Annotated in this window: 69 protein-coding genes and 2 tRNA genes (2 of these 71 running past the window's edge); 30 read left to right on the plus strand and 41 right to left on the minus strand. The window is 62.7% G+C overall.

The features are described 5' to 3' along the window. On the plus strand, window positions 1-77 hold the end of the coding sequence (locus QOU61_RS18825) for a (R)-mandelonitrile lyase (protein ID WP_289652706.1). The gene continues 328 nt to the left of window position 1, outside the view; the window shows 77 of its 405 coding nt (coding positions 329-405); its start codon lies beyond the left edge, outside the window; the stop codon is at window positions 75-77. 98 nt (window positions 78-175) lie between these two features. On the opposite strand, the gene QOU61_RS18830 is transcribed toward QOU61_RS18825, so the two are convergent. From QOU61_RS18830 to QOU61_RS18850, 5 genes are all read right to left on the minus strand, one after another. Beyond that, window positions 176-535 carry a hypothetical protein gene (locus tag QOU61_RS18830; protein WP_289652707.1) on the minus strand — a complete coding sequence of 120 codons (360 nt, stop codon included), beginning with the start codon at window positions 533-535 and terminating at the stop codon, window positions 176-178. Window positions 536-743: 208 nt separating this feature from the next. Further along, the gene (locus QOU61_RS18835) at window positions 744-1,562 is read right to left on the minus strand and encodes a DUF2147 domain-containing protein (protein WP_289652708.1); all 819 of its coding nucleotides are present in this window, start codon (window positions 1,560-1,562) and stop codon (window positions 744-746) included. A 164-nt stretch (window positions 1,563-1,726) separates the two neighbouring features. After that, window positions 1,727-2,194 (minus strand): PaaI family thioesterase, encoded by a 468-nt coding sequence (locus tag QOU61_RS18840; RefSeq protein ID WP_289652709.1) that lies wholly within the window; start codon window positions 2,192-2,194, stop codon window positions 1,727-1,729. After that, entirely contained in the window at window positions 2,170-2,769 is a 600-nt protein-coding gene (locus QOU61_RS18845; protein ID WP_502876965.1) for a bifunctional transcriptional activator/DNA repair enzyme AdaA, read from the minus strand. The genes QOU61_RS18840 and QOU61_RS18845 overlap by 25 nt, the downstream gene beginning before the upstream one ends. A gap of 100 nt (window positions 2,770-2,869) precedes the next feature. Beyond that, window positions 2,870-3,643: a transporter substrate-binding domain-containing protein gene (locus tag QOU61_RS18850; protein ID WP_289652710.1), complete on the minus strand. Its 774-nt coding sequence runs from the start codon at window positions 3,641-3,643 to the stop codon at window positions 2,870-2,872. Between the two features lie 102 nt (window positions 3,644-3,745). On the opposite strand from QOU61_RS18850, the gene QOU61_RS18855 reads away from it, so the two are divergent. After that, complete coding sequence (locus tag QOU61_RS18855) at window positions 3,746-4,255, plus strand: DUF1993 domain-containing protein (protein WP_289661600.1); 510 nt, start codon at window positions 3,746-3,748, stop codon at window positions 4,253-4,255. On the opposite strand, the gene QOU61_RS18860 is transcribed toward QOU61_RS18855, so the two are convergent. The 7 genes from QOU61_RS18860 to QOU61_RS18890 form a co-directional block, all read right to left on the minus strand. Beyond that, window positions 4,252-4,656, minus strand: coding sequence for a hypothetical protein (locus tag QOU61_RS18860; RefSeq protein WP_289652711.1), 405 nt, complete (start codon window positions 4,654-4,656; stop codon window positions 4,252-4,254). The two genes, QOU61_RS18855 and QOU61_RS18860, sit on opposite strands and share 4 nt — an antisense overlap. 91 nt (window positions 4,657-4,747) lie before the next feature. Continuing rightward, the gene (locus QOU61_RS18865; protein WP_289652712.1) at window positions 4,748-6,172 is read right to left on the minus strand and encodes an amidase; all 1,425 of its coding nucleotides are present in this window, start codon (window positions 6,170-6,172) and stop codon (window positions 4,748-4,750) included. A gap of 72 nt (window positions 6,173-6,244) precedes the next feature. Then, complete coding sequence (locus QOU61_RS18870) at window positions 6,245-7,234, minus strand: hydroxyacid dehydrogenase (RefSeq protein ID WP_289652713.1); 990 nt, start codon at window positions 7,232-7,234, stop codon at window positions 6,245-6,247. Window positions 7,235-7,265: 31 nt separating this feature from the next. Continuing rightward, window positions 7,266-8,366: an ABC transporter ATP-binding protein gene (locus QOU61_RS18875; RefSeq protein ID WP_289652714.1), complete on the minus strand. Its 1,101-nt coding sequence runs from the start codon at window positions 8,364-8,366 to the stop codon at window positions 7,266-7,268. Between the two features lie 6 nt (window positions 8,367-8,372). Beyond that, a complete protein-coding gene (locus tag QOU61_RS18880) occupies window positions 8,373-9,284 on the minus strand; it encodes a carbohydrate ABC transporter permease (RefSeq protein ID WP_289652715.1) in 912 nt (303 codons plus the stop codon). After that, window positions 9,284-10,222, minus strand: coding sequence for a carbohydrate ABC transporter permease (locus QOU61_RS18885; protein ID WP_289652716.1), 939 nt, complete (start codon window positions 10,220-10,222; stop codon window positions 9,284-9,286). Before QOU61_RS18885 ends, QOU61_RS18880 begins: the two co-directional genes overlap by 1 nt. A gap of 275 nt (window positions 10,223-10,497) precedes the next feature. After that, a complete protein-coding gene (locus QOU61_RS18890) occupies window positions 10,498-11,838 on the minus strand; it encodes an ABC transporter substrate-binding protein (protein WP_289652717.1) in 1,341 nt (446 codons plus the stop codon). 468 nt (window positions 11,839-12,306) lie between these two features. Between QOU61_RS18890 and QOU61_RS18895 the strand changes: the two genes are divergently transcribed. Further along, complete coding sequence (locus QOU61_RS18895) at window positions 12,307-13,056, plus strand: Spy/CpxP family protein refolding chaperone (RefSeq protein WP_289652718.1); 750 nt, start codon at window positions 12,307-12,309, stop codon at window positions 13,054-13,056. A gap of 283 nt (window positions 13,057-13,339) precedes the next feature. Here QOU61_RS18895 and QOU61_RS18900 read toward each other — a convergent pair whose 3' ends face one another. Beyond that, window positions 13,340-13,741, minus strand: coding sequence for a VOC family protein (locus QOU61_RS18900; protein ID WP_289652719.1), 402 nt, complete (start codon window positions 13,739-13,741; stop codon window positions 13,340-13,342). Between the two features lie 68 nt (window positions 13,742-13,809). Then, window positions 13,810-15,216 (minus strand): MFS transporter, encoded by a 1,407-nt coding sequence (locus QOU61_RS18905; protein ID WP_289652720.1) that lies wholly within the window; start codon window positions 15,214-15,216, stop codon window positions 13,810-13,812. A 286-nt stretch (window positions 15,217-15,502) separates the two neighbouring features. On the opposite strand from QOU61_RS18905, the gene QOU61_RS18910 reads away from it, so the two are divergent. Next, on the plus strand, window positions 15,503-15,757 hold the full coding sequence (locus tag QOU61_RS18910) for a PilZ domain-containing protein (RefSeq protein WP_289652721.1): 255 nt from the start codon (window positions 15,503-15,505) through the stop codon (window positions 15,755-15,757). A 12-nt stretch (window positions 15,758-15,769) separates the two neighbouring features. Here the strand turns inward: QOU61_RS18910 and QOU61_RS18915 are convergent, their stop codons facing one another. Both QOU61_RS18915 and QOU61_RS18920 read right to left on the minus strand, forming a co-directional pair. Beyond that, window positions 15,770-16,417, minus strand: a complete 648-nt coding sequence (locus tag QOU61_RS18915) for a DsbA family protein (RefSeq protein ID WP_289652722.1) — start codon at window positions 16,415-16,417, stop codon at window positions 15,770-15,772. Window positions 16,418-16,644: 227 nt separating this feature from the next. Then, window positions 16,645-16,866, minus strand: coding sequence for a hypothetical protein (locus tag QOU61_RS18920; RefSeq protein WP_289652723.1), 222 nt, complete (start codon window positions 16,864-16,866; stop codon window positions 16,645-16,647). A 223-nt stretch (window positions 16,867-17,089) separates the two neighbouring features. Between QOU61_RS18920 and QOU61_RS18925 the strand changes: the two genes are divergently transcribed. Then, window positions 17,090-17,302 (plus strand): hypothetical protein, encoded by a 213-nt coding sequence (locus QOU61_RS18925; RefSeq protein WP_289652724.1) that lies wholly within the window; start codon window positions 17,090-17,092, stop codon window positions 17,300-17,302. 373 nt (window positions 17,303-17,675) lie between these two features. Here QOU61_RS18925 and QOU61_RS18930 read toward each other — a convergent pair whose 3' ends face one another. Continuing rightward, complete coding sequence (locus tag QOU61_RS18930; protein WP_289652725.1) at window positions 17,676-18,215, minus strand: hypothetical protein; 540 nt, start codon at window positions 18,213-18,215, stop codon at window positions 17,676-17,678. Window positions 18,216-18,576: 361 nt separating this feature from the next. Between QOU61_RS18930 and QOU61_RS18935 the strand changes: the two genes are divergently transcribed. The 4 genes from QOU61_RS18935 to QOU61_RS18950 all read left to right on the plus strand — a co-directional run bounded on the left by QOU61_RS18935 (window position 18,577) and on the right by QOU61_RS18950 (window position 20,300). Further along, the gene (locus QOU61_RS18935) at window positions 18,577-18,987 is read left to right on the plus strand and encodes a F0F1 ATP synthase subunit epsilon (RefSeq protein WP_289652726.1); all 411 of its coding nucleotides are present in this window, start codon (window positions 18,577-18,579) and stop codon (window positions 18,985-18,987) included. A 79-nt stretch (window positions 18,988-19,066) separates the two neighbouring features. Beyond that, window positions 19,067-19,432, plus strand: coding sequence for a hypothetical protein (locus QOU61_RS18940; RefSeq protein WP_289652727.1), 366 nt, complete (start codon window positions 19,067-19,069; stop codon window positions 19,430-19,432). Window positions 19,433-19,476: 44 nt separating this feature from the next. Then, window positions 19,477-19,794, plus strand: coding sequence for a DUF1476 domain-containing protein (locus QOU61_RS18945; RefSeq protein ID WP_289652728.1), 318 nt, complete (start codon window positions 19,477-19,479; stop codon window positions 19,792-19,794). Window positions 19,795-20,096: 302 nt separating this feature from the next. Further along, window positions 20,097-20,300 carry a hypothetical protein gene (locus QOU61_RS18950; protein WP_289652729.1) on the plus strand — a complete coding sequence of 68 codons (204 nt, stop codon included), beginning with the start codon at window positions 20,097-20,099 and terminating at the stop codon, window positions 20,298-20,300. Between the two features lie 264 nt (window positions 20,301-20,564). Here the strand turns inward: QOU61_RS18950 and QOU61_RS18955 are convergent, their stop codons facing one another. The 4 genes from QOU61_RS18955 to QOU61_RS18970 form a co-directional block, all read right to left on the minus strand. After that, the gene (locus QOU61_RS18955; protein ID WP_289652730.1) at window positions 20,565-21,515 is read right to left on the minus strand and encodes a hypothetical protein; all 951 of its coding nucleotides are present in this window, start codon (window positions 21,513-21,515) and stop codon (window positions 20,565-20,567) included. Window positions 21,516-21,873: 358 nt separating this feature from the next. Beyond that, a tRNA-Ser gene (locus QOU61_RS18960) sits at window positions 21,874-21,963 on the minus strand. 69 nt (window positions 21,964-22,032) lie between these two features. Further along, window positions 22,033-23,199, minus strand: coding sequence for a tyrosine-type recombinase/integrase (locus tag QOU61_RS18965; protein ID WP_289652731.1), 1,167 nt, complete (start codon window positions 23,197-23,199; stop codon window positions 22,033-22,035). Beyond that, window positions 23,196-23,747, minus strand: coding sequence for a hypothetical protein (locus QOU61_RS18970; RefSeq protein WP_289652732.1), 552 nt, complete (start codon window positions 23,745-23,747; stop codon window positions 23,196-23,198). The genes QOU61_RS18965 and QOU61_RS18970 overlap by 4 nt, the downstream gene beginning before the upstream one ends. On the opposite strand from QOU61_RS18970, the gene QOU61_RS18975 reads away from it, so the two are divergent. The 13 genes from QOU61_RS18975 to QOU61_RS19035 all read left to right on the plus strand — a co-directional run bounded on the left by QOU61_RS18975 (window position 23,746) and on the right by QOU61_RS19035 (window position 32,059). Beyond that, window positions 23,746-24,054, plus strand: coding sequence for a helix-turn-helix domain-containing protein (locus QOU61_RS18975; protein WP_289652733.1), 309 nt, complete (start codon window positions 23,746-23,748; stop codon window positions 24,052-24,054). The genes QOU61_RS18970 and QOU61_RS18975 overlap by 2 nt on opposite strands. A gap of 150 nt (window positions 24,055-24,204) precedes the next feature. Further along, window positions 24,205-24,477, plus strand: a complete 273-nt coding sequence (locus QOU61_RS18980) for a DUF6074 family protein (RefSeq protein WP_289652734.1) — start codon at window positions 24,205-24,207, stop codon at window positions 24,475-24,477. Beyond that, window positions 24,474-24,836 carry a DUF6074 family protein gene (locus tag QOU61_RS18985; protein WP_289652735.1) on the plus strand — a complete coding sequence of 121 codons (363 nt, stop codon included), beginning with the start codon at window positions 24,474-24,476 and terminating at the stop codon, window positions 24,834-24,836. The genes QOU61_RS18980 and QOU61_RS18985 overlap by 4 nt, the downstream gene beginning before the upstream one ends. A 248-nt stretch (window positions 24,837-25,084) precedes the next feature. Further along, entirely contained in the window at window positions 25,085-25,588 is a 504-nt protein-coding gene (locus QOU61_RS18990) for a hypothetical protein (RefSeq protein WP_289652736.1), read from the plus strand. A 301-nt stretch (window positions 25,589-25,889) separates the two neighbouring features. Further along, window positions 25,890-26,195: a hypothetical protein gene (locus tag QOU61_RS18995; RefSeq protein ID WP_289652737.1), complete on the plus strand. Its 306-nt coding sequence runs from the start codon at window positions 25,890-25,892 to the stop codon at window positions 26,193-26,195. Window positions 26,196-26,507: 312 nt separating this feature from the next. Next, a complete protein-coding gene (locus QOU61_RS19000; protein WP_289652738.1) occupies window positions 26,508-26,714 on the plus strand; it encodes a hypothetical protein in 207 nt (68 codons plus the stop codon). Continuing rightward, the gene (locus QOU61_RS19005) at window positions 26,714-27,037 is read left to right on the plus strand and encodes a hypothetical protein (protein ID WP_289652739.1); all 324 of its coding nucleotides are present in this window, start codon (window positions 26,714-26,716) and stop codon (window positions 27,035-27,037) included. The genes QOU61_RS19000 and QOU61_RS19005 overlap by 1 nt, the downstream gene beginning before the upstream one ends. Window positions 27,038-27,125: 88 nt before the next feature. Next, window positions 27,126-27,728, plus strand: a complete 603-nt coding sequence (locus QOU61_RS19010) for a Clp protease/crotonase-like domain-containing protein (protein WP_289652740.1) — start codon at window positions 27,126-27,128, stop codon at window positions 27,726-27,728. Beyond that, on the plus strand, window positions 27,725-28,435 hold the full coding sequence (locus tag QOU61_RS19015; RefSeq protein ID WP_289652741.1) for a hypothetical protein: 711 nt from the start codon (window positions 27,725-27,727) through the stop codon (window positions 28,433-28,435). Before QOU61_RS19010 ends, QOU61_RS19015 begins: the two co-directional genes overlap by 4 nt. 103 nt (window positions 28,436-28,538) lie before the next feature. Beyond that, entirely contained in the window at window positions 28,539-30,902 is a 2,364-nt protein-coding gene (locus tag QOU61_RS19020) for a hypothetical protein (protein WP_289652742.1), read from the plus strand. A gap of 24 nt (window positions 30,903-30,926) precedes the next feature. Beyond that, window positions 30,927-31,190, plus strand: a complete 264-nt coding sequence (locus QOU61_RS19025; RefSeq protein ID WP_289652743.1) for a hypothetical protein — start codon at window positions 30,927-30,929, stop codon at window positions 31,188-31,190. A gap of 136 nt (window positions 31,191-31,326) precedes the next feature. Then, complete coding sequence (locus tag QOU61_RS19030) at window positions 31,327-31,704, plus strand: hypothetical protein (RefSeq protein ID WP_289652744.1); 378 nt, start codon at window positions 31,327-31,329, stop codon at window positions 31,702-31,704. Window positions 31,705-31,714: 10 nt separating this feature from the next. Continuing rightward, complete coding sequence (locus QOU61_RS19035) at window positions 31,715-32,059, plus strand: hypothetical protein (protein WP_289652745.1); 345 nt, start codon at window positions 31,715-31,717, stop codon at window positions 32,057-32,059. A 249-nt stretch (window positions 32,060-32,308) separates the two neighbouring features. On the opposite strand, the gene QOU61_RS19040 is transcribed toward QOU61_RS19035, so the two are convergent. Then, window positions 32,309-32,674 carry a hypothetical protein gene (locus QOU61_RS19040; RefSeq protein WP_289652746.1) on the minus strand — a complete coding sequence of 122 codons (366 nt, stop codon included), beginning with the start codon at window positions 32,672-32,674 and terminating at the stop codon, window positions 32,309-32,311. A 209-nt stretch (window positions 32,675-32,883) separates the two neighbouring features. Between QOU61_RS19040 and QOU61_RS19045 the strand changes: the two genes are divergently transcribed. After that, window positions 32,884-34,614 (plus strand): hypothetical protein, encoded by a 1,731-nt coding sequence (locus QOU61_RS19045; RefSeq protein WP_289652747.1) that lies wholly within the window; start codon window positions 32,884-32,886, stop codon window positions 34,612-34,614. Window positions 34,615-34,903: 289 nt separating this feature from the next. Here QOU61_RS19045 and QOU61_RS19050 read toward each other — a convergent pair whose 3' ends face one another. The 6 genes from QOU61_RS19050 to QOU61_RS19075 form a co-directional block, all read right to left on the minus strand. Beyond that, window positions 34,904-35,365 carry a hypothetical protein gene (locus QOU61_RS19050; protein ID WP_289652748.1) on the minus strand — a complete coding sequence of 154 codons (462 nt, stop codon included), beginning with the start codon at window positions 35,363-35,365 and terminating at the stop codon, window positions 34,904-34,906. Between the two features lie 222 nt (window positions 35,366-35,587). Further along, window positions 35,588-35,815: a hypothetical protein gene (locus tag QOU61_RS19055; protein WP_289652749.1), complete on the minus strand. Its 228-nt coding sequence runs from the start codon at window positions 35,813-35,815 to the stop codon at window positions 35,588-35,590. Window positions 35,816-35,841: 26 nt separating this feature from the next. Continuing rightward, window positions 35,842-36,408: a hypothetical protein gene (locus tag QOU61_RS19060; protein WP_289652750.1), complete on the minus strand. Its 567-nt coding sequence runs from the start codon at window positions 36,406-36,408 to the stop codon at window positions 35,842-35,844. A gap of 37 nt (window positions 36,409-36,445) precedes the next feature. Further along, on the minus strand, window positions 36,446-37,204 hold the full coding sequence (locus QOU61_RS19065) for an ImmA/IrrE family metallo-endopeptidase (protein ID WP_289652751.1): 759 nt from the start codon (window positions 37,202-37,204) through the stop codon (window positions 36,446-36,448). 9 nt (window positions 37,205-37,213) lie between these two features. Further along, a complete protein-coding gene (locus QOU61_RS19070) occupies window positions 37,214-37,624 on the minus strand; it encodes a hypothetical protein (RefSeq protein WP_289652752.1) in 411 nt (136 codons plus the stop codon). After that, window positions 37,621-38,181, minus strand: a complete 561-nt coding sequence (locus tag QOU61_RS19075) for a hypothetical protein (protein WP_289652753.1) — start codon at window positions 38,179-38,181, stop codon at window positions 37,621-37,623. The genes QOU61_RS19070 and QOU61_RS19075 overlap by 4 nt, the downstream gene beginning before the upstream one ends. 148 nt (window positions 38,182-38,329) lie before the next feature. Between QOU61_RS19075 and QOU61_RS19080 the strand changes: the two genes are divergently transcribed. After that, a complete protein-coding gene (locus tag QOU61_RS19080) occupies window positions 38,330-38,614 on the plus strand; it encodes a DUF3892 domain-containing protein (protein WP_289652754.1) in 285 nt (94 codons plus the stop codon). Between the two features lie 24 nt (window positions 38,615-38,638). Continuing rightward, the gene (locus QOU61_RS19085; protein ID WP_289652755.1) at window positions 38,639-38,845 is read left to right on the plus strand and encodes a DUF2188 domain-containing protein; all 207 of its coding nucleotides are present in this window, start codon (window positions 38,639-38,641) and stop codon (window positions 38,843-38,845) included. 2 nt (window positions 38,846-38,847) lie between these two features. Here the strand turns inward: QOU61_RS19085 and QOU61_RS19090 are convergent, their stop codons facing one another. The 12 genes from QOU61_RS19090 to QOU61_RS19145 form a co-directional block, all read right to left on the minus strand. Further along, window positions 38,848-39,513 carry an SOS response-associated peptidase gene (locus tag QOU61_RS19090; protein ID WP_289652756.1) on the minus strand — a complete coding sequence of 222 codons (666 nt, stop codon included), beginning with the start codon at window positions 39,511-39,513 and terminating at the stop codon, window positions 38,848-38,850. A gap of 18 nt (window positions 39,514-39,531) precedes the next feature. Next, window positions 39,532-39,705, minus strand: coding sequence for a hypothetical protein (locus QOU61_RS19095; RefSeq protein ID WP_289652757.1), 174 nt, complete (start codon window positions 39,703-39,705; stop codon window positions 39,532-39,534). Continuing rightward, window positions 39,702-39,947 carry a hypothetical protein gene (locus QOU61_RS19100; RefSeq protein WP_289652758.1) on the minus strand — a complete coding sequence of 82 codons (246 nt, stop codon included), beginning with the start codon at window positions 39,945-39,947 and terminating at the stop codon, window positions 39,702-39,704. Before QOU61_RS19100 ends, QOU61_RS19095 begins: the two co-directional genes overlap by 4 nt. Before the next feature lie 429 nt (window positions 39,948-40,376). Continuing rightward, complete coding sequence (locus QOU61_RS19105; protein ID WP_289652759.1) at window positions 40,377-40,874, minus strand: thermonuclease family protein; 498 nt, start codon at window positions 40,872-40,874, stop codon at window positions 40,377-40,379. A 270-nt stretch (window positions 40,875-41,144) separates the two neighbouring features. Further along, window positions 41,145-41,789, minus strand: a complete 645-nt coding sequence (locus QOU61_RS19110; RefSeq protein ID WP_289652760.1) for a phosphoribosyltransferase — start codon at window positions 41,787-41,789, stop codon at window positions 41,145-41,147. Beyond that, on the minus strand, window positions 41,776-42,585 hold the full coding sequence (locus QOU61_RS19115) for a DNA-processing protein DprA (protein ID WP_289652761.1): 810 nt from the start codon (window positions 42,583-42,585) through the stop codon (window positions 41,776-41,778). Before QOU61_RS19115 ends, QOU61_RS19110 begins: the two co-directional genes overlap by 14 nt. A gap of 379 nt (window positions 42,586-42,964) precedes the next feature. Continuing rightward, window positions 42,965-43,423, minus strand: coding sequence for a hypothetical protein (locus QOU61_RS19120; protein WP_289652762.1), 459 nt, complete (start codon window positions 43,421-43,423; stop codon window positions 42,965-42,967). Between the two features lie 595 nt (window positions 43,424-44,018). After that, window positions 44,019-44,249, minus strand: coding sequence for a hypothetical protein (locus tag QOU61_RS19125; protein ID WP_289652763.1), 231 nt, complete (start codon window positions 44,247-44,249; stop codon window positions 44,019-44,021). Window positions 44,250-44,434: 185 nt separating this feature from the next. Then, complete coding sequence (locus QOU61_RS19130; protein ID WP_289652764.1) at window positions 44,435-44,878, minus strand: hypothetical protein; 444 nt, start codon at window positions 44,876-44,878, stop codon at window positions 44,435-44,437. Between the two features lie 75 nt (window positions 44,879-44,953). After that, window positions 44,954-45,469 carry a hypothetical protein gene (locus tag QOU61_RS19135; RefSeq protein ID WP_289652766.1) on the minus strand — a complete coding sequence of 172 codons (516 nt, stop codon included), beginning with the start codon at window positions 45,467-45,469 and terminating at the stop codon, window positions 44,954-44,956. A gap of 231 nt (window positions 45,470-45,700) precedes the next feature. Then, window positions 45,701-45,793 (minus strand) — tRNA-Ser (locus QOU61_RS19140). Window positions 45,794-46,507: 714 nt separating this feature from the next. Continuing rightward, on the minus strand, window positions 46,508-46,654 hold the full coding sequence (locus QOU61_RS19145; protein WP_289652767.1) for a hypothetical protein: 147 nt from the start codon (window positions 46,652-46,654) through the stop codon (window positions 46,508-46,510). Window positions 46,655-47,380: 726 nt separating this feature from the next. On the opposite strand from QOU61_RS19145, the gene QOU61_RS19150 reads away from it, so the two are divergent. Further along, a complete protein-coding gene (locus QOU61_RS19150) occupies window positions 47,381-48,313 on the plus strand; it encodes a septal ring lytic transglycosylase RlpA family protein (RefSeq protein WP_289652768.1) in 933 nt (310 codons plus the stop codon). 30 nt (window positions 48,314-48,343) lie between these two features. On the opposite strand, the gene QOU61_RS19155 is transcribed toward QOU61_RS19150, so the two are convergent. Further along, entirely contained in the window at window positions 48,344-49,297 is a 954-nt protein-coding gene (locus QOU61_RS19155; RefSeq protein WP_289652769.1) for an alpha/beta fold hydrolase, read from the minus strand. Between the two features lie 333 nt (window positions 49,298-49,630). Here QOU61_RS19155 and QOU61_RS19160 point away from each other — a divergent pair, with 333 nt between their 5' ends. The 4 genes in view from QOU61_RS19160 to metG are tightly spaced (at most 55 nt apart) and all read left to right on the plus strand, a layout consistent with a single transcriptional unit that may run on beyond the window. Then, complete coding sequence (locus QOU61_RS19160; protein WP_289652770.1) at window positions 49,631-50,890, plus strand: D-alanyl-D-alanine carboxypeptidase family protein; 1,260 nt, start codon at window positions 49,631-49,633, stop codon at window positions 50,888-50,890. Window position 50,891: 1 nt separating this feature from the next. Further along, entirely contained in the window at window positions 50,892-51,578 is a 687-nt protein-coding gene (gene tmk, locus QOU61_RS19165; RefSeq protein ID WP_289652771.1) for a dTMP kinase, read from the plus strand. Further along, a complete protein-coding gene (locus QOU61_RS19170; protein ID WP_289652772.1) occupies window positions 51,575-52,618 on the plus strand; it encodes a DNA polymerase III subunit delta' in 1,044 nt (347 codons plus the stop codon). The genes tmk and QOU61_RS19170 overlap by 4 nt, the downstream gene beginning before the upstream one ends. A 55-nt stretch (window positions 52,619-52,673) precedes the next feature. Continuing rightward, a protein-coding gene (metG, locus tag QOU61_RS19175; RefSeq protein ID WP_289652773.1) for a methionine--tRNA ligase crosses the window boundary here: on the plus strand, window positions 52,674-53,395 show its 5' portion. 1,207 nt of this gene lie beyond the right edge of the window; only the first 722 of its 1,929 coding nucleotides appear in the window; it begins with the start codon at window positions 52,674-52,676; its stop codon lies beyond the right edge, outside the window.

Raw genomic sequence — 53,395 nt, forward strand, 5'->3', positions numbered from 1 at the left:
AGGAGGCGCTCGACGGCGTCTACTCGACCTGGATGGAGCATGTCACCGACGCCGAATATTTTGCGCCGGTCGGCTAGTGTCCCGAATCCGAAGTTCGCAACATTTCGCGACCGGCACCTAGCGAACTTCGGATTCGAAAGGACGCTAGCAAACTCGTGATTCCAGTGTGGCGGCCCTATATCCGCTGCGCCACCCAGGTGCCCGAGCACATCGCGGCGCGCCAGGTGCCGGAGCCCGACGTGCCCGACAGGTGACCAAAGCCGATGGCGCGCTTGATGCCGCTCGTCAGCGTGACGCTGATGGTGCCGGCCTCGGCAACGCGGCCCGATGCGCTCACCATGGCGGTGTTGGAAGCAATCTGGCCGTTGCTGATGCCGAGCGAGACGCTGGCGCTGCTCGGACAGGCGTTGCCTGACGAGGCGATCTGCACGCTCCAGGTCCCGTCGAAGGTCGAGGCGGCGGCAGGCGTTGCAGCCGTCAGCGCCAGCAGCGCGACCAGACGGGTAGTGGAAAAGAGCTTGCTGAAATGTCCCATGGCGTGCCCCTGTGATTGAACACGCACAAGGTGGCACGGCGGCGCCGCGGCGGATGTGATGGTGGTCACGCGTAACACCGCTCGCTTGGTCTTGCCTCGAACGCATTGGCTGCAAAGCCTGAGGCGGCGTGATCTGGCGTACGCTCAGGCCGCACAAAAGCAAAAGGCGCCGCGAGGGCGGCGCCTTCGGCGCAGGGAAAACGAAAAGTCAGTTTACCCGGGTCCAGGTCTGGCCGCCGCAAAACATGCCGCCGAACGCACAGCCTTGCACGCGCAGCGTATTGGACCCTATCAGCGCGATGGTCGAGTCATAGGTCGAGCCGGTGTTGGGATCGAGGATGCGGCCGTTCCATTTCAGGTCCCTGCCCAGCCTCATGTTGATCAACACCTGCTCGCCATTGGCGTTCGATTTCGCATCGACCGAATAGCCGCACAGATTGGTGCCGCATTGCTCGATCCGGACCTTGCCTTCCTTCTCCTCGGTCAGCCAGACGCCGACGGGCGAGTTGAGGTCGCGCGCCGCTGCCGGTGCCTGTTGAGACGGCGACGCCGGTGCGACGGCCACCGTCGCGGGAGGCGGGGCAGGTGACGCGGGCTGGGGTGCCGGAATGCCAGCCTGCTGCGGTTGCGGCGCAGGAGCGGATGGCGCCGCGACAGCCGTATCCGTCGGTTGCGCGTTGACGGTTGGCGGCGTGGGTATCGGCTGCGTATTGGCCGGCGTCGGTGCCGCCTGCTGAACCGCGGGAGCTGCCGGGGCAGGCGCGGGCGGTGGCGCGTTCGCTTGAGGCGGGGCCTGTGGGTCGACTTTGGCCTCCTGGGGTGGCTGCTGCTTCTGCGGCTTGTCGCCGGTCTGCTCGCCGCGGGCCTTCTTCGAACGCCGGCCGGTATTGTCGTAGACGCCGGGAATCGAGACCGTTCCGCGATCGGGATCGATCCGGATGGTGCGGCCGCCATACTCGAAGGTGTATTGCGCCTGCGCGGCGCTGCTCGCCAGCACAAGCGCCGCGATGGCCAACAGCGTCTTCATCGTGATCTCCTGAGCGAGAATTCCTCTCAAGGAATCCTAGACCTCGACCATGGTTCAAAGCGTGATCTGGATCACGTTCCATGATTAGTTCGCAGGCTAGCCGGATTGGTTCAACGCGGCCAGTCACGCGTGTTGCGAACCCGGCTTTAGGCCGGTGGCGCGGGTCACGGCTGGAAGATCATGCAGGTGGTCGTGCCATGGGCGAGCAGCCGTCCACCCTCATCCGTGATCCGGCCTTCGGCGGTACCGATCCGGCGTCCCCGATTGAGCACCACGCCTTCGGCCCTGATCGTCCCCATTCCCGGCGTGATCGGACGGACCAGCGAAATCTTGAATTCGAGCGTGGTCTGACTGACGCCTTTTTCCAGCGTCGTCCAGATCGCAAGTCCCATGCAACTGTCGAGCAGCGTCGCGGCCACGCCACCATGCACGGTGCCGGCCGGATTGAGCTGATCGTCCCTGGGCTGCATGGTGATGACGACCCTTCCGCTTGAGGCCTCCGTGATGTCGTAGCCGAGCGTTCGTGCAAAGGTGTTGAGGGGCAGCGAGCCGTCGACAAGGCCCTGCACGAACGCGATGCCGCTCAATTCCTCTCTCCGCTCGGTGCTCACGGTGCCGTAGGTCTTAGCCATGGATTTCCCTTGCGCGATGATGAGTGGCCCCGAAAAGCAGATGGCGGGCGTCCATATAGATTGACGAACGCAGCACTCATGCGGCGTGAGCTGGAAAAGCCGGCGCTCCGCGCGATGTCGGTGACCGGAAGATCGGTGTCATCCAGCAGGCGCTTGGCGCGCTGCACGCGAAGCGACTGCGCGACCTGCGCCGGCGATGCATCGAGATGGGCGGCGAACAGGCGCGATAGATGGCGCGTGCCGATCCCCAGCCGGCCGGCCAGCGCCTCGACGCCGCCCTGGTCGAGTGCGCCGGCCTCGATCAACGACAGTGCCCGTTCGACCGTGGTCCGCGTACCCTTCCATGCGGGGCAGAACGGGGCGGTCTCGGGACGGCAGCGCAGACAAGGCCGGTAGCCCGCACGTTCCGCCGCCGCAGCACTCGGGTAGAAGCAGACATTGCGCGCCAGCGGCGTGCGTGCCCGGCAAACCGGCCGGCAATAAACCCCGGTTGTCCTCACGGCCACGAAGACGACGCCGTCGAGCGCGGGATCGCGGCGTCGGAAGGCCTCGTACCGGTTGGCAAAATCGGACATGACCCGCTTTATACAGGCGAGCATGGCCGCCACGCGAGTGGCGCGCGGAGACGAAGTCCGAAAACGACCGATCCGTCCGGCGGTCGCAGCCCGCTGCAGTCTACTCGAACCAGGCTGAATAGATCTTCTTGAAACTGCCGTCGGAAAACGCGATGTGCAGCCACTGATCGACGAAGTCCTTCCATGCAGCATCGCGTTGCAGCCAGTATGCTTTCTCCGAAAAGTCGAACGGCTTGTCGGGGTGAACGGCGCAGAGCACGCCGGCGTGCAGCTTCTGCTGGTAGCGCGTCTCCGAGGCGTCGGTCATCATCACGTCGGCATGGCCGCTTGCGATCTCGTCGAAGATGGTGACGTTGTCGTCATGGACCTTGATCTCGGCGTGATGGACGTTGGCGCGCGCGAAACGCTCGTTGGTGCCGCCGGGATTGACGATGACGCGCGTGCCGGCCTGGTCGATGCCGGCGATCGTCTCGTATTTCGCCGCATCGGTGCAGCGTGCGATCGGCGTCTTGCCCTCGCGCATCACGGGAATCGAGAAGGCGCCCTTCTTCTGGCGGTCCAGCGTGATCGAGACGCCGCCCATGGCGATATCGAACCTGTCAGCCTCGAAATCCCTGGTCAGTTGCGGCCACGCGGTTCGTACGAACTCAACCTTGACGCCGAGCGCCTTGCCCAGCGCCTCCGCCATGTCGACGTCGAAGCCGCGGAATTGGCCGCTTTCCTTGTCGAGATAGGTGAAGGGCCGGTAGTCGCCGGTCATGCCGACCCGCAATGTGCCGCGTTTGATGATGTCGTCGAGGCGGGTGGCTTGCTGCGCCTGCGCCGCAGTGGCGAGCAAGAGCGCAGCGATCGGGACGATCCATTTCCGGAGCATGATACTTTCCTGGCGGGGAATTGCGATGACAGCCTGCCGTCGATCGTCTAGACCAGATCGCAGCAACAGGCGAGGGGCGGGAGAAACACGGTGAGCCTTTCGATGCACGAGGCGTCCGTTGGCGTGTTCGTGCCGTATCTGCACAACCTGTCCAGCCTGCTTGATCGCGCGACGGCCTACGCGGAATCGAAGGGCATCGACCCCGCCGTGCTGCTTGGCATGCGGCTTTATCCCAACATGTACGATTTGAGGCAGCAGGTTGCGGAAGCGGTCCGCCACGCGGTGGTCGGCTGCGGGCTGCTGGCCGGCCGTGACCCGCCCGGCTTTGCCGAGGCAGGGTTTGATCTCGGCGAGCTGAAATCCCGCGTCGCCGCCGCGATCGGCTTTCTCGAAAGCCTGCCGCGCGAGGCGATCGATGGCGCCGCCGATCGCGAGGTGATCTTCCGGTTCAGGAACGGGAGGGAGCGCACATTCTCCGGACGCACGCTGCTGCTGTCGTTCAGCGTGCCACAGTTCTTTTTTCACGTGACGACGGCCTACGACATCCTGCGCCACGCAGGGGTCGAGCTCGTCAAGAAGGACTTTCTGGGTCCGCCGCGCGGCGAGGGTTAGCTCTCGCCGGCCTCGCTGCGCGCCAGCAGCGCAGCCTCGCTGCGGCTGGCCATCTCGCTCCTGAGCTCCTCGAAGCGCAGCCGCGCCGCGCTTTCGCGCTGGTCAACCATGCGGACCGCGGCGTCCAGGCTCATCGGACCGGAAATCGCCGGCACTGAATTCTGGCCGATTGTCTCGTCGACATAGTAGGCGCCGTCGTCGCCATGGCGAACCGTCCATCTGAAGCGGATCGCTTCCATCGGCCCGGGACCGACCTTGAAATAGCCGTCGGCCTGTTCGGGAGCCAGCGTGACCGGGCTCTCCTCGATCGCGGGCCTTTCGGCCAGGCGATGCGGTTCCGAATGTTCAAGGATGCTCGCGATCGTCGCAAGCGCATGGTCGGTCGGGTCGGGCTGGTTCAAGATGATGGTCTCCCCATTGCGGCGAAGGCGGTGAGCGGACCGGCGCGCCGGGAACCATTGGTGAGGGCGATTGCGGCTGAGTTTTGGCTATTTATGCGTAAACTGGGGGCAGCCTGGCGGCCCACGGCCGTTCCCTTTCGAGCTGGGCGGCGAGCCGCAACAGCGTCGCCTCTTCGCCGAAGCGCGCCGCGAACATCATGCCGAGCGGCAGACCGGCCTTGTTCCAGGCCAGTGGCACCGACATCGCCGGCTGGCCGGACATGTTGAACATGGAGGTGCCGGGCATGTAACGCCGCAGCGTCGGCGCGATGTGCGTCAGATCCTGCGCCATGGTGTCGAGCTCGCCGATCCTGAGCGGCGGCGTGCACAGGGTCGGACAGAGGAATAGATCGTAGACCTGGAAAAATTCCGCCAGCGCCCGCGAAATCTGGAAGGCATCCTGCTGGGCGGCGACATAGTCGGCGGCCGACATCTTGAGTCCGTTATGGGCGCTGGCGAGCGTCAATACCTCGAAATCCCTGTCGGTCATGGCGCGGCCGAAGCGCTGCTCGGCAATGCGCAGATTGACCGCGGTATTGGCGCTGACGATCGAAGCCATCACCGCGGCTGGATCGGCGGCGAGCGGCACCGCGCGTTCCTCGACATGGTGGCCGAGCTTCGACAGCAGCCCTGCGACATCGCGTACCGCAGCCGCAACCTCGGGATCGATGGCGTCGCCATAGGGCGATCTGTCGGTGAAGGCGATGCGCAGGCGGCCTGGATCGCGCTTGATCTCCTCCGCATAGGGCCGCGCCTGCGGCGGCGCCACATAGGGGCTCGACGGCTCGGGGCCACAGATCGCGTCCAGCATGAGCGCGCTGTCGCGCACACTGATGCTGACGACGTGGCCGACCGAAAAACCGCTCCAGCCCTCGCCGCGATCGGGACCGAGCGGGTTGCGTGCCCGCGTCGGCTTCAGCCCGAACACGCCGCAGGCGGAGGCCGGAATCCGGATCGAGCCGCCGCCGTCGCTCGCATGCGCAACAGGCAGGATGCGCGCCGCGACCGCGGCCGCCGCGCCGCCGGACGAACCGCCCGAGGAATGCAAGGGATTCCAGGGATTGCGGGTCGGACCGTGCAGTCGCGGCTCGGTGGTCGGCATCAGGCCGAATTCGGGACTTGCGCTCTTGCCGAAGATCGTGACCCCGGTTGCGAGAAAGCGCCGGGCGAGGGTGCCGGTGTGGTCGGCGACATTATCCCGGTACACGCTCGCGCCTGACGTCGTGACCGTGCCTTCGAGCAGGTCGAGATCCTTCAGGAGAAAGGGCACGCCCTTGAACGGACCATCGGGCAGGCCGTCGGCGATCTGCCGCTCGGCGTGGTCGTAGTGCTTCACCACCACCGCATTGATCGTGGGATCGACACGCGCAGTGCGGGCGATCGCCTCGTCAAGCAGCTCCTTCGGCGTGACCTCGTTCTTGCGTACAAGCTCGGCGAGGCCGACCGCGTCGTACCCGCTGTATTCCCTGAAAGCCATCGGAATGCCCTCCGAATGAAATGCAGAAATCGATCGTGGTGACTGGCGGCTTGGAAGCGACGGAGTCTGGGATCAGCCGAGCACGTCCTGGTTTATCACGTTGGTCCGGATCGGCGTGCCGTCGAGCGCGCTCAGGATGTTGAGTGCGGTCTGCTCGCTCATGCGCTCGACCGCCTCGACCGTGACGCCCGCCACATGCGGCGCCGTGATGACGTTGGCCAGCTTGAACAGCGGATTGTCGACCGGCGGCGGTTCCTGCTCGAACACGTCGAGGCCGGCACCGGCGAGCTTGCCGGATACCAGCGCCTCATGCAGCGCCTTCTCGTCGATGAGGCCGCCGCGCGCGGTGTTGATCAGATAGGAAGCAGGCTTCATGCGCTTCAGCCTGTCGGCGTTGAACAGCCCGACCGTCTCCGGCGTCTTCGGACAATGGATGCTGACGAAATCGGCACGCGGCAGCGCCGCGTCGAGATCGGCAACCGGCTCGCAGCCGGCCGCCTGGATGTCCGAGGCCGGCTTGTAGGGGTCATAGACCAGCACCTGCATCTCCATCGCCTGGCAGCGCTTGGCCGTGCGGGTGCCGATGCGGCCGAAGCCGATGATCAGCACGGTTTTGCCATAGAGATCGAAGGGGAGCTGGCCAAGCCGGCTCGCCCACGTACCCTCCTTGACCATCGCATGCATTTCCTGCGCGCGCTTGGCGAGCGTCAGCATCATGAACAGCGCCTGCTCGGCAACCGAGGGTGAATTCGCGCTGCCTGCCACCATCAGCGGCACCTTGCGGCGGCTCAAGGCGGGCACGTCGACGGCGTCGTAGCCGACGCCTATCCGGGTCACCACCTGCATGTCTTTCGAGGCTTCGAGCTCGGGCTCGCCGAAGCGCGTGGCGCCGAGGGCTACGCCGTGGACCGGCGCGTGCTGCTTCAGCATCGCCTCAAAGTCGTTGGCCGAGATCAGGTTGGGAAACTCGACGAGTTCGATGTCGTCCCGTTCCGTGAGGAGTGCCCGTGCCTTCGGCGACATCGTCTGTGTGACAAAAATCTTCTTCTTGTTGGTCGTCATTTCCTGCCCTGGGTGATGCCTTCTAACGCCGTCAGACGACGACGCCGGTCACCTCGTTTAGCAGGTGCATGTTGTTGAGGTCCATCGCCAAACGGAAGGGGGCGCCATCCCGCGCGCCGGCATTGGGGGTGACACGGCCACATACTTGCGCGCCGTCCAGAGTGAAATAAACCAGCGTCTCCATGCCCATCGGCTCGGTGACGTCGAGCACGGTGTCGAACGCCTCGACGCCGGCTTGCTGATGCGTTTTTGCCTCGGCGATATGCTCGGGCCGAAGGCCGAGCAGCAGCCGGTCGTCCCGCGAGAGCGTCTTGTAGCGCGCCGCGCGCGCACCCGGCAGCGGGAAGGCAATGCGATCGGTGAGACGGATCGAAAGCGTCCCGCCGGCATCCTCCAATCGGCAGGGCAGGAAATTCATCGCGGGCGAGCCGATGAACCCGGCCACGAAGCGGGTCGCCGGGTGATGGTAGAGGTCGTTCGGCGTGCCGATCTGCTCGATGCGGCCCTTGTTCATGACCACCACGCGGTCGGCGAGCGTCATCGCCTCGACCTGGTCGTGGGTGACATAGACCGTGGTGGTGCGCACCTTCTGGTGCACCTTCTTGATCTCGATCCGCATCTGCACACGCAGCTTGGCGTCGAGGTTGGACAGCGGCTCGTCGAACAGAAAGACTTTCGGGTTGCGCACGATGGCGCGCCCCATCGCCACGCGCTGGCGCTGGCCGCCGGAGAGCTGCTTCGGCTTGCGGTCGATCAGGTCGGTGATGTCGAGCATGCGCGCGGCTTCCGTCACCCGGGTCCTGATCTCCTCCTTCGGGTAGCGCTTCAGGCGCAGGCCGAACGACATGTTCTCGGCGACCGTCATGTGCGGATAGAGCGCGTAGTTCTGGAACACCATCGCGATGTCGCGGTCCTTCGGGGGCACGTCATTGACGACGTCGCCGCCGATCATGATGTCGCCGTCGGTGATGTCCTCGAGCCCCGCGATCATCCGTAGCGTGGTGGACTTGCCGCAGCCGGAAGGTCCGACCAGCACCACGAATTCATGGTCGGCGATATCGAGGTCGATGCCGCGCACCGCCTCGACGTCGTCATAACGCTTGATCACCTTGCGCAACTGGACGTCGGCCATGAGTTTTCAACCCTTCGTGGCGCCGGCAGTGAGGCCGGCAACGTAATAGTCCATCAGGAATGCATAGATGATCAGCGGGGGCGCTGCGCCGAGCAGGGCGCCGGTCATGATCTGCCCCCAGTTGAACACATCGCCCTTGATCAGGGCGGTGATAATGCCCACCGGCATTACGAGCTGGTCGGTTGAAGTGGTGAAGACGAGTGGATAGAGGAACTGCGCCCAGGAGACGGTGAAGGCGAAGATGGTCGCCGCGATCAGGCCAGGCAGCGCCACCGGAATGAAGATCCGGGTCAGGGTCTGGAACCAGGAGGCGCCGTCGATGATCGCGGCTTCATCGAGCTCCTTCGGGATCGAGGCAAAATAGCCGATCATGATCCAGGTGCAGAACGGCACGGTGAGCGTCGGGTAGAGCAGCACCAGCACGTACCAGCGGTTGATGAGCTGGATACCGGTCCAGTCGCCGAAGGTGGCGAACATCTTGAACAGGGGGATGAACAGCAGCGAGTCCGGGATCAGGTAGGTCAGGAACACGCCGGTGGCGAGCGTCGCCGAGCCCCAGAATCTCATCCGCGACAATGCAAACGCTGCCGGGACGCTGATCAGCATCGTGATCGTGACGACCAGGATCGAGACCATCGCCGAGTTCCAGAAGAAGCGCAGGAACTGGTTCGAGGTCAGCAGCTCGATGTAGTTCGCAAGCGTCGGATGGAATATCCACCAGGGATTGGTCGCCGCCGAGATCTCCGCGCTGCTCTTCAGCGAGGTGATCAGCATGTAGAACGGCGGCACCAGCGAAAAGATCGCGAACAGGATCAGGAAGAAGTACGACCAGCGCAGCGCCCAGGCGCGGTCGCGGCTCATGCTGCCATATTTGACCTTGCGGGTCGGGCCAGCCTTATCGATCGTGACTGTGCTCATCAGGCCTCGTTCCCGCGTTTATTGACATCGCGCAGGATGAAGATCGCCGCGATCGCCAGGATCGGCAGCATGAACAGCGAAACGCTGGCGCCGAGCGGGATGTCGCTGCCCTCGATGCCGACGCGGAACGCCCAGGTGGCGAAGATGTGCGTGTGATCGAGCGGCCCGCCCGCGGTCAGGATGCGGACGATGTCGAAATTGGCGAAGGTGACGATCAGCGAAAACAGGGTCGTGATCGCTATGATGTTGCGCATCATCGGCAGCGTCACGTACCAGATGCGCTGCCACCAGTTGGCGCCGTCGATCGCGGCGGCCTCGTAGAGCTGCTCGGGCACCGATTTCAGCGCCGCGAGGTACATGATCATGAAGAACGGCGCGCCGTACCAGACGTTGACGAGGATCACCGAGAAACGCGCCCAATAGGCGTCGCCGGTCCACGGGATCGGTCCGATACCGAAGAAGCCGAGGGTGTAGTTGAAGGCGCTGTAGGAGGGATCGAACAGCCAGAGCCACGCCAGCGTGCTCATCGCCGGCGGAATGACCCAGGGCACCAGCAGCATGCCGCGCCATTTGCGCTGGCCCCTGGCGGGAATGTTGTGGACGAAATGGGCGACGATGAAGCCGATCAGCGCCTTGAAGATCACCGCGGTGACGGCAAAGATGCAGGACTGCTTGACCACCAACCAGAACGTCTCCCGCTTGAACAGGAACTCGAAATTGCCGAGTCCGATGAACTTGGTCATCGACTTGTTCAGCGTCGCCAGATGCAGCGAATAGAGGGCGGGATAGATCACGAGGATCGCGACCAGCAGGATCAGCGGCAGCGTCATCAGGAACGCAGCCGTGGACTTCCGCTTCAGCGCGCGATGCAGACCGGAGCGCTTCTTCGTGCCGATCTCGGCGGCAACGCTGCTCTGCCGAAATGCGATGTCAGCCATGGCGCGCGTCCCTCTCTCGGGAAAGTCGACGGGCGGGCCGGCGAGCCGGCCGCCGCGCAAGGTGAACATGCCGCTAGTGTCTCGATTCCGAAGTTCGCATCACTTTTGCGGACCCCTCGTTTGCGAACTATCGAAGGACACTAGCCAGTTATTGACCCAGGGAGGCTTTGGTTTAAGTCCGCATGACGAACTCGCGGCAATGATGCGGACTTCTGAACCGCCACACTGGACGCGCCGGGCGGCTCAAGCCGCCGCGGCGCCAATCGCGGCAGCCGTCAGCTTCGCATGAAGCCTTCGCACTCGCCTTCGGCCCAGGCGAGCGTCTTTTCCATCGCTTCGCCCTGGTAATAGCGCAGGCACATCTTGGTCAGTGTCGCCTGTGCATAGATCTGCTGCGCGACCTTGGGCGGCGCCGGCGATGCGGCGATCGACAGCGTCTGGTGGTTATAGGGGTTAGGATAGTGGAAGAGCGTGCCCTTCGGCGGCCCTTCCTCCTGCCAGATCTTCAAGGTCGTGAGTTTCTCGAAGGCCGGCAGGTCGTAGCCGCCGCTCGCGACCACCATCTTCTCGATCGAGGCTGGCTTCGACAGATGGACGAGCAGGCTCTTGGCCGCCTCCTTGTTCTTCGAGAAGTTCCACACCGTCCAGAAGTAAGGCAGGAACGGCGCGAAGCGGCCTTTCGGGCCAGCCGGGAAGCCATGAGTCCAGCACTGCTCGGCGACCTGCGGCGCATCGCGCTTGGCGACCGCCCAGGCACTCGGCGGGTTCATGATCATGGCGCCCTTGCCGGCGACCAGCCATTTGTTGTTGGAGGCGTCGTCCCAGGCCGCGACATCGGGCGGCAGGAAGGCGATCAGCTTCTTGTAGAATTCCAGCGCCTGGCGCACCGCGTCGGTCTTGACGGTGAGATTGCCCTTGGCGTCGACGAGCTGGGCGCCGAACGACTGGAACACCGCGCCGGCGGTGTCGACGCTGTCGCTGGTCTCGCCAAGTCCAATACCAAAGGGGAAGCCGCCCTTGTGGCAAGCTTCCGCAGCCTTGAGGAAGGTGTCCATCGTCCAGTTGTCGGCCTTGGGCGGCGAGCCTGCCGGATACATCTCCTGGACGTCGATGCCAGCGTATTTCTTCATGAGGTCGATGCGCGAGCAGGGGCCCTTGATCTGGCTGCCGACGCAGGCGGGAACGCCAAGCCACTTGCCGTCGAGCTGGCCGAGATATTTGACGGTGCCGTTGACCTCGCCGTTCTCGGCGACGATCGGGCCCATGATGTCGTTGACGGGTTCAAGCTGCTCGGAATTGGCGTGCGCCCACCAGGTCGGCATCGCGAAGATGTCGTGACCGGATTTGGCCTGCGCCTCGGCCGCTATGGTCACGAGATTCTTGTTGCCCTGGCTCGTGATGTAGTCGATCTGGACCTCGACCTTCTCCTTCTCGGCCCATTCATTGACGAGATCGGTAGAAGCCTTGTTGGCGCCGGGAACCCAGTGATCCCAGAATCCCATCGACAATTTGCCGGCAGCGCGAGCGGATCGAACGTAAGGTGCGGCAATCAGCGCGGCCGACGATAGCGCAGTGGCGGCCACGAATTGTCGACGAGTAAGTCTTCCCGATGACATTGGCGTTCCCTCCATTTTAAGCGCGATATTTTTGTTGTTTTTGCTTGTGCTCCGCCTGGGCCTTTGCGCGGCACGCTGGGCTTCTTCGTGCAAGCCCGCGGAGAAGTCTTTTCAAGATCAGAGCAGAATTGCCGGCTTCTGTCGAGAAATCAGGTGACAGCGCGGTCTAGAACTAACGTTGTGTATGCTCCGTGCGCACGTCGCCGGTGCGCGGGCAAGCGGCATGCGGCTGCGCTTTCCGATATTGCGCCGCACACGCCCCAGGCATCGCGCCGGTTGCCTCGCTTGCCTGCACGACGATATGGCGGCACGGTCGTCACGACCTAAGCGCTTTGCGTCGCTCGCCTTTCCTCATCATTCCCGATGCGACCATGGTGGACTTGGCCGCTGCTGCAACGATAAAATCGGGAATCGGCAGGGTACTGCCGCCCTCCAATCCAACGTCCAATCGATCATGGAGATGAAAATATGAGCAGCCCGACATCGACAGCGCGTGCGCGCCTGCGCTTCGCGCTCGGTGCCGTCGTCATGACGCTTCTTGCCGCGCCGTGGCCTGCGAATGCGCAAGTGGTGCAAGGCGTGGAGCGCGGCGCCCGCGAAGGCAACAGGGCGGCAGGGCCGGTGGGCGGTGTTCTGGGTGGCGCCATCGGCGGCATGGTCGGCGTCGTCACCGGCGTCACCGGCGTGTTCACTGGCAAGGGCGGCCAGCCGCAGCCGGCCCCGGCCGGCGAAGCCCGCAAGGACAACGCCAAGCCGGAGGGCGCAAAGGACACGGCCAAGGCAGGCAAGCCGGGCCCCGGCAAGGCAACCAAGACCGCCGCCAAGCAGCCGACCGTGCTGACCCAGGATGGCGCGCCGGTGCTGACCGCCGAGCAGATCGTCGCCAACAGCGACGCCTATGTCGAACGGATCAAGACCGAGCTGAAGCTCACGCCGGAGCAGGAAAAGAACTGGGCGGGCTTCTCGCGGGCGATGCACGATCTCGGCCACAATGGCGCCGACCGGCTCAATCTGCGCATTGCCCGCGCCAAGCGCGATCCCCCGGACGACATCGTCGAGCAGATGCGCAACGAAGCCCAGTTCCTGGTCGACCGCGCCGCGGATCAGCGCGCCGTCGCCGACGCCGCCGACCCGCTCTATGCGAGCCTCGACGACAAGCAGAAGCAGACCTTCATCGAGGAGATGGTGCGCCTGAGCCACGAGCGCGGGCTCGACTGACGCGTGGACAAAAGAAGGAGCGCCGGCGGCGAATAGCCGGGCAGACGCGCCCTGGGGTAGGTTGAAGGCACGGGCACCCGGCTATCCTGCCGCAGCGGCGCGGCGCTTCAATTCGTCACGCAATGTTGAAGAAAAGCTGGCCGACTGACGCCCGACTGATGGCGTAGTCGCGGCCTTGTCAGGAACTCGCGGTGTTCAAGGCGGGCTTTCGAAGGCAGCAGAAACGACAAGCCCGGCCGGTTATCCCGGCCGGGCTTGCTCAGCGATCAGGAAATTTGCGGCTTCAAGCCTTCGGGAAATTCAGTTCCACGCCGACGCCATCGGGATCGTAAAGGAAGATCTGGGTGTCTCCGGTGCGCGGCACGATCTGCTCGCGGAACTTGACATTCTTTGATTGCAGACGCCGCCGGACATCTTCGACATCGGTGGCGGCGAAGGCGATGTGGTCGAGCCGTCCGGTGTCCTCGAATTTCTTCTCGGTGCCGCGCACGACGATGCCGTCGCGGGGCTTGCGCGGCCCCATCAGGTGCACGGTGGCCTGGCCGCCGGAATAAAGCCAGTATCCCGGGAAATCGAGCGGCGGGCGGTCGCCGATCGCAAGCCCGAGCACGTCGACATAGAAGTTCTTGGTACGCTCGAGATCGTGGGGCTCGATCGTGTAGTGCTGCAGTCCGCCGAGAGGCATGGTTGTTCTCCTTGATTAGGCCGATTTGCGCGCCGCGCGGCGCGCCTTGATTATGGGTCTTTCGCGCCTCACGCCTGGCGAACCCGTGCCGTCGTCACGACTTCGGCGGCGCTGGTGAGCTCACGGTCGATATCCTCGATCGACTTGCCCCGGGTCTCGATGCCGAAGAAGTAATAGACGATGCCGGCCATCAGGAACCAGCAGCCGAGATAGACGAAGGCCATCGGGATTTGGGTCAGGGGCACGTCGGGCTTGAGGTAGTTGTCGGAGCCGACGATCAGCGCGAGCCCGACCGGGCCGATGATCTTGCCGATGCCGCCAAAGCCGTAGGCCGAGCCCATCCCCGAGGTGCGCAGATGTGACGGCCAGATTTCCGCGGCGTAGGGGCCAACGATCGCAAAGCCGCCATCGGCGAAGAAGAACGCCACTGCCAGGATCAGCCAGAACGCCGACCACCCCGCCCACATGACGTCATAGTTGTAGCCGGCGACGATGGTCAAAATTCCAGCGCCGAGCCCAAGCAGGCCGCCGGCGTTGCGTCGTCCCATCAGCTCGGAAAAGTAGGAGAAGGAGAGCCGTCCGACAAAGCCGAACAGGGTGAGCAGGATCATCATCCTGGCCGCTTCCTGCGGCGTCACCTTCAGAAGCAGGACGAACAGCGAAGGCGCCCAGAGCGTGAGGCCGTAGACGCCGGTCTGCGCGCCGGCATTGCCGAGCCACGACACCACGAGGCTGCGCGGATATTTGAACAGATCGAACCAGTTGGTCTTGATGATCGGGCCGGCGTCGGCCGCGGTCGGCATCGGCAGCGACGATGGCTCGACCTGGAGCGCCCAGGCGAGCGATTTGCGCGCCTCCTCGTAGCGCCCCTGCCGGCACAGCCAGCGCGGCGATTCCGGAACCCAGAGGCGGACCAGGAGCACCAGAAGCGCCGGCAGCACGCCGATCGCGAACAACAGCCGCCATTGTCCGGTTCCGATCATCGCGCCAAGCACCGCGCCGATGCCGACGCCGAGCGGGATGACGCAGGTCACGAGCCCGCCGACCCAGCCGCGCTTGGACGAGGGCATGAACTCCTGCACCAGCGGCAGGTCCACGCAATACAGGCCGCCGACGCCGGTGCCGACGAAGAAGCGCAGCACCGCCAGGTAGATCCAGCCGTTCTCGGGGGTGAAATAGAGCAGGCCCGTCGCGATCGAGAAATTGAGGACGGTGCCGATGAAGACGACGCGGCGCCCGATCCGGTCGGCGAGCCATCCCCAGGCATAGGCACCGATGATCGCACCGATGCCGGAGCTCATCAGGACGATGGCCGACTGGCCGAAGGTCAGCTTCCATGGCCCGATCAGGAACGCGAGCACGAAGCCGATCAGGAAGTAATCGAAGAACTCAAGTGCGTCGCCGATGATGGCGGCGGCGAGGATCTTGATCTGGTTGGCGGTCAGACTCGTCCGGCGATCGAGAATCTCGAACATGGCGTCTCCCCTTGGCGCATGTTCGTACTTCGGGTCGGGCGTCGCGCCATCGCACGGCCTCTCGAGAAAGGCTACCCTGAGGCTCACGGAGACGGCAAGCCCGCCGCGGCGCAGGGCAGGCGCGCTCCGACCAAGCTGCCCAAACCTTGTTCGCACCGCGGCCGCGCGGGTCGGCAAGGGATGGCTACCCAGGCGGCCGGCGACCGCGCCCCCGGGGTATTTTTGCCTTGCAAGGCGGTGTTTACGGTTTGCCGCTACTCTCGGCACGTCATCGAGGCAGAAAGCCATGGAAGAACGGCGCAAGCATCCGCGCTCCGAGATCGATCAGCCCGGCCTTGTGTCGGCCGGCGGCTCAGTCATGAGCTGCATGGTGCGCAACATTTCGCCCGAGGGCGCAGCCATCGACGTCGACAATCCGGCCTTTGTTCCCCAGCGCTTTCGCCTGGTCATGACGGACGGCGCGAAGACCGTCCATGACTGCCGGATCGCCTGGATCCAGAAGAACCGGATCGGCGTCGCCTTCCTTGATGGCAATGAGTAGGGCGCGGCGCGCCTATCGCTTCAGCAGCGGCCTGAGCTTCGCCTCGAACTCTTCAAAGGACATCGCGCCGCGAACCCGTTCGCCGTTGATGAAGAAATAAGGCGTGGCGTCGACCTTCAACTGCTCGAAGGCGAATTTCTGGTCGGCGGAGAGCTTGTCGAGCTGCGCCTGATCCTTCTCGCAGGCCGCGACAGCCGCCTCATCCATGCCAAACTGCTTGCCGACCTCGTTCAGCGTCTCGAGCGTGTGGTCGAGCAGGGCTTCCTGCCGCTTGAACAGGCGATCGAGCACGTCGAAGTATTTTTGCGGATCGCCGCCGGCCACGCAGCGGGTCAGCATCGAGGCCGATGCGGCCTTGATATCCAGCGGGAACTCGCGCGAGACGAAGCGCACCTTGCCGGTGTCGATGTATTTCGAGCGCAACATCGGGAACACGTTCTGCTCGAAGGCCGCACAATGCGGGCAGGTCAGCGAGGAATACTCGACGATGGTGACGTGTGCCTTTGCAGAACCCAGCACCATGTCCGGCAGCGACACCGGCTTGGCCACCAGCACCGCGGTCGGGCCTTGTGCGTTGGCCCGGCCGATCAGCGCGTCCGGCAGCCATGCCGCGAGGCAGGCAATCAGCAAAGCGGCGGCGGGGAGGTGGCGGCGGGTCAACGTCCGGCTCCAAAATCGATCGCGCAATGCAACAAGGGTTCGCTAGCGCGAAACCGAACGGCTGGCAACGTCGTCGCCAACGGCCTCGCGACCAGCGGGCGACAAGAATGCCGGCCGCCCGGTGGGGCGCGGCCGGCCGTTGCGGCGAACGGAAGGTGTCACAGACGCCGGCGAAGCCCGCAGCAGCGCGGGTCGCGCTGCCAGGTTCCGGCAAACAGCGGCGCGAATCAGCGCCGCAGCGGATCGATGGCTGCCGCCCGGCTCAGCACCTTGGCGATTGTCGAGGCCGTCATCGCGGCGCGGTCGGATGCACGCTGGGCGGCGAGCCGGTCCCGCGCACGTTCCTCGATCAGGACCTTGATCAAGGCGAGCCGCTTGCCTTCGTCGACCGCTTCAGCCAGCAACTGGTGATAGCGATGATAATCGTATCCCGCCTCGTCCTTACGCATGTGACGCCCCCGCGCACGCGTTCGTTCCCATGGAAGAGTGTTTCGCAACGCCAGCGCGCAGGCAATAGCGACGAGGTGAACCACGCAGCATCGCGCCGAATAAGCTGTGAATTACTGCGACGGCGGCGCGACGTACTCGCGCGCGTCTCGATTGTGAACCAGGTCACAGCGGCTGATCGACGGACGGGGCTATACCGCGGACGAACCAACAAGGACCGCCGCCATGAATAACAGGATAGACCTCGTCACGCTCATCATGGCCATCGTGGTCGCGGCCTATGCAGCGATGCTGCTCGACTATGTCGCCGATGTCGACTTCGGCTTTTCCGTCGAGCAGATTCGCAAGGTCGCGATGGCAGCGGCGCTCTTCATGGCGCTGCTGATGGCGATCGACTTCTTTGGCAAGAAGCTCGGCAAGCTCAACCGGCCGCGCTAGCGGCCACGCTTGCGGCTTTTGAATTGGCATCACGGGTCCAGCGCAATGGCTTGTCGCGGGAACGCCGGCATCCACCCGTCCGCATTCCTACGGAGTAGGATTTTTGGCAAAGTTCCCCTATTGCTTGCGGTATCCCCTGTCTGTTCGCGCCGACGGGGGAGGGGAAATCACGAGGTCCGCGAGCACTAGCTGCTCCGGGCCTCGTGTCATTTCTGCGCGAGGCCGGCCCACTAAACGAAAAACCCCGGCGCTGAAGCCGGGGCCCGCGATCGCCGGGGCGTACATCCGGCCGCGACGATCGATGCGCAAGCTTAGCACGAACTTCTTGAACGAAGTGTGACGGCGCCCTGGCCGTCGCGACCAGGGGGGCGGGTCAGGCTGCTTGCTTGACGAACGCCCTGATCTCGGCAAGTTCGGCCAACCCAGGCATCGTCTCGAGCGCGACCGCCGCCGGACACCAGGGGTAGGGCAATCCGGAAAGCCAGGCCATCACCGGCGCCAGGGTCTCGGGCGGCAGCGCTTTCATCGTCGCGATCGAGATCACAAGCGCCTCGGCGAGCGCCGGCTGCGCGCGCTGAAACGACCAGTCATAGTCGCCGCAGCCGACCCGCACCGAACCCGTCGCCTTGTCCGACATGCCCACGATCCAGCGACATTTGAAACGCCCTGCCGTCTGCTGCGGCTCGTCCGACAGGCAGAAGGTGTACACATTCTCATAGGTCCGACCGAAGTCGCGGACCAGCACCTGGGTGATCGCCTCGAGCCCCGTGGTGACGGGCGGAAATGAAATCACATCGGACTTGCTCGTCACCTCGAGCCGCGCCGAAGCGGCGAACGCGGCTTTCATCAGGTGCGGCCGGTTTTCGTCCTTGGCGCGCAGATAGGTTTGGATGCTCAGGGCAGGATTTGACACGGGGGGAAGTCTCTGAACGGGTGGGCTCGCTGCCGGAGATCGCCGCCGTTGCAGCGCCGGCGCGACGGATGGTTTCTCGCTTGATGGCTTCGGTCAGGTACTTTCAAAGCTCTTCAAAGTAAAGGGTTGATCCGACGCGTCTTCCGCGCGGCGAATTTGCGGAAGATCCGACATGTCTGTCATGATCCCCCTCTAGGATAGGGATCACCTGATCCCGGGCCAGCAACGCCTGTTTGGCGCGTCGCGTCGGAAAGTAGCTTGAATTCGCAGCAACCGTTCGATTGATCTGGATCAAGCTGGATTGTGGGATAGCGCGGTCATCATGATCGGGATCAATCGGCGCCATCGGAGAGAGTTCTAGATGCCGTCCTTCCAGGTGTCGCTGGTGCGTCCGGATGCGCTGGTCTTTTCCGGTCAGGCCGACCAGGTCGACCTTCCCGGCGCCGAGGGCGATATGGGCGTGCTCGCCGGACATGCGCCGATCGTGACCATGCTGCGTCCCGGCATCGTGAAGGTCTTTGCCAGCTCACGCGACGAGGAGTTCGTCGTGATGGGAGGTGTGGCCGAGTTTGCGCGATCAGACCTCACGATCCTGACCGAAGCCGCCGCGGCCATCGGAGAGTTCGACGTTGCCGGCCTGAAGGCCCAGATCGAGGAGCGGGAGCGAAATCTGCCGACCGTGCCGATCGGCCAGGAGCTCGATCGCGAAATCGCGATGCTCGACCATTACAGGAGTCTGCACCGCTATTTGACGGTGACGACCGCTGCCTGACGTGCCTTGAGCTGGATCAACAAGGGCAGCGACGACCCATGGATTGATGCGACGTAGTGAGCAGCAAAGGTGGTGTGCCATGAACAGGATATTGCTTGCCGGTGGTATGCTGGTGTCGCTCCTTCCAACCGTCGCATCGGCGCAGCCTGCTAATCTGACGGGCGTCTATCGATGCGTTCAGATGTGCCGGTCCGGACAGGTCGGCGGCTTGGCCTATGTCACGCAGAACGGCCCCAACCTGAATGTTCTGGATGAAGCAGGCATGCCGTCGCGGGCGTGGCCGGACTGGTATGCGCCGGCGACCCGGATCTGGGTCGAGAACCGCGACGAAGGAGCGGTCTATTCGCCAGACGCCATGCTTATTCAATTCGACAGGGGCACCATTTGGCATCGTGACCTCGGACCTCCGCCACCGCCGCCAACAGCGGTGCGCCGCAGGCGATAAGCGTCCGTCGTGACAAAACGTGTGAAGCAGCGGAGCGTGGCGCCATGACGACCTTCGACAAGCGCGAGCAGGCTTTTGAAGCCCAATTCGTTCACGACGAAGAAGTACGCTTCAAGGCGGTGGCGCGATCCAACAAGCTGCTCGGCAACTGGGCGGCCGCGCTGCTTGGGCTGACGGGCGAGGCGGCCGCCGCCTATGCCAACGGGCTGGTCACAGCAGAGCTCGAGCATCAAAGCGGCGAGCAGACCCTGCGCGCGGTTTCCAAGGACCTCGCGGCCAAGGGCATCTCGCAGGCCGAGGTTGCCGCAAAGATGAGCGAGCTGCTGCACGTTGCGCTGGAGCAGATCAAGGCCGGCAACTGACGGAACAGCGCCAGGACGATCCTTTTTGGAACGCCACATCCTCATCCCATGACAGGCCAGGCGGGCTCGTCGAGCCTTGCTGATCTTTTCTCGTATCTTGTCTTGTATCTTGGCAGTTGCCCATTGCCCGGGCGCTCGCCGCAGCCATCCGACAGACGTGTCTGACACAGCGCGCCAACATGGGCCGCGACGCCCTCGCGCTTCGTTGAAAGTGCGTGATGAAATATTTCCCGAGGTTCCGCGCACTTGCTCCTAGGGAGTCGAGCTTCCTTTGGCTTCTGTCACCCATGTGGAGAAAACCAATGACCAAATTGACCTTCGTGTCGGCTGCTCTGATCGCGGCAGCCTTATTCACAACTCAGGTCGTGGCTGCCAGCAGCGATGTCGCGGCACGGCGCGCGACCAAGACCCTTACCATCGCGGATTGTGTGCGGGCTCCAAACGTCGGCGCGTTTGCCTCGGCTCCCTGGACTGTACCCCCTTGCATGCCCAACACGGCCAAGTGATACGTTCCCATAGCGACGAAGAGTTCGGGCTGGCAGATCTCGCCAGCCCGAACACCGGGGAGGGAACGCAAAGGCCGGAGCAGAAGTTTTTTCGTCGCGGCATCTCGTCGCCGCCGTCGTCCCTGTCGCCTGGCGATCGGCCGACGCCCCCATCAAATCGGCTTCAGCAGGTCGTGGACGTGGCCGGGCCGACGTGGATCGGAAGAGCAGCCTAGAACGAACCGAACAGCGAAATGAGGCCCCGCCGGTTCCTGGCGGGCCTTCTTATGGATGAACCCTTGCTGGGATGTTCCTCAACGTGGGGGCCTCTGACGGCTCGCCGATAGCCTGCTCGATCGCCCTGGCCGCCAGTACTGCGGATCGTTCATCAAAATGCGCTCCATCCGGCCATCGCAACTCACTTTTTGCGATCGTTAGATGGAGCCATTCATGCGGATCGCCGAAACGGCTCAACGCGATGCGCCGCGTATCCAGGGCAACCCGCGTTTGATCCAACTGGTCTGGGTAAGGCAACTCAAACAGCAACACCCGCGCGCCCAGGCCTCGAGCGGAAGACACTAATTTGGCAAGCTGATCGACGTTCTTCTGCAAAAGGACGCTCGCATCCTGGCCGTATGCTTTAGTGAGCCGATCGAGATACACTTGGTTGTCGTATTCCTGTGGCGCCTCTTTCAGGACCCGGTCAGCATCCGCCATTGAACGGACTCGATTGACCGGGGCGTGATTCCAGTTTTCGTAGGCGGCATGGGCCATCCGAACTGGGCGAAAAAAGAAATCGTGTCCCTGGGTTGCAAAATTTTCAACAAGGGTCTCGTCCGCGACGTTGGACAGCAAATTTGTTTCGATAAGAATGGTCTTGGGAGGGCTCTGCGGGGTCAGCAGGATGATCCGCAAACCTGTTAGAGGAGACCCGCCGAGGATCCCGAGGTTCGTTACGCGCAAAGTAGCAAAGTACTGTTCTTTGATTCGCGCCGTAAGAGAGCTTCCGAGCAGGACAACGTCAGGGTTCGGCTCACTTAGGTATCGATTGAGTGCGAAAAGGGAAGCGTCTCGTACGGTTGTTGGCGGCGCCTGCACCCTCGGCAGCCAGGGCTTGGCGGCGGCACAGAGTAGCAAAGCCGATGCTGCCGCAAAGGCACATTTCACAAGCCATCGAAGGTTGGACGCATTGATCATGCCGATACTGGAAAACGGCGCCAGGATGACGTCACCCATAATGCGCCGTCGCCAGAGCCGATTTCTGCGCGACGGCTCCCCAGCCCTGTCGTCGAATGACTATCGCCTTGAGGCCAGGTTAAGTTGTTATTCTTGGCCACGCCATCTGTCGCAGGCCGGCTTGTTGATAGCTGCATGAGCCCGAGCAGTTAGTGCCGCGCCGAGCAATCTGTAAAGAGCGACTCGACGGAGCCACCGACGCAGGCCCGCGACTCCTCAAGCCCGGCGACCAGCTAGAAGGCGCCAGCAACGAACAGCATCACGTCGAAGCAAGTCCAAAACGCAAGTCCAAAACGATTGTGCGTTTGATTGTACGCAGGCTTGAAAACGGCAAAAAGCTTAATGCTTTCAATGGTCTTGGCGGAAGGGGTGGGATTCGAACCCACGGTACCCTTGCAGGCACGCCGGTTTTCAAGACCGGTCGATTAAACCACTCTCGCACCCTTCCAACCGATTGAAATCGCTATCTTATTGGGTAATGCGCGATTTCTGAAAAGACGCCGTTGCTACCCTTTTGCTACCCAACGTCTTTCGCGCGCTTGTTTATGGCCGTGCGCAGGGCGTCGTCAACCGCCGTGGCGGCTTCGCCCTGCATGTTCGGCATCAGGTGGCTGTAGATGTCCATCGTGATCGCAATCGAGGAATGGCCAAGCCGTTCCTGAACGATCTTGGGATGGACCTTCGCGGCGAGCATGTGGCTTGCGTGGCTGTGCCTCAGCTTGTGCAGGGTAACGCCCCATTCCTTTAGGAACGCCGACATGACGTGCGTCAGGCTCCGCGGCTGGACGGGGTCGCCGTCGGCCTTCGTTACGACGTGCCAACCATCATCAACCCTGACGCCAAGCCGCAGCAGTTCCTGAGCCTGCGTCAGCCGCCAGCGGCGCAATTCTTCCACGGCAAGGGAGGGAAGGGCGATCGTCCTGATCTTGCCGTTCTTGGCTTCCTTCTCCCGGATTTCGCCGGCGTCCGTTTGCTCAGTGCTGGCGACGACCGCCAGCTGGCCGTTGTCCAGATCGATCGCGCGCCAGCGCAGGGCGGTAATCTCGCCCCGGCGCAGTCCGCACAGGCTTGCCAATACCAACGGGATGAATAGCCGCCGCTCGCGCGCGGCGTCGAAAACGGTCGCCGTGGTCGGCGCGTCGATCGTGACGACCGGCTTCCGTTCGATCTTTGGCCGGTCCCGCTTTTCGAGCAGCGCGGCCGGGTTGCGGGCGATCAGCTTCCAGCGCTCCGCTTGCGACAGCGCTTCGTAAAGCGCCCGATGAATGTGATGCACCGTACGCGGCGCCAAGCCGCCCTTGCCGTCGCGGCGACCGCTTTCCAGCAGCTTGGCGTAAGCCTCGCTGATTTCGATCGGTTGCAGTTTCGACAGCAACTTCGCGCCGAGGAACGGCGTGAGGTTTTTGTTCAGCAGATCGCCGTACCGTTCATGCGTGCGGGGGGAGACGTTTGGCTTGATGTGGTTCAGCCAGCGCCCGAAGAACTGCAACAGGGTAAGCTTGGAAGGTTCGACGTAGGCGCCGCCCTTCATTTCAGAGATTAGACGGGCGCACTCGATTTGCGCCTGTCGCTTTGTGCCCTTGTAGGAATGCCATTTCCGCTTCCGCTTGCCTGTCGCCGGATCGCGCTGGTCAAGGATGATCGCCCAATGGCCCGGTGAGCGTTCACGGATCGAACCCTTCATGATGATCCCCCATCGCTGAGAAGCAAACGAATTTCTTGTATGGCGCCGTCGGGAAGTTCAGCGCTGACGAGAAGTCGATCGTCCCGGCCCCGATCGGATGATCGCTTGAATTCGCTCCACCCCTGACCGCGCTTAGGCCACGAGAAAAAGATAGATGCAGCGGGCTCAGCGCGAGAGACGTGTACCGCGTTGTGGATGACGCGCCCGGGCTTGGAGGTGGGAGCCGCCGGGGACAAAATGAGACTTAATGCATCCTTGAAGACAGTTGCGCCTGTCCACGGACAGCGATCCTTCTTGCCGTCGATGAAGGGCGCGAGAGCCAGCTTACGAACGCGGTCGTCGTCGGCCTGTCGGTCCGTCGCCATCACTGCGATCACCAGCAGTGCGACGTTTTCCGGGGTCGCGGGGGCGCCGCTTCCGCGGCCGCGCCCCTGCGGCGTCGGCAGCATGCCCATACGAACCAACGCCTTTTGCCGTTCGTACAAACTCTTCTCGGTGAGGCCGAATATAGGCGCTAGAGCCGGGATCAGACTATGCAGACTGTTCATGACAGGACCGACCATACCTTTTTTTTGTAAAATGCAAAATAGAAATTGCCTGCAAGGACCAAATGCCACTATATTTTGCAAATCACAAAAAAGGCTTTCAGCAATGTCAAAAGAGCAGGGCAACCTAAACGACGACAGCACGCTTACGATGACCGTTCCGGAGGCTGGCGCGCTGCTCGGGCTAAATCGAAATGCCAGCTACGCCGCGGCCGAGCGGGGCGAGATACCCACCATGCGGTTCGGCAAGCTCTTGCGCGTGCCGAAAGCGGCGTTCCGCCGGAAGCTTCAGGAAGCTGGCGCCCTTTGATTTCCTTTGCGCCGCGCGGTCGCGACAGCCGCCGGCGCCTACGCGCCGCCCGGATGTACGGCGGCGCACCGGCGGCGCGCTGGGGTTTCCGTTCCTTTCCTCGGCGCGCCGCCAACCAAACCGCCTCCAATCAGCTGAAGGCCGTGACCAATGACGCACTCCGACGCCGTTCCTTCCGCGCAGATCGTCGCCTTTCCGTCGGCCCGGCATCGCCGGATTGTTAGCTTCATCGCGACCGAAATGCGGAAGAAGCCCTCTGCCGAAGATGCAGAGGAATACCTGATCGACCACCTTGAAATCGAATGGAGCCGGCTCGCCGGTCTGGGCGTCGCCGATGATGCAATCGAATTGCACTGCCGCGCCTTTGCGAAGGCGGCTTGGCAGATCGTGTTTAAAGACGTCCAGGCATGGGGGGTAGCGTGACAGAAAGATCAGTGGTGTCGCGCGTTGTGCGCGACGCCCGGCGTGAAATGGCGCCGGCCTCTCGAAACGACGATCAACAGCGACTGCACATTCAAATCGCCGATCCGAAAGCCAAGGTTATGCTTCTGCCCGGCCGCTTCCGCGGCTCGGATTACATCAAACGCCACGTCGAATACGTTTTGACGCGGGACGCTGAACAAGGCGAACAGCACGTTCGCCGAAATCTCGGCGCCATCCGGCGCACACTTGAGGAAATGGGCGTCGATCAAGCGGCGATCGACGCAGAAGTCCGGTCGATCGAAAGTTCGGTTCGCGCCGAAATCTGGCGGCAGGTCTTGTTGCCCGGCGGTGACCGATGAAGACCGCTGCTCACGCGCGCCGGCCTGATCCGGCGCACGCGCCGAGTGGACCAGAGCGCGTTGCTAGTGCAGCTGCGAAGTTTCGGCCGGACGAACTTCATAGGCTCGCCGTCTTACGGCACCGGCGAACGCTTCCCCCGGACGATGACGGCAAGCGCTTCGCTGCCAGATATATCGATGCGTGTGCGTTGTCCGGTCGCGCCGGCCGTCTACGCGCTTCCAATTTCTTAGAACTTTGGTGCCCTTGGATGCCGCCGGCGGACCGGGCCGAGGCCATAGAAATCGGTTTTAGATCGCCGCGGTTCTGGACACCCTTAGCGCTTGGCAACGATCTGAATGTCACCGAAGCCGAACATGCCAAGGCGAGGATCAAGACCTTTCGTGTCGCCGGGATGACCGATGCGGACATGAAAGCGAAGCGTAAGGCAAACGATGCCGCGCAGAAGCGGGAGAAGCGACTTCAGGAACGATTGGAAGCAAAGCCAACGGCGTCAAGGCCGGCGCTTCGCGTCGACGCCATCCTTAACGTTCTGCCGAAAGACGGTTGGTGGAACGTAGGCGCGATTATCAGCCAACTTGAACGGTCGAAGGCGATCGCTTTCGGCACCTTGGACAAAGAAACCGGCAGCCTCCGTCCGGCGGTCCATCGGGCCATCAAACACGGCGTCAAAGGAGGACGGCTTCAAACGCGCATGGTGCCCGGATCGAAAATGTCCGAGGCGATGGAAATCAGGCGGGGGCCTTGCGCATGATCCGGAATATCGCCTTCGCCACAGACTGCCGACGGGATTTTGATACGGTATCAACACGGTATCAAAAACGCGTCGGCAACCTGAAAAAGCAGACTGCCGACGCCTTTTTGATACCGTATCAAGATCGCGTCCGCAGTAATTCTTATAATTCGAAGATATTCCTTCAACTGGACAGAGGACAGTCCGACCGCGCGCACGGTGCCCGGATCAGGTCGCAACAGATCGTGCTAGCGCCGGACGCGGCTTCGGCCGCGTCGGCGACGGGCAATCACCCGGGATTGGTTGATCGGAGAGGCTGGTCATGATCGCGGGCGGCATCGAACTGTTCACCCTGCGTCAACGCCGATCTGCCGCCGGTGACATCTTCTTCACCGGCCGGCTCGGTAGCGCGCTCGTTGTTCTGATACGTGACGACGTCGAGCGCGACGTGTGGAGAGCGTTCGCCTGCGACCCCAGTCGGGCAAATGACCGTGATGACCGTGCATTGCGGGCGCGCGCCATAAGCGCGCCCGCAGACGATCACGACGACTGGAACGTAGTCGGTGAAGGCTTCGATGACCTGCCCGTCGATCTTGATAGTCCGCCAAGCCAACAGGAAGGCCGCTGATGCGCGATCGGATCAACGGCACTTCGGGGCGCGGTCTATCGCAGCCAGCGCACAGGCGCGGCCCTCCTCGCAGCGGCGGACCATCCAAATCAAAACGTCTAGGGACCGTATGACGCGCGCGGATGGGTGCGGCACGAAGCGCCCCGATTTATCACCATATTTGGGCCGGCCGTTTTCCCGGTTTCCTTGCGGGTTGGGGTCCTGAAAATGCCTGCAACAGCCCGCTTTCGTCTTCCTAGCGGCACAATCGAAGTTGCAGCGCGTTTCGGCTTGCGCGCGGCGATCCCGCGCGCCTTACGCCGACACGGCCCAATGACCTCGCTCGAATTGGCGAACCTCGCATATTGGCAGCGGACGCCGCGGAACGATCGGATGGGCGCGCGATGGTGGGCGAACGCGTCGCAGCGATCGGCGACACGGCGGGCAATCGCTCGGCTAAAGCGTGACGGCGCGGTGAAGATCGCAGGGCGGCGCGACCGCCGGCTGCTCTACGAGGTCAACAAGCGGGGGAGCATCTGATGACCGACGACGTCGCCGGTATCATTCGCGATCTGGATGCTGTTGTCGCTGCGGCCGGGGCGCTTGCCGATCGGCTGCGCGCGATCAGCGCGCGCGCCGCTGATCTTGAAACAGGGGCTGGCGCTGAAATGGTTCGCAGCCCGCCGACAGACCTGATCCCCGCCGCGAAAGCGGCCGAGTTGGCGCGGCGGTCAAAGAAGACCATCGCCCGATGGTGCAAGTCGAACCCTTGGGACGCTCCCGGCGGTTTCGCCGTCTTTTTGCGCGGCCGGTGGCATGTCTCCCGATCACTGTTTCTAAAATTCCTTGAGGTTCGATCGTGAGACGTTTGGTTGCATGCAGTCGAACCGGCGGGACGTTTGAGACGCGCGGCACCTTGTCCGCTTCGACGTTGTCGGGCTTGCTTGGCGCATGACAAAACTCGCTCACATTGCCGACCGCGTCCTGAACCGGCCGCTTATGATCCACCCGGACAAGCTGTCGCTGATCGCATCGGTTCTGGACGGCCGGATCGGGATCGACGCTTCGTCGTTCGCCGACATCGAAGCCGAATATCTGAAGCAGGCGCCGGACGCTTCGCGCTTCGTGGGGCAGTTCGAACCGAACGACCCGAACAATCCGGCGGCTGGCCGCAAGCCGTACCGGACGACTGCCGACGGCGTCGCGGTTATCCCGGTCCTTGGATCGCTAGTGAACCGCGGCGGCTGGATCGGCGCTTATTCGGGGATGACGTCTTACGAAGGGCTGAAGTTTCAGCTTGCCGCAGCTGCGCGTGACGCTTCGGTTTCGTCGATCATTCTCGACATGGACAGCCCGGGCGGCGAAGCGGTCGGCGCCTTCGAAGCTGGCGACGCTGTCGCCGCTGCGGCACGGGTCAAGGAAGTCGTCGCGGTCATCAACGGCATGGCGGCCAGCGCGGCCTATGCGATCGCCGCGCGGCACAGGTCGACAGTGTCGCCTTCGCGAAATGGAGCGCCGAGAACAGCGCGGCCGCGCTTGAAGTCGATCGCTTGACGGGTCTGATTGAGACGAACGAAACCGAAGCGGAGGCCGCACGGAAGGCTGAAGCCGACGCCGCCGCGCGGAAGCGTGTTGCTGATGCACGAAAGGACGCCGACGAACTTGCGGCCCGTATCAAGGTCGACGGCCCTCGGATCGTGGGCGAACTGCTGAGCCTCGCGAGGGAGTGCGCCAAACAATCGCTGATCGCGAAGGCGCTGAATGCAGAACTGCCGGAGGGCGAGACGCCGGTTCCGCAGGCTGACATTGTCGCCCGCGATTTCGGCGCCGAACCTCGCAAAGACATCAGGTCGCGCGACGTTGAATTGTGGGTGGTGGCCGACGATGGCCGCATCGTTGGTGATCAGGCGGCCGTCACTTCCAGTGACGGCATCACCGGCCATCTCCACGTTGCCGGCGCCGGCCTCCGGTGGCGCTGCGCGCGGAGGAAATTCAGAGAAGTTGAATTCAATCCGCGAACGTTCACCGACTGGCCTGGAAGCTTTCACGAGTTGATCCGCCTCCCGCGTCTCGACGGTCCCGGCGCCTTGTTCGACGGCTCCCTGCTGACTATCGAAGCGGCCGCGGCCCTCGACGTGGCGGCGTCGGTCAAGCCGACGAAGCGGCAGCCTCGGCCGGTGCAGATTGAGTTGATCCCCGTCGATCCAACGTGGCCGCCGGCGACGGCCGCAGCGCCGACCGAAGCGGATGCAAATTCGTAATGTCCTTCGCGCGCTCCGGGCCTTCTCCGTCGCTGTCGGAAACGCGCTGGGCCGCGGGTGCGGGGAGGGCGCCCGCGGCCCTCTTCCTTTCACGGAGGCTTTCATGGCTAAGGTAATCGAGGCTGTTGCGCGGATCAGCGCCGAAGACAAGACGGGCGCCGTCTTCGACAAGATCGCCAAAAAGATCGAGGGCATCGCCAAATCGGCGAAGTCTTCGGCTGAAGTCGACAAGTTGTCGAAGGCGCTCGCCCGTGCGCAGCAACAGATGGCCGCCATCGACCGTTTCGGATCGGCGAAGGGCGGCTTCGCTGACGCCAGGACAAAGTTTCGGGAAGCGCAGGTGGCTGTTGATAGGGCAGCCCGGGCAATGAAGGCCGGGCAAGGCGATGCTGCGGCGCTGGCGCGCGCCTATGAAACAGCGCAAGCTGCGGTCAGCCGGGCATCGGCAGCGTTCGAACGCCAGAAGGTCGCTGTGATGCAGGCGAAGCACGGCCTTGAACAGCTTGGCATCCCCGCCAATCGCGCGGCGGCGGCGCAGGACAAGCTGCGCGCGGCCGTAGAGCGGACGAACGCCGCCCTTGAGAAACAGCCCGGCAAGCTCGCCAGGGCCGCAAACGCGGTTGGTCGCGGGATCGGCAACGTTCTGCCGTTCGCCGGTCCGGCGATCCTGCACGGCACAAAGGAAGCCGCAAAGGCCGGCGCCGAAGTCCAGTCCGAAGTCGTCAAGATGCGCGCGGCCGGCGTTCCGGAAGCCGACATCAGGCGCGCCATGGGCGAAAGCGGCGACCTGACCGCGAAATACACGAACGTGAAGCGCGCCGACGCGCTTGAACGCTTCAAGGAACTGCGGTCGATCATGCTTCACCCGGAGGAAGCCCACGAATTGCTTCCGCTGGCCGTTCAGGCAACGTCGGCGATGAACGCGGTCGACCGCACCGGCGAATTGGCGAAGGGGTTGAACTTCGGCTTCCGCGGCGCCGAAATCTTGGGGCTGGGGCAAGACCCCGCGCGCATGCGCGCCTACATCGACAGTTTCATCAAGGCGCAGCAAGTGATGGGCAAGACCATCACGCCGGAAATGCAATACGAATTCGCGAAGTACGCGAAGGCGTCGGGCGCGACGCTGTCGGATCGCTTCAAGATGACGACCGGCGTTTCGCTGTCGCAGGAATTGGGCGGCCAGACGACCGGCCAGTCGATAGATCAGTTCGTCAAGCAGATCACCGGCGGCTTTCAGGGCAACAATCACAGCGCGGCGAAGGAATTCGTCGCGATGGGCATGGTCCCGCAGGACTACTTCGAAACGACGAAGACGGGCGAGATCAAGGGCATGAAGCCCGGGAAAAAGATGCCCGGCTGGCAAGTCGCGCAAAGCGACCCGGACAAGTACGTCTATGACTATCTTTTGCCGGCATTCCAAAAGCACGGCATCAACTCGCAGGACGAGCAGATCGCGCAAATCCGGCGCATGTTCCCCGCCGGCCGCGCCGCGGACCTTGTGACGAAGCTTGTCCAGCAACGCGAAAGCTTCACGAACCATGCGAAGCTGTACGGCGAGGCGCAGGGCCTCAACGCGACCGAAGGCAACCAGAAAGACCCGTTCGTCGCGCTGAACTCGCTGACGACGTCGCTGTCGAACTTCGCCGGCGCGCTGACGTCCCCCGCGATGGAGAACGCGGCAGGCGTCATGTCCAGCATGGCGTCATGGTTCGGCACCTTGGGCAACAGCTTGTCGAAGTTCAATGAGGACCATCCCGATTTTGCAAAGGTTGCCGGCGGCGCCGCGCTTGCTGGCGGCTTTGCCGGCGGAAGCGTGCTGACATGGAATTTGGCGAGTGGCTTGCTGACCGGGTTCGGCTTGCCTTCTGCCTCGGTTCAGTTGTCCGGGTCTGCGGCCGCGCTGTCGGCAGCGGCTGCCGAACTGTCGGCTGCGGCCGGCGTCGGAGCGGCGGCCAAGGGCGCGACTGTGGCGACGGCGGCCGGGGGCGCTGGCATCTGGGCCGCGGGCGCGGCGGCGCTGCCGTGGGTCGCCGCCGGCGCCGGCGTGGCTGGCGGCCTGTACGCGATGCATAAGCAGGTCGAAGACGCGGGCTATGACGGGCTGACGAGCGGCGAACGGCTGCGTCGGCAGCGCGGATCGATGCGCGACGTCTATCGCCGGGCGTTCGGATACGACGAACTGTCAGGCCCAGAACTCTCGCCAACGATGACCTACGGAACGGGGGTCGGCGGGGACAAGCAGGTCACAGCGCAGCTGACGGGCAGCGCCGACGTTCACGGCGAGGCCAAGATTACGGTCGAAGCCAGTTCGACGCTTCTTCAGATTGCAAGGGACGCGCAGAACGCCATCCGGCTTGTTGGCACGCTGAACGCAAACGGCCCGGGATCGCTGGGGCATTCGTCGCCGGACGCTATCGCGCCGGCGCCGCGGCCGTCGCTCGGCCCGCAAGCGCCGATTTCATACTAAGGGGCGCGAGCAGGACTTGGTAGGATGCGCGACTTAGCCAATGAACTCGAACATCTGTTTGCTCGGCAGGCAGCATTCGAAGCCGTCTTGACGCAGATTGCCGTCCCCTTGCTCGTTGCGGCGGCTCCCGCAATGGCGCTTGAGCTTGTCGAAGCGATGCGGGCTGATTTTCACGTGCGCGCGCCGATGCCGAATGATCGTCTTGTGCTGCTGACTGAAGAATACATCGCCGCGCTCGCCGATCAGATCGAACGAAAGGTTCGGATGACGATGGGCGCCGATCGATGACGGACCGGGGAAATTCCCGCCACTGTCCCGCCTGCATTCCCCGTTGTGTCCCGGTCGCAACTTCCGCTAGTTGTGAGCGGACCGCCGGCAGCGCGAACTGCCGACGGTCCTAACCTGCAACACGATAGGTGACATCATGAAGCAAGCTACCGTTAGCCTACCCCGACTTTTCGAGGACTACCAAGCGGTCGCCGCCGAAAAGCGGCGCATCTATGGGTTCGCGGCTCAGGCCGCCGACGCCGACCTTGACGCGGCCGAAGCCGCTTGCGACGCGGCGTATGACGCTCTTGAAGCCATCGCTGATGCCATTCTTGCAATTCCAACCGCATCGATTGGCGACCTCGTGATCAAAGCGCAGGTGCTTTTGGCGCGCGGCGCCGATCCTGCGGACCTGTTCCATTACCGGCCTATAGACCTCTCGCGCTTCGTTCAGGAGGTACAAAGCCTTTCCGTCCTCGGCACGGACATTCCCGGCAGAAAAATGCCCGCCACGCTGGCAGACGTTGGACGATAGCGATCCCACGATGACGAATGCCGACCGCACCGAACGGATGAGAGCGCTTAGTAAGCTGGCGCTTGGAATTCTCCGTCGGTGCGGAGAGCGTTGCACACTCGATCGCGCCGACGGCCGCTTTCGCGCATATGACGTCAGCCACAACGAATTTTCTCTTTCGTTTCGGCGTCGCGTCGACGACGCCGATCGATTGGCGACGTTGGTCGTCAAGTTCGAAGGCGAAATGGTCTTGGCGGCATCTTGGACGGTCGACGGGTTCGTTCGTCGAACCCTGAAGCCCGGCGCGTGGGAAGATTTGCTTCGTCGATACGATCGCATCCCGGCGCTGGCCGGATGCTTCAAAGCCACAGCATGACGGATAATCTTCCATATTGGCCGGCGGCCCTTCGGCTCGATCAGGCGGCCGCCTATTGCGGCCTAAGCGTCCCGACGTTTGCGGCCGTCTGCCCGATCAAGCCGATCGAATTCACACAGTCCAGCCGCGGCCATCGCTATTTGCGGGCACGGCTGGATGCATGGCTCGCCTCGCTAGATACGAATGATCCTGAAACCGGCGGCATCCGTCGGAGCTTCGTCGATATGATCAGCGCCTCCCCAGAACCGATTAGGCGAAGGCGTCGCCGTGAGCAAACCTGAGCCTAACGATGATCTTCGCAATGAAGCCGCACGCGGGCAGGCGAAGCGGCCGCGAGCAAAGAGCGAAGCGCGCGACCCAAACGTCACGCTTGACCAACTGCCCTTGTTCGCTGACGAACGAGCACTGAGCGAGGCTGTTTTGGGACGTGGAAGGTACACGCACTGGCGAGCCGTCGTTCCTTTGCTGGAACGGCGTGGCTTCCCCACAATCGATGGCCTCATGGGCGGTCGATATACCCCAGCTGTTCGCGCTTTCTTCGATCGCGAATATCACATTCACGGCGTGACCCAAGTATCGGCGCCCCATCAGCGCGCGAAACTTGGCGCAGCGCATGGAAAGCTCAGGCCGTCGACATGATGACGAAACCGCAAGATATCGAACCGCCGCCCAGGCTTGACCCGCTAATCGCCGAGTTCATCGCGGCGCTCGCGCGTGCCGCTGTCCGGCGAGAACGCCGCAACACGGGCGTGCAGAAGTCACAGCCGACAGACACCTGAGGCGGCCGACCATCCAGCAAAGAGCGCAAGAGGGGCAGAGGCATCATGACAAACTTGTACGTCAGTTCGGTCGACTATCTGGCGGTCACAGCATGGGCGGCTAGTTCGGCTGTTACCGCTGGGGCGCTTCGCCGGCCGAAAACGACGCCAGCCGTTGGCAATGAGCGCGTATACCGCGCGGGAAGCAGCGGGACGACCGCGTCGACAGAACCGACGTGGCCGACGACGAAGGGCGGAACGGTCACCAGCAATGGCATCGTCTGGACGGAGGTGACCGGACAGGAGGCGTATCAATCTCCCGGCACATGGGCTGCGCCGCATGCGCGCCTCAACAACGCGATGCTCTGGGCGGCCGAAGGCGATACGATCTATGTCGCCAAGAACCACGCCGAAACGCAGTCGACGCAGCTAAAGCTTCAAATGCCGGGCGGCGCGTGGCTCACGAACAAGGTGATCTCGGTCGATAACACTGCGACGGGTCATGTCCCGCCGCAGGCCGGCGATTGGGTCGCGGGTGCCTCGGTCTCTATGACCAGCACTTCCAGCCAGATCACCTTCAACGATCCCAGCAACAACGTTGCCATGTATTACTATGGTATCACATTCAACAGCGCTTATCAGATGACGAGTGGTGGCAACGGGGACCACGTTCTCGACACCTGCGCGCTGACCTTGGGATCGTCCGCCGACGCGATGAAGCTTGGCAGCAACGCTCGGTTTCAGTTCGACAACTGCACTTGGAAATTCGGAAGCGCGGGCGCGCATGGCAGCTTCCAAGGCGGATCGATGCATATCAGCGGAGGCGCGTTCGACGGTGCGTCGTCGATCCCGACGCGCTTCTTCAATCTTGCATCCGCCGGCGGCGGCGAATTTTTTATCCGCAATTTCGACCTTTCGCCGCTCGGTTCATCGTATGTCGTCAATCTCGGATTGGGCGGGAAGGCCTACATCGAAAACTGCAAGCTGGCTTCGAATGCCAACGTCTGCTCGATCGACGGCAGCGACGGATGGATGTCGCCGACATGGGCCTGCTACGTGGTTCGCTGTTCGTCGTCCGCCGACGACAACATGAACGCCATCTATAGGCCGACGGGAAATCTGACGACTAGCCGGGCGCTGGTTAGGACTGGCGGCGCGTCGGATGACACCGGAGCATTCGGTCACGTCGTCAACACGTTTCAGAACCCGAACGTAGGTTCCTACACATCGTTCTATTATCCGTTTGAAGGCTTCCCGCTTGCGATCTGGAACAGCGTCGCGGGCGCTAACGTCACGGTCACGCTCTACGGCGTTTCCAGCGGCTCAGCGATGCCGGACAACAGCAAAGTGTGGATGGACGCTGCCTATCCGGGATCAGCTTCGTCGCCGCAGGGCTCCAAGGCGTCGACCCGCGCCGCCAACATCGCCGCCGCCGCAACATCGCTAACGGCCGACACCTCGGCATGGGATAGCCTCGCGCCGGCTCGCGTGAACAGCGCTTCGCACGCGCCGGGCGACATCTTCGCGGTGTCGTCAGCGCCGGGGCAGCTTTTTCGGGTCGAAACTGGCACGGGCAACTTTGCGGCTTCGTTGCCCGCGGGTTACGTGACCTGTGCTGACGGCGGCACCGTCACCGATGGCGCCTGCACCGTTCGCGCTATGTGGCGCTGGAAGCTTACGCTGACGCTTTCGTCGCCCCAGCCCCAACTAGCCGGGCCGATCGAAGTCACGCCGAAGACCGCGTTCGGATCGATCGCGAACACCACCATCATCGATCCGCACCCGGTTCTGAGCTGAGATAAACGGCGACGCATAGGCGGCGGTCACTGAAGCGATCGTCTCTTCAGTAGCCAGCTTCGTGCGTCCCTGGGTGTTAGCGATCGGCCCCGTCGAAGCCAGATGACCAACGCTGACCGCAACGAACGGATCAGGGCGCTTACAAGCTTGCGCTCGGCATCGTCCGCCGGTGCGGGGAGCGTTGCTGCATCGGCTTATCAGCCCGGGGCTTGGGAAGCGATGTTGCTGAGATACGATCGAACGCGGGCGCTGGTGGGGCATCAGCCCAACCCCGCGCATCGGGGCGGGACTAACTCATCATGCTCCGCAGCTTTTCGTCGAGGGGAGGCAGTGCCTGACCACGTTTAACAGCTAACTCGATGGATTGAAAAACGGTCGGTATGTCAGGCGTGGAAAACCACGTCACGCTGTCAACCCAAAGCGCCTCGCGACCTTCGCCAAAAACAAAGCCGATGCGGGTTGCCCAAGTCCGTCGAAAGAGAGAAGTCGAAAAGCGCCAAGTGTCTATACTGATCAGAAACTTCGAAAATTCGGGGATGCGGTCCCAAGCGCTGCCCTGCGCTCCGGTCGTCACCCCGATCGCGCCGAGTATCATGAGCAACTGATTTTGCGAAATCGGTAGCCATCCGTACAGGCCGCCGCTTGAATTGAGTTCGGCGCTAGTCCGACCGCTTCCATACCCGCCTGGAAAACTCGCGAGGCCTAATGCCCAGTTGCGAAAATCGGATGGACTAACTCGCAAAGGGGTCATCGAACCACTCCATGCTGGTCGTTCCGCCCGAACTGCGTATCAGCGCTAAAGCGGTCCGTAGCTTCGCCAACGTGGCGAAGCTTTGACCGCCCCTTGCCGGCCGCCCCGTTCTTCGTCTCCGGCTGAACAGCTTCATAAGCCGCCTTCCGCTTCGCGATCAACTTCGCGCGCTGCGCCGGCGTCAGGTCGCGGCGGATCAGGTTTTCTGATATCGTTGGAAGGCTATGTTCGTTGCGTGACAATCGCGAAGCCTTGCCGAAGTGCTTGTTCGAAGACAGGCTTCAGCCCCGGGTCCGCAAGTATCGCATCGCCGATGCTGAAATCGGTCACGGCAGACCATTTAAGGCCGTCGTTTGGTTCGGGCAGCTTGTTCGCATCGAGCACATAAGCGGTACGCCCGGGTCCTTCTCCGAAGGAGCCTAGCTCGATGAATTTCTGAAGGCGGTTCACTTTCATTGCTCCTGCAAATGTGCTCGTCATGTAACGAAGGTGCGGGGAAGTGACTTAATCCGTTCCGTGCACATTTCCAGCGACGAAAGTTCGTCATCGTCATCGAGAGGCCCGAACGCTAAATCATGTGCCCGATATAGAACCGCCGCGAATTCGGTCGCTAGGTTGGCGAACCGCTGCAACTGGTCGACAGAAATTGCTTCTGCGCGCGCACGCTGGCGGTCTACGTGCTTGCCCTCAATTAAGAGCCCGTCGAACGTGAACTCTCCGTGTGCCAGCTTGTTGCGAAAGGAATTGTATTTAATAACGACGTCCATTGCAGCCTTGATGAACGCCTCTTCATCATGGTCCGTCCGGACACCGTCCAATGCGGCGCGGAGCAGATCGAGCCGGGATTTGAAATTTGTGGCCGAGTAATAAATCGGCTTTGCCTGCCGCATGTCGAAGACCGTGATGTGTTCAAACCATGCATAGAAGCCAACCTCAATCCGCGCCCAAGCCGCCATGGCCCTTCCGAATGCGAGAAGCGTTCGGTCGGTGTTGGAAAGCGTCAGCGGCCCGTCACCCTCCGTTTTTCGTCGCGCCTTTCTCATAAAACCCAATTCCTCAATGATTGGCGCGGAACGCCGATTAGCGCTCTGCAAGCATTCGCCTGTCGTCGAATACGACTAAACTGATAGTTTCATCACGTGTGACGCGAACTGTTTGCTCGAGAACCGTAAACTGCGCTGCTCCGTTACATTCAAACCACGCATCTGCCCCGACTTTCCGGACGCTGCCGTCGTCGGAACGGCCGCCGAACTGAACGCCGAAGGCAGAGCTTTTCGGGTCAAGCTCGTCGCGTGGGAACCAATGACGCGGCACGGTCGGTGCCCGCGCGAACCATCGGCGCCCGTTTGAACCGTGGCAGACTATAAACGCCGGGATATGGTCGAGGTCGACCAAGCGGATGGCGGTTGCGGTGAGGCTTGTCCTAAAGGCGGTGCCAAGAGCTTCGATCACCCCAAAGCTCAGCTTGCCAAGCGTGCGGGCATGCGGCTGAAACAAGTAGCGAGGCATCAGAAGGTCCGCAGCATAAGCGTCCGCGACTTTTTCCGGCGATTGCATATCGCGAGGACGATACTCGTCGACACGGCAGACGAGCCTCTTGCCGCGGTGATAACGCCAGTGTCCCAATTCGTGAGCTATGGAGAAGCGCTTCCGGCGACCCGAACTGTCACTTTTGACCGTGATGACGGCGGCGCCATTGCAACCGATGATATGAGCTTCGCAACCACAAAGCATGCGGAAGCGAACGCGAGCACCGACGTGAAAGGCGATGGCCTCCAGGTCGATCTCGTCCGGCTGGGTAACTCCTAATTCTTGGAGGAGCGCTTCCGCTGGTGTCACGAGGCGCCCTTAATCTCGTTTGAGCAAGCCAAGCTCGTTAATGGCTGCAAGTAGTTCCATAACGTCGGCATCGGTCAACTCGCTCTCCTTGCGGGCTGCGAGCGTAAACGTCGTGTCGTTGGCGTGGGCGGCCATAACCTCACGCAAGCGCTCGCGCGCCTCGGCGATTGGAATGGCGGGCACCGGCTCGAAGAGGCCGCGCTCGGCGGCGCCGGCACGCGCGGCACGAAGCCGATCTTTGTTGACGAGCAACACGGCTCCCTCGAAACGGGCGCGCATACGTGCAGCGTTAGCCTCGGGCGAACCGAAATCCTCAGTGAACTGAGCCAGAATTTCTTCGTCGGATGCATTCAGAATGTCGTCGACCATCGCCTGCTTGAGGCGATCGAGACCGGCTTTTTTGTTCTCAGGTTCGGTCATCGTTCCGTCTCTCGGGAGAAATGCTTTAGCAGCCGACGTCGGACCAGCGTTCGTTTGCTGTCATAGGTCGTCCCGTTCAGACCCGTAAGTTGTTTGAGCTCGTCGGTATCAAAACCAGCGATAATACCGTCGACCATTTCGCGCGCTTTCTCGTCGTCGTCAAACAGGGAAAGCAACTCTTCGCGACCGTCCTTGAACACTAGGTCCTCTTCCGCGGACCAATCCGGGGAGGGTGGATCGACCACTTCGAGCGCGGCACCGGCCATAATTGAGACGTGCGGCAACTTATTCGGCGCCTTGTCACGCTCCGCGTCAGCAATGCTGCTCATCGTGTCGATCAGGTGCTTCATCACATCGACCTCCATCGGACAATTGCGCGTTCCACGAAGCGTGCGTAGCTGGGCCTCCTGTAACAAATCCTCGAAATCCCAATCGGTGCCTTTGGCGAATACCTTGCCGATTTTGTGCAAGCGCGCCCAGTCCGCGATCGTGAAGCCGCGGATAGCGGCCTCCACGCCGGCGCGTGGTCGATGCTGCTTTTCAGTCTCAGTAGGCAAACATACGCCCCCTCAGACGCTTATGCGGTAATTCCCCCCGGCGCTGGACACACGCCCAAAAAATATTTTTCCAATGTCGGCGGGGGCCGATCGGCCCAGCATAGGTCATTAGCGCACAATTATGTGCCGCAACCCAGAAGGGAATTCAATGGCCGACGTTCTTGTAACTTGCATCACGAAACCGCACCCGAACAGCCCGCACGAGCACATCACGGAGCTGGGCAACCCGCGCGCAAACTGGAAATGGAGCCGCGAGCGGGTCATCGCGAGCATCGATGCGAAGGAGAATACCTTCTACACGCTCGATCCGCGAACCGGAAAGCGCGCCAGCGTCGGCGTCGTCCGCCCCGCCGGCCGGCCGCCTTACGTCAGGACCTACGCCGACGGCGTCTGGAATGACAATTTGTTGGCGATGGACCAGTGCCCCCTCTGAAGGAACGGAAAAGCAGAGATTTCCATGAGCAAGAAGCAACTGTTCGTCGAACGTCGCCCCCAGGGCGATTACGCGGTGCGTCGTGGTGGCGCTGATCGCGCGAGCGATGTTCTGCCGACGCAGCGAGAAGCCATTGAGCGGGCTCGTGAACTCAATCCGGGACATGAGCCGCTGGTTGAACGGGTACGTCACACCAACGTCGGCGATCCGGATAAGTGGCGTAAGCCTTAAACCTACGCAGCCGCGCGATCTTCCTTTTCCTCGCCGCGCATGACGATCTTGAGCGCGTCGTCGGGCAACGGCCGTTGGAGCGCCTTGGCCTCATCCCACGGCGCGCGCATCCACACGTCGCGCTCTTCCTCGGTCGTCAGGATTACCGGCATCGCCTTCGGGTGGATCGGCGCGACCACGGCGTTCGGCTCGGTCGTCAGGAAACCATAGACGAGATGCGGCCCGGGGATCGGCTTCGATTTCGTGCCACGCTCGCCGTTGAAGGTGGTCCAGATGCCGGCGAAAGTGAACAGCGGCCGGCTCTCAGCAAGCGCGAACCAAACGACGTCTTTCTTCTTCGTCATGGGGTTCGGCTCCGGCGCGTACTCGGCAAACGAGTTCGCCGGGACTAGGCAGCGGTTCTCCGGCTTGAGCCAGCCGCGCCAGTGCGGCGACGACGTGTTGCGGATGTTGGTGACGGGCGGCCCGCCATTGCGCGGTGGCGGCGGCATGCCCCAGCGCATCATGACCAGCTCCTGCGCGTCGACGTCAGCGTTGCGGATGACGGGCGCCGGGAAATCCGGGAAGACGCCGGGCATCGGCTCCAAATTGCCCACGTAGCGGTTCATACGCCGGAAGAGGGCGGCGATGGCCGCCTGGTTGGTGGTGATGCTGTACAGGTTGCACATAGGATTGCCCCGGGGCAACTATCGTCGGGTCTGCCGGTATTGTCGAACGGCCTCATTGACCCTCTCGCGGCTATGCCAGTCATCTTCGGGCACGAGCGACGTCATGACGAAGTGGAGGTCCGACGGGATGGTGAGATCGCTGTCGAGCGGCTTGTTCGCCCATTCCCACCACTGGTCAAAAGCATCTTTCATCGGACGACCTTGAATTTCTTGGCTGGCTTGCGGCGAGGCTGATGGATCGGCTTCTCGTGGCGATTGATGGCCTGCATCATGCCGACGCGGGCCAGCATCATCGAGCCGCCGTTCTCCGCGGCTTGCGTTACGCAAAGCGCCGCCGCCTGCACAGGCGGAAGCTTGTGCTCGCGGGCAGGGATGGATTTTGCCAGATAGGCGATCGCGTCACGCAGGGTGACGATCTTCGTTCCATCCGGCAAGGTGATGGGATCTTCGAACTTTCGCGACCAGGACAACGCTCAACAAATGCCCTTGTTGAAATTGATTACTTCACACCAATCGAGGCGGGTGTCGACATAGCCGACCGTCCCGCACTTCGTGCATTTAAGGTGGGCGGAAATGTCCCGCCAGTCCCAATCCGGGAGATCGGCAAGGTTTAATCTGCCGACATGGTGACACCGGCTGTGGTAGCCGTTCGGCATCTTCTCCGGACCGACGCAATAGACGAGCACCGTCTTGAAGCCCTGGTCCCGCTTTACCGGGCCGGACCAGTATCGGAGGAAGGTGCGGGGCTTTCGGCGCCAAGGCATCGGCGCATTGAAGCGCCGCCGTCAACACCCCGCAAATTATCAATCCTTGGGGGATCGGAACACGGTCGAGGCACCGCTACTCGTAGGGGGGCGGGAACGTCAGGGACGAGCAGGATCGTCGGAGCAGGCTGCGGGCCTGCCGTTCGCGGCCCTGCAGGTTCGGTAGCGCCAAGGTTCGACGAAACTGCCCGCCCATATGCCCAGCGCGCCGCTTTCGGCGCCGCGCTGGGCTGCGGCATAGTGGCCGCCCGAGTATCGAGGCCAGTCCAGGGCGAGGCCTCGGCCGACGAGCCATTCCCCGATATCCGTGTCGCCGATGACGCACGTCGCAACGATGCGGCCGTAGCGGTCAATATCCCTCTGTCGACAATGCACCGGACGCCGGTCGATGAATGCGTCGAGCTTGTTCGCCGCCGTGGCGCCGCACCGGTAGGGCAAGCTGTCATCACCACGGCACAGTTGATCGCTCTCCGGGGCATCGATGCCCCAAAGGCGAACGCGAGTGCCATGGATATCCAGCGTATCCCCGTCGATGACGCTGGCTTGGCCCGCGATGTCACCCGCGGCTGCAGACGCCGCGGGGAGGGCCACGGCCATCGTGGCGCCAGCGGCGGCGAGGCACCGCGAAAGAGCGCTGAGGCGCGATACGATCAACGGTCGCGCTTGGTATGGGCGCCAAGCGGCGCTCTGCCGCGCTGAACCACGACGCCGCCCTTCACGACAGTGGCGCGATCCAACGTTTCATCGGTGATCTCAGGCGCGTCGTCGGGGTCGACCCAATCGGGCTTTCGCCCCCTAGATGCCGAAGCGGCTCCGGATTTTGCGTTCTTCCTTGGCATGGCAGTGCCCTCATTTGAGATGGCGCCATTAACATTTCGAGAGGTCGAGATCCTCGGCGCGCAGGCCGATCGGCTCGTCAAGCTGTTTTTTTGTCGTGCGGCCGAAGGCGCACGCCAGCACGACCGGGCTGTCCTCGTCATGCAGAAGGGAGTGAGCAGCAGCCAGATGTCCGCCTGTGGTGCAGACGTCGTCGAACAAGATGATCGGCCCCTTCGGTCGTTCGAGCACCTTGTATGCTTTCAAGAAATGAGAGGCTTGCCGTGGCCCTCCCTCCCGCGATTTTTTCTGCGGCTCGTGAAATACCAGGGCTTGGGAAACCTTGAACTGGCCTCCGCTCTGCTCCGCGATCTTCTGGGCGAACTCAAGCGTCTTGAAATTCGGCGTCGTGGCCGATGTCACATGGGAATTCGGTATCGGAACGATCGTCGCCGCACCCTCGTGGTGGCGTAGGATGTTCTTTGCGAGCGCGGGCGGAATTCGCGATACAAAGTCCTGCACGTTATTTTGATCGTAGACGCGGCGCTGACCGCCGACGTAGCTATGAAACCAGCCCTTGATCGGGTCACCTTTGACGGCCTTGACCATCTTGGTCGCGCGGTGATCCTCAGCGCGCCATTCCGCCTCGCTGTCGGTTAGATACGCGCAGATGCTGATTAGTTTAAGGTTGGCCAATTGCGCTGATGATGTCGGAGGTCGACGAAAGCACGCTCACCTTCGGCTGCCCCAGAAAGCGCGCGGGCCACGTGAGGGACGGATCATCAACCACGGATTTCGCAATGAAGAGCCATCGACCGAGGCGAACGCATTCAGCGGCCTGGTGAAGCGTGCCCGACGTGTCCGATGCCTCGATGATCGCGGTGGCATCGCTGATCGCCGCCATGACCCTGTTCCGCGTCGGGAAGTTTGAGCGGAAAACGCGCTCTCCAACTCCAAATGGCGTCATCAGGAGATGACTGGAATAGATCTCTTGCTGGAGGCTCGCATTCTCTGCGGGGTATGCCTTGTCGAGCGGCGTGCCAATCACCGCAGCCACGCGACCGCCATTTTCCATCGCGCTTTTCAGCGCCGCGGTATCCACGCCTTTTGCCAATCCGCTGACCACTGTCACGCCGGCTTTGACGAGGTCGCGCGCCAACTGCGATGCGCGGCGCCAACCGGCATCGGACACCTCACGCGTTCCGACGATCGAGACCGTCGGCGCATCTAAAATGTCGAGATTGCCGGCATAGAAGACCTTGGCCTCCCGGCGCGGAGAGGCGTCTCGCAGGAAGTCCAGTTGTCGCTCGTCGAGCGCTGCACGACCGATCCTGACCAAGAGGTCCGGAAGAGAGTAGCTGTGCGCATCAGTCGGCGGGACATAGGCGGCGCGGCGCCGCGGAGGCTCGTTCGTGTGGCTAGCTGCCGGTAGCGGCATGCGGCGAATCCTTCGATGGCGGGCCAGTTTAGAGGCCCAGGCAAGGAGCGTCACGGGGTTTTCCCCAGTGCCAGCCCCTCGGAAGGTAAATCCGCGGGCGTGATCCGGGTTTCTACTTTCGTGGTCGGGGAGAGACCCCCAGACACGCAACTGCGTGTGGCGGCCCCTGGGCGCCTTTTCAAGGGGCCGGCGAACCTTCTTCTCGCGCTCAGTCCGTCCAGTTTTTGCTCGGATACGGCTGGTTTGGGTCCAAATTTGGGTGTCCCGACGGCCCCCCAGGGCGTATTTCAAGACCGGACGTCGACGCTCGACGTCCGGTGTTGCGGACCGCTTGCCGGCCCGGAGCATGGGAAGCGGTTCTGCTTCGGTACGATCGGGCGCCGGCGAGACACTAGTCGTGGGAAGGGTGCAAGATGGCTCTTTCCCGGATGGCTCACCTTGCGTGAATTATTGGGGCGAGGGCTCGTTTGTCCCCCTGACAACCAATTCGATATACGTCCAGTGCGCTCACCGGAAAAGCACTTCCATCAGCAAGCAAGACGGCAACTTCGGAAGAAGGCAAGTAGAAAAATGGCTTCAGGCCAACATAGCCGCCGTACATGTTCTTAGCATTTACCGATCCGCAGATGATCGGTTTACCTGGGACACCGGCCCCTCTGAAGACTTCGCCAAATTGGGCTGAGTATGGGTCCTTTAATGTTGCGGCGATTGCTCGCTTCGCCTTCTCAATATCATCCAGAGCCGCATTTTTCGGCTTAGAAGCAGTGCTTGTCGAAAGCGCGTCGAAACAGGCAAGACGCGCGGCAGGATCGGAAATGGCCTTGCAATCAGCGGCGTGAGCGACAGATGCGGCCATCGCCGCGATGAACGCCGAAATGCGGATAACGCTCATTCAAGCAGTCCCCCTAAAACTCCCTAAGCTTAAAGCCGGTAAAAAAACTCGCGTCGCGTCTCGTATGGCGCGCCTGATTTCTGATCCAGTGGGCTGCTTTCGATACGATCGCGTGCCGGTGCCGGCGGATCGCTGGCGCAATATCGAAGCCCACTGTTGAACTTACGGTGTCAGTTTATTGGGACGCCCCTCGCGTTCATGCATTTCTTGAACACGTAAAGCGCTCTCTGATCCCCGGCTCTATAGGCGTTGTTTTCGACGCGCTCGCTGGCCAAGTTAAAGAAAGCATCGAACTTCTCGAAAAAGATTTTAAGATCAGGTTCACTTTTGTCGGCGTGCACTTGGTCGACGCACTGTTTGACAGTGTTAGCTATGATCGACTTGTCCGCCTCAGTGAGCTTCGGCTGAGGTGACGCAACGGTCGGTGGTACAGTTTGACAGAACGCGGAGGCGCAGAACGCCAACGGCCAAATTGCGACGACCCAGAAAACTTTAGACATCGGCCCCCTCAAAAAAGTAGTCCACCCATCTAGCACGGGCTTCGATTTCGTGCCGCGGTCGGCAAAAATAGTTGTGATGATACCTAGCCCAAGCGTCATACTTCTGATGCCCCGGGTCTCGCCGCGAGAAGCTTGCGGGCGATCGGCTCCACGTCTTCGCGCCAATAGTCGTCCTCGTTCGAAAGAAGGCTGCCCAGCATGGCCGGAGAGACATAGGCCGGCCCCGGCCGGCCCGAGTAAGCGGTCCAGCGCATATTGGTAGGGATGTGCGTGACCTCGTTTTCTTCGACCCTGAACTGATCTTCAGTGACCCGCGTGCGCGCCATAGTTCCCCCCGGTCGTGCGGGCGGACAGTACACTTCCCCGTCCGGTGCCGGGTATGCTCCCGGTCCGTTTTCCACGTCAAACTCAGCCGCCGGCGGCACTTTGAGACTGCGTCTGGTCGCCCTACTGGTGTTGGCTGTATCAGGCCGCCTTAGGCCGGCATCCATGTCGGCGCATCTGCCAACGATCAGAAGTTATCTAGATTTGCCAAAAACCAAGTTTTGAAGTCCTCCATTTTCGGTGTCCACAATTCGAGCTTGGACGCCGCCCTTGCGATCATCAGGGCGGCGTCGAAGCATTCGATTTGCATTTCATCGTCGCCGCCGTGCTTCAGCCAATCGCGCTCTCGATTAAGCAGAGTGATCCAATCTTTCTTGTCGTCGAACCTCTCTTTGACGTGGGGATCGTCGCGCAGTCCGACGAATAGATGGTGGCCGTCACGCTTCAACATGCCTTCGGCTGCGCCGGCGAGGGTAAGCGCGACGTCGAAGGTGCCGCGCTCCAATGCGTCGATGGCAGCGTCGACCTGTCGGGTAGCGCCCTCCGCCAACGTCAGTTTGATCGGATCAGCAGGCAGTCGGAGGCCGCGGTAGCGGCGTTCGGGCTTGCGTCTAGATTTTTTCCGCTGCATCTCGCGACGATCTGTTCGAAATAACGGTCGATTTCCATGCTGATCCTACCGCCCGGCGCCGTCTGGGAGGTGGCTTCAATGCCAGTGGGCTTCGATCAGGAGTTGCCCGGCCTCAATGAAGAAGCGGTAGTCCATCAAAACGACGCTAGTGTTGTTCATCCGGGCCGTTGCTGCGCACCTCGCTTCAGTCGGCGTTTTGCTCACTTCCTTGATGTCCGTCAGCGTGACGATCGATAGCCCGGCAGCTTTGCCCGCCGGCGAATTGGCGACGACGTTCTTCAGGTCGGATTGCGCGAAGTAGTTGTCGCAGGCTGGTATCGTTGCGGGCGCCGAAACGACCTGAATTCCGATAATTCCCGCGACGGCTAAGAACGAAATGGTCGCCAATGGCAGCATTCCAGCGGGCGGCTGTTCGCCGGGCTGCCGTTTCGGCTTCGTCAAGAACAGCCACGGCAGGGCGACTATGGGGATCAGCCCGCCAAGTGTGAGCCACGGTAGGAGGCTATGTCCGCGACGATAGGCGAGGGCGGCTGTTCCAAGCGCCATGAACACAATAACGCCGGCCCCAAACGCGGAATTTGCCATGGTCATCTTGGTTCGTCCGAGGGGGATTTCTAGGGTCGGGAAATAGGCGCCACGTCGCCTCGGTTGTGTCGGTTGACATTACACGCGCGGTCGCGCCCGGGTATGCTCCCGCGGCCGTTTTCCCCAGAACAGCGTAGGAACGTGCTGCTACCGCTTTGCTACCCAACTGACCGGTACGGCCGGTGACAGCGACCAGCAGAACAGGCAGGGCAGACAGAAAACGGGGGGAAATCGCCACGAAACGGGACTATTCGGGATGGGGCGATACGTGAACGCGACGTCGATCCCGAATTTCAAGACCGGTGCCTTAAACCACTCGGCCACCCTTCCGGATCAGGAATTTCAATCGCTTATCGCACGAACCTCGCGAACGCAATGCGAGCGTACGGGGAAAGGCACCCAGCCCGGCCCAGCCTGGAATTTCCGGGCAAAACCTCGCCGCCGCGGCCGTCCGCGCAAGCGCATGCAGCGCTGCTGCGATGGTGGAACGAAGTCGATTGCAGCTCGGTTGAGATGCCGACCAGGAGGTTCGCCATGTCCCAAAAAGGCGTCTTGGCTGTGGCCGCCGTGATAGCAATGCTTCTTCCGGGCTTGCCCGCGCTGGCCCAGGCTGCGGAAATGGGCGGTGTGGTGGCTCCGCCCACGACAAATTCTCCGGGCACTCCGCCGCCGCCAGTCGTAGGACAGTCCGAACCCGACCGCGTCCCGGATACCGTGAGGGGTGTTACGGCAGAGCCGCCGCCGTCGACAGTGGGGCTCGCCAAGCCATCGCGGGATGGTGTTGGCACGGTTATCGTGCCCGCCCGTCCCTGCGGTGCAGCGGCTCGCGAGACAGACGGAACGACGACCTGCGTGGGCGTACCTGCGCGCCCGACAAGGTAGGTCCGTCGATTTCAGCGGCGCCGCGCGGCAATGGATATGAAGCTCCGCAACGAACGCCCGTCGTCGCTGCATGTTGGCTAAGAGGCGAGCGAGGCCATTGCCAGCACATCCCTTCGAGCGCTGCCGGGCGCGACGTCGATGACGTGACCTGATGCCTGGCAGCTATTTCCGCTCGGGAAGCTTCACCGGAACGTGCGGAGAGGTACTGACAACCCGGGGGCTACCGTCTGCCTGCTCGCGGTTCTGCAGCAGATTTTCGAGATAGAGAAAGAATTTTTCGGCCAACATGGCGTTCGCCTCGATGATCACTTCTCTCCATTGGTCGCGATGCAACCGCGGGAATTCGATCAACTTGGCGAGAGTAGCCCCAGCGGGGACGACTTTGTTGCACCGCAGTGGGTAGCCGGATAGCCGGCCGCACGCGTGAAGCAGCTAGGCGAAGGCGAACGCGAGCAAGCTTGAGCAGAGCAGCACGAAGCCCGCCGCGGTCACCGCCAGAAATCCGTCAGATAAGAGGTCGTGGTTGCGCATGGTACACCTGCCACTCCCGATGCTCGTCCGAATTTATTAAAGCTTTCATAACGTGTGCCGTCCGAGGCTGGCGTTGCCGTTGCCTCGGGTCGCCTACGACCAGAACCGGACTCCATCGAAAGCGTGAGCCAAAAACACGCCCGCGCTGATCAAGCCCATGACTGCAGTGACCGTCTCAAACATCGCAAAAATTCCTTTTGCGCCCCACGTGCGAGCAAACGACGCGGCTCCCCGCACAGTCAAAAAGATTCCGGGGAGGGTTCGAAAGTTCGGACCAGGTGAGGATTCGGCGCAACAGGTTCGAGGCAGAAAGGCGGCTTACATCCCGTAACGGCACGGGTTTTCGCGACAACCATTGATTTACCAAGCGGGACGCCTCCCCATTTCCGCCGTGTTCCAGTTGCGATATTTTCACCCTCTCATGCGGAGGTGGGCCGCAGCGAGAAAACGGATCGGAAGCCGCCTGTGATGGGCGCGCGACCGGCAGAGTGGTATTTGGGGCGAATGGGAATACGACGGTCAGATTCGGGGAGCCTGGCGGTGCGGGGTGCTGTGGTCGCGGCCACCTGCCTGATGCTGGCCAACTGCGCCTCGTCCAACAAGTTCGCGAGCCGCGTCGATCCCAAATACGGCGTTTCCTCCAGTCCGCGCGTGGTGGCCTTTGGCGAGCCCGTGCCGAAGGGCGGGGGGACCTATCGCGTCGGCAAGCCCTATGTCGTGGGGGGCCGGATGTACGTGCCGGAGGAGGACGCCAACTACCGCGAGGAGGGCGTGGCCTCCTGGTATGGCGATGACTTCCACGGCCGGCTGACCGCCAATGGCGAGGTGTTCGACATGGCCTCGCTGACCGCGGCCCATACGACCCTGCCGATGCCGTGTTATGCGCGGGTGACCAACCTCGCCAACGGCAAGTCGCTGATCGTTCGCGTCAACGACCGCGGGCCGTATCACGGCAACCGCCTCATCGACGTCTCCAACAAGGCCGCCGAACTTCTTGAATTCAAGGGCAACGGCACCGCGCGGGTGCGGGTCGAATATGTCGGCCGCGCGCCGCTGGAAGGCTCCGACGACCGCCTGTTGATGGCGACCTTGCGGACCGGCACGCCGGCACCGTCGCCCACATTGGTGCGGGTTGCCTCCGCAAAACCGTTCGTGCCTGACATGTCGGCGCATGGCGGCCGGCCGATCCGCGGCGAGGTCCCGATGCCAGAGGGGCGTCCCTTCAACCTCGGCAACACCCAGGCCGACTATGCCTCGATCAACGCGACCTCCGAGATGTCGGCGTCCAGCCGCTCGCGCGGCCGCGGGCGCGAAAATCCGCGTGCGGTCTCCTATGAGGACGATGCGAGCTATGTCGCGCCAAGCGCGGTCTCGGCCTACGCGCCGGTCGATCCGAACGGTCCGCGCGAACTTTTGAGCGGCCGCGGCCTTTATTGACCGCGCCGCACGATCGCCGGCGCGGCCCGATCAGGTCGCACACTCCTTCAGGAAGGCGATCAGCGCTGCGTTGACCTCGTCGGGGCGTTCCTGCTGAATCCAGTGCCCGGCATCCGCGATGATCAGCTTGCGCTTCAATTGCGGCAGCACCCGCTCCATTTCCTTGACGCGCTTGTTGCCGATCAGCCCGGTGATGACGGCGTCCTTTTCGCCTGCGATGAACAGCGAAGGCTGATGGATCTGTGCGCCCTGCCAGGGCGCAGTCAGCTCCCAGTTGCGATCGATGTTGCGATACCAGTTGAGCCCGCCGCGGAAGCCGGATTGTTTGTAGGCCTGGCTGAAGATGGCGAGGTCGTTCTCGTCGAGCCATGGCGGCAGCGGGTGGTCGGCGCATGCGTTGCCGCCGAGGAAGCCCTTGTTGTCCTGCACGAACAGCGACAGCGCCGGATCGGAAAAGCCGCGGGCAAGCAGCGTGCGCATGGTGAGGTCGATGTCGCGCTCGAACTCGGCCTCTGCGACGCCTTCCTTCTGGAAATACTGCCAGTAGAAATTGGTGATGCCGCCTTCACGCAGGGTGTCGAGCGGCCGGCCGCGGCCGCGGAACGGCGGCGGCACACTCAAGCCGGCGACCGCGGTGAACACGTCGGGCCGGAACTGCGCCGCATGCCAGGCGACCGGTGCGCCCCAGTCGTGGCCGATGATCGCCGCGCGCGTCGCACCGAGGGCTGAGACCAGCGCGACCATGTCGCCGACGGTATCGAAGATGCTGTAGGCGCCGACCTCGGCCGGCGCGCTGCTGCGGCCGAAGCCGCGCATATCGGGGGCCGCGACGCGGAAGCCGGCCTGGGCGAGTGCCGGAATCTGATATCGCCAGGAGTAGGATAGTTCCGGCCAGCCGTGGCAGAGCAAGACCAACGGGCCTTCGCCCGCCTCGCGCACCGAAAGTTCGATCCCGTTGGCGGAAATGCTGCGCAAGGATGCCATCGAGTTTCCGCCTTGTTTGCCGGGTTTCATCACGGGCGCTTCGCTCCACACGATAAGGTTGTTTGCCTATAGTCGCAATCGGTGAGGTGGCGGCGCGACGATGGTTCGCAAAGCTGTGTTGTTTGCGATACTTCCACCTGTTAGAACGCCGTGCGTACAGCGCCTAGTGGAGTGGATTTGACATTCGCTCACCACTGGCCGCAAATTCGCGAAGCGAATGTCAAATCCAAAACTCCACTAGAATCCTGGATTTGCTAGTGGTCCTTTGATTCTAACATTCGCAAAAGTGCCTCCCAATGTGGGGAGCGAATGTCAGAATCGGACCACTGGCCGATGGCAGCAGAACGACCGCGTTTCCGCCGATTCCGAGCCTCGTCCGGGCGAATCGGACGCCTGCTCGCTGCAAGCCTTGTGCTCGCCGCCTTCGCCTGGGGCGGCGTGCTCTATGCCGCCAACCAGAGCGTGCAGGGCGCCAAGAAGGAAGAGGGCGGGTTTGACGGCGACGCACCGACCGCGATCCTGATCGAGGCGACAAGCGGCAGCGTGCTGTTCGAGAAGAACGCCGACGAGTTGCGCGCGCCGTCCAGCATGATGAAGCTGGTGACGGCCGAGGTTGTGTTCCACGCCATCCAGGAAGGCAAGGTCAAGCTGACGGACGAATACCGGATCAGCGAGAATGCCTGGCGGCGCGGCGGCGCTCCTTCTGGCGGCTCGACGATGTTCGCCGCGATCAACAGCAAGGTCTCGGTCGACGATCTCCTGCACGGCGCGATCATCCAGAGCGGCAATGACGCGTGCATTGCGCTTGCCGAAGGCATGGCCGGCAACGAAAAAATCTTCGCGGCGGATTTCATGACCCCGCGCGCCCGCGAGCTAGGGCTCGTCAAATCGACCTTCGCCAATTCCAACGGCCTGCCGGACCCCGGCAACAAGATGACGGTGCGGGAGCTTTCGATGCTCGCGCGCTACATCATGCAGACCTATCCCGAATTCTATAAGCTGTTCGGCGAGAAGGAATTCACCTGGAACAAGATCCGCCAGCAGAACCGCAATCCGCTGTTGAATGCGCTGGAGGGCGCCGACGGGCTGAAGACCGGCTACACCAAGGAGGGCGGCTACGGCATGGTCGGCTCCGCCGTGCAGAACGGCGTCCGCCTGATCGTGGTGGTCAACGGCCTGGAAGATCCGGATGATCGCGCCACTGAAGCCAAGAAGATGCTGGAATGGGGTTTTCGCAATTTCGAGTTCCGCACTCTGATCGCGGCCGACCAGACCATCGGCTACGCAAAGGTGTTTGGCGGCGACAGCCGCTCCGTAAAACTTTCGACGCCCGAGCCGGTCAAGGTGATGGTGTCCAAGAACGGCAATGAAAGGCTGATCGCGCGCATTGTCTATAGCGGACCGGTGCGGGCACCGATCACGACGGGCCAGAAGATCGGCGTCGTCAAGGTCTGGCGCGGCGCCAACATCGCGGTCGAGCAGCCGGTCTATGCGGCGGAATCGATCGGCACCGGCTCGACCGTGCGCCGCGCGCTCGATGGCGCCAGCGAGCTCGTGATCGGCATGTTCCGCGCCGGCGCCGAGAAGCTTTGACATGGTTGAAATGACCACCAAACGGCCTTCGGGACGCGGCCGGTTCATCTCCTTTGAAGGCGGGGAGGGTTCCGGCAAGTCGACCCAGATCAAGAAGGTTGCCGAGCGGCTTGCGGCTGCGAAACTGCGCGCCATTGTCACGCGCGAGCCCGGCGGCTCACCCGGCGCCGAGATCATCCGCCATCTCGTGCTGTCCGGGATGGGCAAGCTGCTCGGTCCTGATGCGGAGACGCTGTTGTTTGCCGCCGCGCGCGACGATCATGTCCGCACCGTGATCCAGCCGGCGCTCAACCAGGGCACATGGGTGTTGTGCGACCGCTTCATCGATTCGACGCGCGTCTATCAGGGCCGGCTCGGCCATGTCTCGCCGACCATGCTGAACGCCATTGACCGCGTCACCATCGGCGATCTCAAGCCCGATCTCACCATCATCTTGGATGTGCCGGTCGAGATCGGGATGAAGCGGGCGGCCGCGCGCCGGGGTACCGCGGCGCCCGACCGCTTCGAAGCCGAGGACGTCCATTTCCACCAGGAGCTGCGCGACGCCTACCGGCAGATCGCTGCCGAAGATCCGCAGCGCTGCGTGCTGATCGATGCGACGCCGGATCCCGACATGGTCGCGGCCGACGTGTGGACCGCCTTGCGCGATCATCTGTTCGCCCAGCCGAGCGCAGCCGGTTCGCCATGAGCGCGCGCAAGGTCGAGCAGGAGATCGCGGTCCCCCATCCGCGCGAAACCAATGTCCTGTTCGGGCATGGTGACGCGGAGGCGGCGCTGCTCAACGCCTACCGCAGCGGCCGCATCGCGCACGCCTGGCTGATCGGGGGTGCGCAGGGCATCGGCAAGGCGACGCTCGCCTATCGCATGGCGCGCTTCGTCCTGCGGCACGGCGATCCGCTGTCGCCGGCCGTTCAACGGGCGACTTCGCTCGCCATAGATCCGTCCGATCCGGTCGCGCGCCAGGTCGCGGTCGGCTCACATGGCGGGCTGCTCACGCTGGAGCGCACGCTGAACGATCGCGGCGTGATGCGCACCGTGATCACGGTCGACGAGACACGCGAGACGATTTCGTTCTTCGGCTCGACCGCAACGGCAGAGGGCTGGCGCGTCTGCGTCGTCGATACCGTCGACGAGCTCAATCCGAACGCGGCCAATGCGCTGCTGAAGATTCTCGAGGAGCCGCCGCAGCATTCGCTGTTCCTGCTGGTCAGCCACGCGCCGGCACGGGTGCTGCCGACCATCCAGTCACGTTGCCGCAAGCTGACGTTGCGGCCGCTTGCAGTCACCGAGGTGATCGCGGCCACGGCGCAGGCGACCGGAAGCACGCCCGGTGATCCCGCGCTCGCAGAGGCTGCGCAAGCCGCCGAGGGCAGTGTCGCGCGCGCGCTGACGCTGCTTGGCGGCGACGCGCTGAAACTGCAGCAGCGGACGGCAACCCTGCTCGCCGCGCTGCCGAGTGTCGATCCGCGCGAGCTTCATGCGCTGGGCGACGCGCTCGGGACCAGCGATCGCGTCGCGCTCGCCGCCTTCATCGACAGCGTCGATCGCTGGATCGCCGAACGGCTCGAGGCCGACGGCAACAGCAATGCAAACCTGCCCCGCCTTGCACGGCTCGCCGAGGTGTGGGAAAAGATCGTCCGCGCCGCGCGCGACACCCAAGACTATAATCTTGAACGGAAGCCGCTGGTTTTCTCGGTGTTCGGAATGCTTGCGGAAGCAACGCGGTAAGCGCCCGAAAGACAATCCGACATTCTCGTTCGAGCCAGGATTTAAGGAATTAGCTGTGGCCGCCAAAAAGAAATCTTCGAAGCGGAAGGCTGCGAAGAAAGCAAAGACCAGCAAGCGCGTGGGCAAGGCCGCGGCGGCTTCCTCACGCGCCAAGAGCAAGGGCGCGAAAAAGCGCCTCGCCAAGAAGACAGCCAGGAAGCCCGCGAAAGCAACGAAAGCGGCAGGAAAAAGAGCGACGAAAAAGTCGGCGAAGAAGGCAGCCGCCAAGGGCAGGGCGGCATCCGGCAAAACGGCGCGCAAGCCGTCTGCGACGGCCGCGAAGGCGCCGCCCGCGCCGACGCCCGAGAAGCCGAAACGGCCGAAGCCCGCGGCGAAGCCTAACCGCGCCGTCGACACGAGACCGGCGCCGACAGCCACCGTTTCCGCACCATCGCGCAGCAACCGCTTCTATATCACGACTGCGATCGCCTACCCGAACGGCACCCCGCATATCGGCCACGCCTATGAGGCGATCGCAACCGATGCGCTGGCGCGCTTCCAACGGCTTGACGGCAAGGACGTGTTCTTCCTGACCGGCACCGATGAGCACGGCCTGAAAATGGTTCAGACCGCCCAGAATGAAGGCCTGCCGACGGCGGATCTCGCGGCCCGCAACGCCGGCCGCTTCAAGGCGATGGACGAGCGGCTCGACGTCTCGTTCGACCGCTTCATCCGCACTACCGAAGCGCAGCACCACCGATCGAGCCAGGAAATCTGGCGCCGGATGCAGGAGAATGG

The sequence above is a fragment of the Bradyrhizobium sp. NP1 genome, assembly GCF_030378205.1.
Taxonomy (GTDB): Bacteria; Pseudomonadota; Alphaproteobacteria; order Rhizobiales; family Xanthobacteraceae; genus Bradyrhizobium.

Coding starts and splice junctions, on each gene's coding strand:
- QOU61_RS18925 (WP_289652724.1), top strand. CDS start 17,090: ATGAATAACAGGATAGACCTCGTCACGCTCATCATGGCCATCGTGGTC.
- QOU61_RS18990 (WP_289652736.1), top strand. CDS start 25,085: ATGCCGCCGGCGGACCGGGCCGAGGCCATAGAAATCGGTTTTAGATCG.
- QOU61_RS19030 (WP_289652744.1), top strand. CDS start 31,327: ATGAAGCAAGCTACCGTTAGCCTACCCCGACTTTTCGAGGACTACCAA.
- QOU61_RS18885 (WP_289652716.1), bottom strand. CDS start 10,222: ATGGCTGACATCGCATTTCGGCAGAGCAGCGTTGCCGCCGAGATCGGC.
- QOU61_RS18900 (WP_289652719.1), bottom strand. CDS start 13,741: ATGCCTCTCGGCGGACTGCAGCACTACACGATCGAGCCCCACGATCTC.
- QOU61_RS18880 (WP_289652715.1), bottom strand. CDS start 9,284: ATGAGCACAGTCACGATCGATAAGGCTGGCCCGACCCGCAAGGTCAAA.
- QOU61_RS19150 (WP_289652768.1), top strand. CDS start 47,381: ATGGGAATACGACGGTCAGATTCGGGGAGCCTGGCGGTGCGGGGTGCT.
- QOU61_RS18855 (WP_289661600.1), top strand. CDS start 3,746: ATGCACGAGGCGTCCGTTGGCGTGTTCGTGCCGTATCTGCACAACCTG.
- QOU61_RS19120 (WP_289652762.1), bottom strand. CDS start 43,423: ATGAGCGTTATCCGCATTTCGGCGTTCATCGCGGCGATGGCCGCATCT.
- QOU61_RS19070 (WP_289652752.1), bottom strand. CDS start 37,624: ATGACCGAACCTGAGAACAAAAAAGCCGGTCTCGATCGCCTCAAGCAG.
- QOU61_RS18920 (WP_289652723.1), bottom strand. CDS start 16,866: ATGCGTAAGGACGAGGCGGGATACGATTATCATCGCTATCACCAGTTG.
- QOU61_RS19095 (WP_289652757.1), bottom strand. CDS start 39,705: ATGAAAGATGCTTTTGACCAGTGGTGGGAATGGGCGAACAAGCCGCTC.
- QOU61_RS19130 (WP_289652764.1), bottom strand. CDS start 44,878: ATGCAGCGGAAAAAATCTAGACGCAAGCCCGAACGCCGCTACCGCGGC.
- tmk (WP_289652771.1), top strand. CDS start 50,892: ATGGTTGAAATGACCACCAAACGGCCTTCGGGACGCGGCCGGTTCATC.
- QOU61_RS19035 (WP_289652745.1), top strand. CDS start 31,715: ATGACGAATGCCGACCGCACCGAACGGATGAGAGCGCTTAGTAAGCTG.
- QOU61_RS18830 (WP_289652707.1), bottom strand. CDS start 535: ATGGGACATTTCAGCAAGCTCTTTTCCACTACCCGTCTGGTCGCGCTG.
- QOU61_RS19005 (WP_289652739.1), top strand. CDS start 26,714: ATGACCGACGACGTCGCCGGTATCATTCGCGATCTGGATGCTGTTGTC.
- QOU61_RS18975 (WP_289652733.1), top strand. CDS start 23,746: ATGACAGGACCGACCATACCTTTTTTTTGTAAAATGCAAAATAGAAAT.
- QOU61_RS19050 (WP_289652748.1), bottom strand. CDS start 35,365: ATGACCCCTTTGCGAGTTAGTCCATCCGATTTTCGCAACTGGGCATTA.
- QOU61_RS18935 (WP_289652726.1), top strand. CDS start 18,577: ATGCCGTCCTTCCAGGTGTCGCTGGTGCGTCCGGATGCGCTGGTCTTT.
- QOU61_RS19170 (WP_289652772.1), top strand. CDS start 51,575: ATGAGCGCGCGCAAGGTCGAGCAGGAGATCGCGGTCCCCCATCCGCGC.
- QOU61_RS18980 (WP_289652734.1), top strand. CDS start 24,205: ATGACGCACTCCGACGCCGTTCCTTCCGCGCAGATCGTCGCCTTTCCG.
- QOU61_RS19000 (WP_289652738.1), top strand. CDS start 26,508: ATGACCTCGCTCGAATTGGCGAACCTCGCATATTGGCAGCGGACGCCG.
- QOU61_RS19060 (WP_289652750.1), bottom strand. CDS start 36,408: ATGAGAAAGGCGCGACGAAAAACGGAGGGTGACGGGCCGCTGACGCTT.
- QOU61_RS18865 (WP_289652712.1), bottom strand. CDS start 6,172: ATGGCTTTCAGGGAATACAGCGGGTACGACGCGGTCGGCCTCGCCGAG.
- QOU61_RS18840 (WP_289652709.1), bottom strand. CDS start 2,194: ATGGCTAAGACCTACGGCACCGTGAGCACCGAGCGGAGAGAGGAATTG.
- QOU61_RS19085 (WP_289652755.1), top strand. CDS start 38,639: ATGAGCAAGAAGCAACTGTTCGTCGAACGTCGCCCCCAGGGCGATTAC.
- QOU61_RS18970 (WP_289652732.1), bottom strand. CDS start 23,747: ATGAACAGTCTGCATAGTCTGATCCCGGCTCTAGCGCCTATATTCGGC.
- QOU61_RS18910 (WP_289652721.1), top strand. CDS start 15,503: ATGGAAGAACGGCGCAAGCATCCGCGCTCCGAGATCGATCAGCCCGGC.
- QOU61_RS19045 (WP_289652747.1), top strand. CDS start 32,884: ATGACAAACTTGTACGTCAGTTCGGTCGACTATCTGGCGGTCACAGCA.
- QOU61_RS18895 (WP_289652718.1), top strand. CDS start 12,307: ATGAGCAGCCCGACATCGACAGCGCGTGCGCGCCTGCGCTTCGCGCTC.
- QOU61_RS19090 (WP_289652756.1), bottom strand. CDS start 39,513: ATGTGCAACCTGTACAGCATCACCACCAACCAGGCGGCCATCGCCGCC.
- QOU61_RS18870 (WP_289652713.1), bottom strand. CDS start 7,234: ATGACGACCAACAAGAAGAAGATTTTTGTCACACAGACGATGTCGCCG.
- QOU61_RS19125 (WP_289652763.1), bottom strand. CDS start 44,249: ATGGCGCGCACGCGGGTCACTGAAGATCAGTTCAGGGTCGAAGAAAAC.
- QOU61_RS19080 (WP_289652754.1), top strand. CDS start 38,330: ATGGCCGACGTTCTTGTAACTTGCATCACGAAACCGCACCCGAACAGC.
- QOU61_RS18835 (WP_289652708.1), bottom strand. CDS start 1,562: ATGAAGACGCTGTTGGCCATCGCGGCGCTTGTGCTGGCGAGCAGCGCC.
- QOU61_RS19020 (WP_289652742.1), top strand. CDS start 28,539: ATGGCTAAGGTAATCGAGGCTGTTGCGCGGATCAGCGCCGAAGACAAG.
- QOU61_RS18890 (WP_289652717.1), bottom strand. CDS start 11,838: ATGTCATCGGGAAGACTTACTCGTCGACAATTCGTGGCCGCCACTGCG.
- QOU61_RS18965 (WP_289652731.1), bottom strand. CDS start 23,199: ATGAAGGGTTCGATCCGTGAACGCTCACCGGGCCATTGGGCGATCATC.
- QOU61_RS18845 (WP_502876965.1), bottom strand. CDS start 2,769: ATGTCCGATTTTGCCAACCGGTACGAGGCCTTCCGACGCCGCGATCCC.
- QOU61_RS19155 (WP_289652769.1), bottom strand. CDS start 49,297: ATGGCATCCTTGCGCAGCATTTCCGCCAACGGGATCGAACTTTCGGTG.
- QOU61_RS18850 (WP_289652710.1), bottom strand. CDS start 3,643: ATGCTCCGGAAATGGATCGTCCCGATCGCTGCGCTCTTGCTCGCCACT.
- QOU61_RS18940 (WP_289652727.1), top strand. CDS start 19,067: ATGAACAGGATATTGCTTGCCGGTGGTATGCTGGTGTCGCTCCTTCCA.
- QOU61_RS19135 (WP_289652766.1), bottom strand. CDS start 45,469: ATGACCATGGCAAATTCCGCGTTTGGGGCCGGCGTTATTGTGTTCATG.
- QOU61_RS19040 (WP_289652746.1), bottom strand. CDS start 32,674: ATGCGCTGCGCCAAGTTTCGCGCGCTGATGGGGCGCCGATACTTGGGT.
- QOU61_RS18995 (WP_289652737.1), top strand. CDS start 25,890: ATGATCGCGGGCGGCATCGAACTGTTCACCCTGCGTCAACGCCGATCT.
- QOU61_RS18955 (WP_289652730.1), bottom strand. CDS start 21,515: ATGGGTGACGTCATCCTGGCGCCGTTTTCCAGTATCGGCATGATCAAT.
- QOU61_RS19160 (WP_289652770.1), top strand. CDS start 49,631: ATGGCAGCAGAACGACCGCGTTTCCGCCGATTCCGAGCCTCGTCCGGG.
- QOU61_RS19025 (WP_289652743.1), top strand. CDS start 30,927: ATGCGCGACTTAGCCAATGAACTCGAACATCTGTTTGCTCGGCAGGCA.
- QOU61_RS19010 (WP_289652740.1), top strand. CDS start 27,126: ATGACAAAACTCGCTCACATTGCCGACCGCGTCCTGAACCGGCCGCTT.
- QOU61_RS18905 (WP_289652720.1), bottom strand. CDS start 15,216: ATGTTCGAGATTCTCGATCGCCGGACGAGTCTGACCGCCAACCAGATC.
- QOU61_RS18875 (WP_289652714.1), bottom strand. CDS start 8,366: ATGGCCGACGTCCAGTTGCGCAAGGTGATCAAGCGTTATGACGACGTC.
- QOU61_RS18950 (WP_289652729.1), top strand. CDS start 20,097: ATGACCAAATTGACCTTCGTGTCGGCTGCTCTGATCGCGGCAGCCTTA.
- QOU61_RS18945 (WP_289652728.1), top strand. CDS start 19,477: ATGACGACCTTCGACAAGCGCGAGCAGGCTTTTGAAGCCCAATTCGTT.
- QOU61_RS19105 (WP_289652759.1), bottom strand. CDS start 40,874: ATGGCCGTGGCCCTCCCCGCGGCGTCTGCAGCCGCGGGTGACATCGCG.